The 57,671-nt window shown below is 71.0% G+C and carries 48 protein-coding genes and 1 pseudogene (2 of these 49 only partly in view); 32 read left to right on the forward strand and 17 right to left on the reverse strand.

Annotation, left to right across the window (positions count from 1 at the left end; all coding sequences use genetic code 11):
• The 3 genes from ychF to PSQ21_RS23970 form a co-directional block, all read left to right on the forward strand.
• Positions 1–329: the 3' end of a redox-regulated ATPase YchF gene (gene ychF, locus PSQ21_RS23960; protein ID WP_274032860.1), read on the forward strand. The gene continues 760 nt to the left of window position 1, outside the view; only the last 329 of its 1,089 coding nucleotides appear in the window; its start codon lies off the left edge, out of view; the stop codon is at positions 327–329.
• Positions 330–855: 526 nt separating this feature from the next.
• The gene (locus PSQ21_RS23965) at positions 856–1,107 is read left to right on the forward strand and encodes a type II toxin-antitoxin system VapB family antitoxin (RefSeq protein ID WP_148020499.1); all 252 of its coding nucleotides are present in this window, start codon (positions 856–858) and stop codon (positions 1,105–1,107) included.
• On the forward strand, positions 1,104–1,520 hold the full coding sequence (locus PSQ21_RS23970) for a PIN domain nuclease (protein ID WP_274032864.1): 417 nt from the start codon (positions 1,104–1,106) through the stop codon (positions 1,518–1,520). The genes PSQ21_RS23965 and PSQ21_RS23970 overlap by 4 nt, the downstream gene beginning before the upstream one ends.
• An 815-nt stretch (positions 1,521–2,335) precedes the next feature.
• On the opposite strand, the gene PSQ21_RS23975 is transcribed toward PSQ21_RS23970, so the two are convergent.
• Positions 2,336–2,599 (reverse strand): type II toxin-antitoxin system RelE family toxin, encoded by a 264-nt coding sequence (locus PSQ21_RS23975; protein ID WP_274032866.1) that lies wholly within the window; start codon positions 2,597–2,599, stop codon positions 2,336–2,338.
• Complete coding sequence (locus tag PSQ21_RS23980; protein ID WP_274032867.1) at positions 2,592–2,861, reverse strand: type II toxin-antitoxin system Phd/YefM family antitoxin; 270 nt, start codon at positions 2,859–2,861, stop codon at positions 2,592–2,594. The genes PSQ21_RS23975 and PSQ21_RS23980 overlap by 8 nt, the downstream gene beginning before the upstream one ends.
• Before the next feature lie 380 nt (positions 2,862–3,241).
• Here PSQ21_RS23980 and PSQ21_RS23985 point away from each other — a divergent pair, with 380 nt between their 5' ends.
• From PSQ21_RS23985 to PSQ21_RS24000, 4 genes are all read left to right on the forward strand, one after another.
• A complete protein-coding gene (locus PSQ21_RS23985; protein ID WP_274032870.1) occupies positions 3,242–4,987 on the forward strand; it encodes an HsdM family class I SAM-dependent methyltransferase in 1,746 nt (581 codons plus the stop codon).
• Positions 4,984–6,219: a restriction endonuclease subunit S gene (locus tag PSQ21_RS23990; protein WP_274032871.1), complete on the forward strand. Its 1,236-nt coding sequence runs from the start codon at positions 4,984–4,986 to the stop codon at positions 6,217–6,219. Before PSQ21_RS23985 ends, PSQ21_RS23990 begins: the two co-directional genes overlap by 4 nt.
• The gene (locus tag PSQ21_RS23995) at positions 6,219–9,368 is read left to right on the forward strand and encodes a type I restriction endonuclease subunit R (RefSeq protein ID WP_274032872.1); all 3,150 of its coding nucleotides are present in this window, start codon (positions 6,219–6,221) and stop codon (positions 9,366–9,368) included. Before PSQ21_RS23990 ends, PSQ21_RS23995 begins: the two co-directional genes overlap by 1 nt.
• 1,523 nt (positions 9,369–10,891) lie before the next feature.
• Entirely contained in the window at positions 10,892–11,497 is a 606-nt protein-coding gene (locus PSQ21_RS24000) for a response regulator transcription factor (protein ID WP_274032873.1), read from the forward strand.
• A 22-nt stretch (positions 11,498–11,519) separates the two neighbouring features.
• On the opposite strand, the gene PSQ21_RS24005 is transcribed toward PSQ21_RS24000, so the two are convergent.
• From PSQ21_RS24005 to PSQ21_RS24045, 9 genes are all read right to left on the reverse strand, one after another.
• Positions 11,520–12,554, reverse strand: a complete 1,035-nt coding sequence (locus PSQ21_RS24005; RefSeq protein ID WP_274032874.1) for a Gfo/Idh/MocA family protein — start codon at positions 12,552–12,554, stop codon at positions 11,520–11,522.
• Positions 12,551–13,957 carry an NDP-hexose 2,3-dehydratase family protein gene (locus tag PSQ21_RS24010; RefSeq protein WP_274032876.1) on the reverse strand — a complete coding sequence of 469 codons (1,407 nt, stop codon included), beginning with the start codon at positions 13,955–13,957 and terminating at the stop codon, positions 12,551–12,553. The genes PSQ21_RS24005 and PSQ21_RS24010 overlap by 4 nt, the downstream gene beginning before the upstream one ends.
• Positions 13,954–15,261: a lipopolysaccharide biosynthesis protein RfbH gene (gene rfbH, locus PSQ21_RS24015; RefSeq protein WP_274032877.1), complete on the reverse strand. Its 1,308-nt coding sequence runs from the start codon at positions 15,259–15,261 to the stop codon at positions 13,954–13,956. Before rfbH ends, PSQ21_RS24010 begins: the two co-directional genes overlap by 4 nt.
• Positions 15,258–16,250 carry a dTDP-glucose 4,6-dehydratase gene (rfbB, locus tag PSQ21_RS24020; RefSeq protein ID WP_274032878.1) on the reverse strand — a complete coding sequence of 331 codons (993 nt, stop codon included), beginning with the start codon at positions 16,248–16,250 and terminating at the stop codon, positions 15,258–15,260. The genes rfbH and rfbB overlap by 4 nt, the downstream gene beginning before the upstream one ends.
• Positions 16,247–17,314, reverse strand: coding sequence for a glucose-1-phosphate thymidylyltransferase (locus tag PSQ21_RS24025; RefSeq protein WP_274032880.1), 1,068 nt, complete (start codon positions 17,312–17,314; stop codon positions 16,247–16,249). The genes rfbB and PSQ21_RS24025 overlap by 4 nt, the downstream gene beginning before the upstream one ends.
• A gap of 136 nt (positions 17,315–17,450) precedes the next feature.
• Positions 17,451–18,602 (reverse strand): DegT/DnrJ/EryC1/StrS family aminotransferase, encoded by a 1,152-nt coding sequence (locus PSQ21_RS24030; RefSeq protein WP_274032881.1) that lies wholly within the window; start codon positions 18,600–18,602, stop codon positions 17,451–17,453.
• Between the two features lie 45 nt (positions 18,603–18,647).
• Positions 18,648–19,952, reverse strand: a complete 1,305-nt coding sequence (locus PSQ21_RS24035) for a nucleotide disphospho-sugar-binding domain-containing protein (protein ID WP_274032882.1) — start codon at positions 19,950–19,952, stop codon at positions 18,648–18,650.
• Positions 19,953–19,974: 22 nt separating this feature from the next.
• Positions 19,975–20,625 carry a class I SAM-dependent methyltransferase gene (locus PSQ21_RS24040; RefSeq protein WP_274032883.1) on the reverse strand — a complete coding sequence of 217 codons (651 nt, stop codon included), beginning with the start codon at positions 20,623–20,625 and terminating at the stop codon, positions 19,975–19,977.
• Between the two features lie 291 nt (positions 20,626–20,916).
• On the reverse strand, positions 20,917–21,627 hold the full coding sequence (locus tag PSQ21_RS24045) for a class I SAM-dependent methyltransferase (protein ID WP_443334428.1): 711 nt from the start codon (positions 21,625–21,627) through the stop codon (positions 20,917–20,919).
• 343 nt (positions 21,628–21,970) lie between these two features.
• Between PSQ21_RS24045 and PSQ21_RS24050 the strand changes: the two genes are divergently transcribed.
• The 8 genes from PSQ21_RS24050 to PSQ21_RS24085 all read left to right on the forward strand — a co-directional run bounded on the left by PSQ21_RS24050 (position 21,971) and on the right by PSQ21_RS24085 (position 33,689).
• Positions 21,971–23,116 carry a hypothetical protein gene (locus PSQ21_RS24050; RefSeq protein ID WP_274032885.1) on the forward strand — a complete coding sequence of 382 codons (1,146 nt, stop codon included), beginning with the start codon at positions 21,971–21,973 and terminating at the stop codon, positions 23,114–23,116.
• Positions 23,113–25,656 (forward strand): hypothetical protein, encoded by a 2,544-nt coding sequence (locus tag PSQ21_RS24055; RefSeq protein WP_274032886.1) that lies wholly within the window; start codon positions 23,113–23,115, stop codon positions 25,654–25,656. Before PSQ21_RS24050 ends, PSQ21_RS24055 begins: the two co-directional genes overlap by 4 nt.
• Positions 25,653–27,476 (forward strand): hypothetical protein, encoded by a 1,824-nt coding sequence (locus tag PSQ21_RS24060; RefSeq protein WP_274032887.1) that lies wholly within the window; start codon positions 25,653–25,655, stop codon positions 27,474–27,476. Before PSQ21_RS24055 ends, PSQ21_RS24060 begins: the two co-directional genes overlap by 4 nt.
• A complete protein-coding gene (locus PSQ21_RS24065) occupies positions 27,469–29,400 on the forward strand; it encodes a TOMM precursor leader peptide-binding protein (RefSeq protein ID WP_274032888.1) in 1,932 nt (643 codons plus the stop codon). The genes PSQ21_RS24060 and PSQ21_RS24065 overlap by 8 nt, the downstream gene beginning before the upstream one ends.
• An 82-nt stretch (positions 29,401–29,482) precedes the next feature.
• Positions 29,483–30,967, forward strand: a complete 1,485-nt coding sequence (locus tag PSQ21_RS24070; RefSeq protein WP_274032889.1) for a hypothetical protein — start codon at positions 29,483–29,485, stop codon at positions 30,965–30,967.
• Between the two features lie 14 nt (positions 30,968–30,981).
• Complete coding sequence (locus PSQ21_RS24075; RefSeq protein ID WP_274032890.1) at positions 30,982–32,001, forward strand: thiopeptide-type bacteriocin biosynthesis protein; 1,020 nt, start codon at positions 30,982–30,984, stop codon at positions 31,999–32,001.
• Positions 31,998–32,915 (forward strand): ABC transporter ATP-binding protein, encoded by a 918-nt coding sequence (locus PSQ21_RS24080; protein ID WP_219611990.1) that lies wholly within the window; start codon positions 31,998–32,000, stop codon positions 32,913–32,915. Before PSQ21_RS24075 ends, PSQ21_RS24080 begins: the two co-directional genes overlap by 4 nt.
• 33 nt (positions 32,916–32,948) lie before the next feature.
• On the forward strand, positions 32,949–33,689 hold the full coding sequence (locus PSQ21_RS24085) for an ABC transporter permease (RefSeq protein ID WP_274032891.1): 741 nt from the start codon (positions 32,949–32,951) through the stop codon (positions 33,687–33,689).
• A 42-nt stretch (positions 33,690–33,731) separates the two neighbouring features.
• Here PSQ21_RS24085 and mhpA read toward each other — a convergent pair whose 3' ends face one another.
• Positions 33,732–35,369, reverse strand: a complete 1,638-nt coding sequence (gene mhpA, locus PSQ21_RS24090) for a bifunctional 3-(3-hydroxy-phenyl)propionate/3-hydroxycinnamic acid hydroxylase MhpA (RefSeq protein ID WP_274032892.1) — start codon at positions 35,367–35,369, stop codon at positions 33,732–33,734.
• 240 nt (positions 35,370–35,609) lie between these two features.
• On the opposite strand from mhpA, the gene PSQ21_RS24095 reads away from it, so the two are divergent.
• The 11 genes from PSQ21_RS24095 to PSQ21_RS24145 all read left to right on the forward strand — a co-directional run bounded on the left by PSQ21_RS24095 (position 35,610) and on the right by PSQ21_RS24145 (position 44,054).
• Positions 35,610–35,774 carry a thiazolylpeptide-type bacteriocin gene (locus PSQ21_RS24095; protein WP_073740161.1) on the forward strand — a complete coding sequence of 55 codons (165 nt, stop codon included), beginning with the start codon at positions 35,610–35,612 and terminating at the stop codon, positions 35,772–35,774.
• Positions 35,775–35,982: 208 nt separating this feature from the next.
• Positions 35,983–36,147: a thiazolylpeptide-type bacteriocin gene (locus tag PSQ21_RS24100; RefSeq protein WP_274032893.1), complete on the forward strand. Its 165-nt coding sequence runs from the start codon at positions 35,983–35,985 to the stop codon at positions 36,145–36,147.
• Between the two features lie 390 nt (positions 36,148–36,537).
• Positions 36,538–36,702 carry a thiopeptide-type bacteriocin gene (locus PSQ21_RS24105; protein WP_274032895.1) on the forward strand — a complete coding sequence of 55 codons (165 nt, stop codon included), beginning with the start codon at positions 36,538–36,540 and terminating at the stop codon, positions 36,700–36,702.
• A 209-nt stretch (positions 36,703–36,911) separates the two neighbouring features.
• Positions 36,912–37,091: a thiopeptide-type bacteriocin gene (locus PSQ21_RS24110; RefSeq protein ID WP_274032896.1), complete on the forward strand. Its 180-nt coding sequence runs from the start codon at positions 36,912–36,914 to the stop codon at positions 37,089–37,091.
• A 175-nt stretch (positions 37,092–37,266) separates the two neighbouring features.
• Positions 37,267–37,437: a thiazolylpeptide-type bacteriocin gene (locus PSQ21_RS24115; protein WP_274032898.1), complete on the forward strand. Its 171-nt coding sequence runs from the start codon at positions 37,267–37,269 to the stop codon at positions 37,435–37,437.
• 115 nt (positions 37,438–37,552) lie between these two features.
• A complete protein-coding gene (locus PSQ21_RS24120; RefSeq protein ID WP_274032900.1) occupies positions 37,553–39,199 on the forward strand; it encodes a class I adenylate-forming enzyme family protein in 1,647 nt (548 codons plus the stop codon).
• A complete protein-coding gene (locus PSQ21_RS24125; protein WP_274032902.1) occupies positions 39,196–40,038 on the forward strand; it encodes a 2-amino-3,7-dideoxy-D-threo-hept-6-ulosonate synthase in 843 nt (280 codons plus the stop codon). Before PSQ21_RS24120 ends, PSQ21_RS24125 begins: the two co-directional genes overlap by 4 nt.
• Positions 40,010–41,119, forward strand: coding sequence for a 3-dehydroquinate synthase II family protein (locus tag PSQ21_RS24130; protein WP_274032904.1), 1,110 nt, complete (start codon positions 40,010–40,012; stop codon positions 41,117–41,119). The genes PSQ21_RS24125 and PSQ21_RS24130 overlap by 29 nt, the downstream gene beginning before the upstream one ends.
• Positions 41,109–42,317 (forward strand): FAD-dependent monooxygenase, encoded by a 1,209-nt coding sequence (locus PSQ21_RS24135; RefSeq protein ID WP_274032905.1) that lies wholly within the window; start codon positions 41,109–41,111, stop codon positions 42,315–42,317. Before PSQ21_RS24130 ends, PSQ21_RS24135 begins: the two co-directional genes overlap by 11 nt.
• Positions 42,318–42,468: 151 nt before the next feature.
• Positions 42,469–42,906, forward strand: a complete 438-nt coding sequence (locus PSQ21_RS24140; RefSeq protein WP_274032906.1) for an NfeD family protein — start codon at positions 42,469–42,471, stop codon at positions 42,904–42,906.
• A 29-nt stretch (positions 42,907–42,935) separates the two neighbouring features.
• A complete protein-coding gene (locus PSQ21_RS24145; protein WP_274032907.1) occupies positions 42,936–44,054 on the forward strand; it encodes an SPFH domain-containing protein in 1,119 nt (372 codons plus the stop codon).
• Positions 44,055–44,139: 85 nt separating this feature from the next.
• On the opposite strand, the gene PSQ21_RS24150 is transcribed toward PSQ21_RS24145, so the two are convergent.
• From PSQ21_RS24150 to PSQ21_RS24160, 3 genes and pseudogenes are all read right to left on the reverse strand, one after another.
• Complete coding sequence (locus PSQ21_RS24150; protein WP_274032908.1) at positions 44,140–44,388, reverse strand: SCO4226 family nickel-binding protein; 249 nt, start codon at positions 44,386–44,388, stop codon at positions 44,140–44,142.
• 73 nt (positions 44,389–44,461) lie between these two features.
• Positions 44,462–47,161 (reverse strand): discoidin domain-containing protein, encoded by a 2,700-nt coding sequence (locus PSQ21_RS24155; protein WP_274032909.1) that lies wholly within the window; start codon positions 47,159–47,161, stop codon positions 44,462–44,464.
• 210 nt (positions 47,162–47,371) lie between these two features.
• Positions 47,372–48,493 (reverse strand): annotated as a pseudogene (locus PSQ21_RS24160) (threonine synthase).
• Positions 48,494–48,721: 228 nt separating this feature from the next.
• Between PSQ21_RS24160 and PSQ21_RS24165 the strand changes: the two are divergent.
• On the forward strand, positions 48,722–50,308 hold the full coding sequence (locus PSQ21_RS24165) for a S8 family peptidase (protein WP_274032910.1): 1,587 nt from the start codon (positions 48,722–48,724) through the stop codon (positions 50,306–50,308).
• A gap of 116 nt (positions 50,309–50,424) precedes the next feature.
• Here the strand turns inward: PSQ21_RS24165 and PSQ21_RS24170 are convergent, their stop codons facing one another.
• On the reverse strand, positions 50,425–51,846 hold the full coding sequence (locus PSQ21_RS24170) for a glycoside hydrolase family 18 protein (protein WP_274032912.1): 1,422 nt from the start codon (positions 51,844–51,846) through the stop codon (positions 50,425–50,427).
• 400 nt (positions 51,847–52,246) lie between these two features.
• Between PSQ21_RS24170 and PSQ21_RS24175 the strand changes: the two genes are divergently transcribed.
• The 5 genes from PSQ21_RS24175 to PSQ21_RS24195 all read left to right on the forward strand — a co-directional run bounded on the left by PSQ21_RS24175 (position 52,247) and on the right by PSQ21_RS24195 (position 57,509).
• Positions 52,247–52,999 carry a GntR family transcriptional regulator gene (locus PSQ21_RS24175; RefSeq protein ID WP_274032914.1) on the forward strand — a complete coding sequence of 251 codons (753 nt, stop codon included), beginning with the start codon at positions 52,247–52,249 and terminating at the stop codon, positions 52,997–52,999.
• Positions 53,000–53,225: 226 nt separating this feature from the next.
• Positions 53,226–53,426, forward strand: a complete 201-nt coding sequence (locus PSQ21_RS24180; protein ID WP_097868256.1) for a hypothetical protein — start codon at positions 53,226–53,228, stop codon at positions 53,424–53,426.
• 271 nt (positions 53,427–53,697) lie between these two features.
• Complete coding sequence (locus PSQ21_RS24185; RefSeq protein WP_274032915.1) at positions 53,698–54,102, forward strand: NUDIX hydrolase; 405 nt, start codon at positions 53,698–53,700, stop codon at positions 54,100–54,102.
• A 131-nt stretch (positions 54,103–54,233) separates the two neighbouring features.
• Positions 54,234–54,719, forward strand: coding sequence for an ATP-binding protein (locus PSQ21_RS24190; protein ID WP_274032916.1), 486 nt, complete (start codon positions 54,234–54,236; stop codon positions 54,717–54,719).
• Between the two features lie 222 nt (positions 54,720–54,941).
• A complete protein-coding gene (locus tag PSQ21_RS24195; RefSeq protein ID WP_274035909.1) occupies positions 54,942–57,509 on the forward strand; it encodes a SpoIIE family protein phosphatase in 2,568 nt (855 codons plus the stop codon).
• A 159-nt stretch (positions 57,510–57,668) separates the two neighbouring features.
• On the opposite strand, the gene PSQ21_RS24200 is transcribed toward PSQ21_RS24195, so the two are convergent.
• On the reverse strand, positions 57,669–57,671 hold the end of the coding sequence (locus PSQ21_RS24200; RefSeq protein WP_274032917.1) for a PspA/IM30 family protein. It continues 711 nt past the right edge of the window; only the last 3 of its 714 coding nucleotides appear in the window; the start codon falls outside the window, past its right edge — the gene reads right to left on this strand; the stop codon is at positions 57,669–57,671.

The raw sequence follows: 57,671 nt of genomic DNA on the forward strand, positions 1-57,671 counted from the left end.
TGCTCCAGTCGATGGGCCAGGAAGAGCCCGGCCTCGCCACCCTCGGCCGCGTCGGCTTCGAGACCCTGGGCCTCCAGACCTACCTCACGGCAGGTCCGAAGGAAGCCCGCGCCTGGACGATCAAGAAGGGCGCCACGGCCCCGGAGGCGGCCGGTGTGATCCACACCGACTTCCAGAAGGGTTTCATCAAGGCGGAGATCGTCTCCTTCGACGACCTGGTGGAGACCGGCTCGGTCGCCGAGGCCCGCGCCAAGGGCAAGGCCCGCATGGAGGGCAAGGACTACGTCATGCAGGACGGGGACGTGGTGGAGTTCCGCTTCAACGTGTAGCGGCTGACTTAACACCACGTCACTGATCTGGCAAACACGCAGTTCAGGAGGGGCTCGACTCTTCGGAGTCGGGCCCTTTGCTTTTTCCGGTGCTGGGATGGTGCTGGGTTACCTGGCCCCTCGTCACCTGTCGTCATCCCTGGTCATTCGTACCGTGCTGGGTTTGCGCTGGGACGCGGATGCGCCGCCCGTGCCAGGTTCCACTCTGATGAGGCATCCCGAGACTACGAGCCGATCGTCGCGGGGAGCGCAGCCTGCCGTGCCCGGGTTCGTTCTTGCCGGCTTCCGATGTCTTGCGGAGTGGCCGCTCCTGCAACATGGCGTCGATTCGTTCGCCGAGTACCAGGTCAGGGAGTTCGTACAGGGTCTCGTCCAGGGTTGCTCGCCGATCGGAAAGCTGATCAACCAGTCCAGGTCGTGCTCCCGGCTCTGAGCGAGGCGTCCTCTACACTCCAGCATTTTGATGCCATTTCTTACTCCCAATTGATATCGTTGTTGGAGCGTCGAGCCGTGAAGGGGAAAACTGATGGCCAGGACCGTGATCGATCTGGACGAGGAGATCGTCGAGCAGGCGATGCGTGTGTATGGGGCGAGGACGAAGGCCGCCGCAGTGCGGGCGGCCATGGAGGAGGGGGTGAGGCTGCGGCTGCGCCGGGAGCTGTTCGATGCCATTGACGATGGTGAGTTCGATGACGTGTTTGCGGAGATCCGGTCGCAGACGGGGCCGCGGAACCCGGATGGCTCGCTTAAGCGCGAAGACGGGGCTTCGGCGGCGTGAAAGGGCGCTACCTCATCGACAAGTCCGCGCTGGCCCGCCGGGGCAAACCGGCAGTGCGGGCGCGGCTGGATGTACTGGACCGCGATGGACTACTAGCAGTGTGCGCCCCGACCGAGTATGAGGTCCTGTACTCGGCGCGTGGAAAGCCCGAGGCACTGCGCCTGCGTACCCTGCTCCGTGGTTTCGACTACTTGCCCTGCAACGACGAGGAGTTCGAGGAGGCGCTCGCGATCCAGGCGCTGGCGCTGAACGCTGGCTTTCACCGGGCGCTGTCGCTGGCCGACGTCCTCATCGCGGCAACCGCAGAACGGCATGGGGCCACGGTCCTGCACTACGACGGCGACTTCGACATGATCGCCTCGGTGAGCGGGGTGCAAGCCGAGTGGGTCGTGGAGCCCGGCACCGCCGACTGACCGGGAACGGCGCATGCCGTGCCAGCGAGTGCCTCGACGGTCTGTATTTCCGCTGGTCCAGTCGATGAGTACGGTCGCGCTCTTTATGCGGTGTCGCGATCGATCCTGAGGGCCCACTTCGATGAAGTCGCAAGCGGATCTCGAAGACCTCAATTGCGATCGGGTGGACGTCACGTTTCGGCAGCTCGCTAAGCTCGCTCGCCTGCACCGCGACAAGGGATCGCGCGGAGATGGGTTTGAGTGGGCCTTTCACGAGGCGATTGTCGGCGGTGAGCCTCGCGTTTGTCGATAAGCTCGATTGATCTCGCAGTGACACGCCATCGTCTGTCTGCGGGAAGCTGAACCTCCCGTGGCGTGCTTGGCCACCGGGACAGTCGTGAGCGGTGGTTCCTGAGCGTCAAGGGCCAGGCGGACCCCTTCTTGCGGGTCCAGCGAGGGGCACCTGCTGCCCAGCGCGTGGAGCCGTTGCAGGCAAGTGCGTCACGCCGTGCGGCCACTCCCTCGACGAAGCGTCCCACCCCTCAAAGGGTGCGAGCCGGGGTGGTGGCGCGCAAGCTGCGTGGGAGTGCATGAGGGGTGCCCGGCCTGCATGGTGCTGGGATGGAACGCCGGTGCTGGCCCTCTCCGGAACTGCGTTTCCGCAGGTGGGAGCTCTGCGCTACGGATTCCGCTTCAACGTGTAGCGGCTGCATGACATCACGTCGCTGATCTGGCAAACATGCAGATCAGAAGGGGCCGGGCTCTCACAAGCCCGGCCCCTTCGTCGATCCCGTGCTGGATCGGTGCTGGATTCTCTGACCGGACGTCAGGAGTGCTCAGGTGTCGTAGACGGTGGAGCGATGCCCGACGTGTACGACCCAGACCACCAGCTCGCCGTCGTCGATCGTGTAGATCACGCGGTAGTCGCCTACCCGCAGGCGGCGCCGGTCAGGCTGGGAGACGAGGGCCGTGGTGTTGAACCCCAGCGGGTCGCTCTCCAGCTCCGTCAGCTTGGCCAGAATGCGGAGAGCCATGTCTCGCGGGACCTTGCGGAGCTCGGCCTGAGCCTCGGGGCGGAAGACGGTGCGGTACTCACTCACTGCGTGCCAGCGTCTCCCTCATGATGTCCTCGATCGGGATACCGGATGCCGGATTGGCCATGCGCTCATCGATGATCCGGTTGATCTCACGTTCTTCCCACTCCAGGTACTTCCGGAGCACGTCGATGGACACCACGGCAGCCACCTCCTTGCCTCGGCGCGTGATCACCGTGGGTACGTCGTCGCGGTCGGCCCGTTCCACAACCTCGGCCAGGTGTGCCCGGACATCGCGGATGGACTCTATGGGCAGCGGCTGTGTCATGCGCTCAAAGGTACCGGGTGGCGCATGTGTACACAATGGGAGCCGCTCGGGGGCGTGCTGGATGCCTCACTACCGTGCTGGATCTGTGCTGGATCGGATCTCCAGAACGCACGTTTTCGCAGATGGGAGCGTTGCGGTGGGCGTTCCGCTTCAACGTGTAGCGGCTGCATGACATTACGTCGCTGATCTAGCAAACATGTAGGTCAGGGTGGGTCCGACCTCTTCGAGGCCGGACCCTTGGTTTCCGGGCTGGGATGGTGCTGGAACGTGGATACGGTGCCGTGCTGGGTTCTGCTCCGGTGAGTGACCGAACCGTGCGATGGCGACTGCTGGTTCTGGCAAAGTGAGCGGCACTGCTAGACGATTCTCGTGAGGAACTTGTGAGCGCGCTCGGTAGCTTCATCTGGTTGATCGCTGACCAACTTCGGGGCCCCTATCGCCCCAACCAGTACGGGACTGTGGTCCTCCCGTTCACGATCCTGCGGCGGCTCGACTGCATCCTTGAGCCCGACCGGGCGACGATGCGAGAACTGGCAGCGCGGTTCGAGAACCCGAACCGGCTCAAGGTCGAGGTCAAGAAGGCCACAGGGCGGACCTTCTACAACACCTCCAACTACTCGTTCGCGAACTTGCTGGCCGACGCGGACGGGCTGGCGGACAACCTGGCCGACTACATTGACCGGTTCTCCGCCGATGTGGACGTGTTCGAGTACTTCGACTTCAAGAAGGAGATCCTGGCCCTGGAGAAGGCCGGGCTCCTGCGCGAGATCGTCAAGTCATTCGGCAAGGTCGACCTCCACCCGGATGTGGTGTCGAACTCCGACATGGGCGACGCCTTCGAATACATCATCCGCAAGTTCAATGAGGCAGCGAACGAGACCTCCGGCGATCACTACACACCTCGCGACGCGATCCGGCTGCTGGTCGACCTGCTCTTCGCGGAGAAGGACGTCGACCTCACCGAGGGCGGCATCATCCGATCGCTCTACGACCCCACCGCCGGCACCGGCGGCATGCTCTCCCTGGCCGAGGAGCACCTGCTCGCCGAGAATCCTGGCGCGAAGCTGGGCCTGTACGGCCAGGAGTACAACCCGCAGTCGTACGCCATCTGCAAGTCCGACCTCCTCGCCAAGGGCCACTACGCGACCAACATCGCCTTCGGAAACACACTCACCGACGACGCCTTCAAGGGCCGCCAGTTCGACTACTGCATGTCCAACCCGCCCTATGGCGTGGACTGGAAGCAGTACGCGAAGGCGGTCAAGGAGGAGCGAGACTCCGCCGGCCCCTACGGCCGCTTCGCGCCCGGCCTCCCCGCGACTTCAGACGGGCAGATGCTCTTTCTGCTCCACTTGGCACACAAGATGCGTGCACCCGAGGACGGCGGCGGCCGAGTCGGCATCGTCATGAACGGCTCACCGCTCTTCAACGGCGCTGCCGAATCCGGCCCTTCCAACATCCGCCGGTGGCTGCTGGAGAACGACCTCGTCGAGGCGATCGTCGCTCTGCCGACCAACATGTTCTTCAATACCGGCATCGCCACGTACATCTGGATCCTGGACAACACCAAGCACCCGGACCGCCAGGGCAAGGTGCAATTGATCGACGGCACGCCGTTCTGGACCAAGATGCGCAAGAACCTCGGTGCCAAGGGGCGCGAGATCAGCGACGCCGACCGCGCCAAGGTGCTGCGGCTGCATGCCGACTTCGAGGGTGCCGATCCCGAGTTCTCCAAGGTTCTGCGCAACGACGAGTTCGGCTACTGGACGATCACCGTCGAGCGCCCTCTGCTGCACGAGGGCGGGAAACCTGTCGTCAACCGCAAGGGTGACCCGAAGCCCGATTCGAAAAAACGTGACACCGAGAACGTGCCTTTTACCTATGGCGGATCGATCGCCGGCGCGGCAGCGGAGCGCGAAGTCATCCAGGCGTACTTCGACGCGGAGGTGAAGCCGCACGTTCCCGATGCTTGGATCGATTGGGCCAAGACCAAAATCGGCTTTGAAATTCCGTTCACCCGTCACTTCTACAAGTACGTTCCGCCGCGGCCACTCGCAGATATCGATGCTGACCTGGAAAAGCAGGTCGCAAGGATTCTCGAACTTCTGCGGGAGGTTGAGAAGTGAGTGTAGGGATCGACGTGGGATGGCTCGCCGGAATCCCGTCAACTTGGCGATTGATGCCCGCTAAAGCCTCTTTCAGTGAGCGCCGCGAGCAAAATTTGCCGGACGATGTGCACCTGACGCCGTCGCAAATTCACGGCGTGTTGCCGCAAGCTGAATACATGTCCAGGACTGGAAATTCTGTTGTCCAGAACATCCAGGGCCAAGACAACATGAAGCATGTTGATCCGGACGATTTTATCATTCATCTACGCTCTTTTCAGGGAGGGATCGAGCGGTCGACCTACAAAGGTAAAGTCAGTACTGCCTACACGGTGCTCAAGCCGAGCAAGATCGTGGTTCCGGACTATTTCCGCTGGCTGCTGAAATCAGACGGTTACGTACAGGAGCTGCGTACGACCACGAATCAGCTTCGTGACGGCCAATCGATCAAATTCCGGGACTTCGCCAAGATCTCTCTGCCGGTGCCCCTGCCGGAGGAGCAGCGCGCCATCGCCGAGTACCTCGACCGCGAGACAGCCCGCATCGACACGCTCATCGAGGAACAGCAGCGGCTGATCGAGATGCTCGGCGAGCGGCGCGTGGCGACGGTTGCCGAGACCCTGGACGGCTCTCAGTGGACCCAGGTGCGCCGACTGGTCGATCATGATCGGCCGATGACTTACGGCATCCTGCAGTGCGGTGAGCCGGTAGAGGGCGGGGTGGTGTATATCGGGCCGTCGGACATCAAGGGCGAGGGGCTGTCCCCGCATAGAGATGCCTTGCGGACGACAGCACCTGAGATTGCGAGCGCCTACAAGCGGTCCGTTCTCAAGAGCGGTGACGTGGTCGTTTCGATCGGCCCGGCGTACGGGAAGGTGGCCGTCGTCTCGGACGACTTGACCGGCGCGAATCTGACGCAAGATACGGTGCGAATCGCACTGCGGCCGGATCTGGTCGACACGAGATTCTTCGTGTGGGCGCTTCTTTCACGGCAGACGGCTGAGTACTGGGACTACCAGATCATGGGCGCGACGTTCCGTCGGCTGAACCTCGGCACCTTGGCCCGGACACCCATCCCGCTTCCAGCCATCCAGGAGCAGCGGCGGATCGCTGCCTATCTGGATGAACGGACCGCAAAGATCGATTCGCTCATTGCCGAGACGGAGCGGTTCATCGAGCTCGCTCGCGAGCGCCGATCGGCGCTGATCACGGCGGCCGTGACAGGCCAGGTCGACGTACGGGAGGCGGCGTGATGGCCGACCACAACGAGGCGGTCTTCGAGAAGGAGATCTGCGAGTACCTTGAGGCACGCGGCTGGCTGTACTCGGTGAACGACCACGACGGGGGCGAGTACGACCGCGAGAGAGCGCTGTTCCCGGCAGATCTGTTCGCGTGGCTGAAGGCGACGCAGAAGACGGCGTACGAGAAGGCGCTGAAGGCGGCGGGGTCGCAGGCGAAGTTCCTTGACGTGCTGACCGCAGCGTTGGACAAGCCTCTGGAACATGGCGGCGGGACGCTGAACATCCTGCGCAACGGGGTGCAGTACATCGGTGGCGGCCGATTGAAAATGGCGCAGTTTCGTCCCGATACCTCGCTCAACGTGACCACCTCGGTGCACTACGAGGCCATGCGGGTGCGGGTGGTGCGGCAGGTGCACTTCTCGACAGCTGACCAGCGCACCATTGATCTGGTGTTCTTCGTCAACGGGCTCCCTGTGGCCACGGTGGAGCTGAAGACCGACTTCACCCAGTCGCTGGACGAGGCGGTCAACCAGTACAAGCACGACCGCAAACCGCTGACGAACGGGCGGCCGGAGCCGCTGCTGTCGTTCGGTCACCGGGCGCTGGTGCACTTCGCGGTCTCCAACGGCCTAGCGGCCATGACCACGAGGCTGGAGGGGGAGAAGACCCACTTCCTTCCGTTCAACATCGGCTTCGAAAGTGGTGCCGGCAACCCGCCTGGCGCGGACGGCGGGTCGGCGACGGCCTACCTGTGGGAACGCGTCTGGGAGAAGCACGCGTGGCTGAACGTCATCGGGCGGCTGATGATCGTGCAGATCAAGGAGGAGTGGGACGTCACCACCGGCACCTCGGTGCGGCGTACGAGCATGCTCTTCCCGCGCTTCCACCAGTGGGAGGCCGTCACGAGCATCGTTGCCGCAGTGAAGGAGGAGGGCGTCGGGCACCGGTACCTGATCGAGCACTCGGCCGGGTCGGGAAAGACGAACACCATCGCCTGGACCGCCCACGGGTTGGCCCGACTGCATGATGCCGACGACAAGAAGGTGTTCGACTCCGTCATCGTGGTCGTGGACCGTACCGTGCTCGACTCCCAGCTGCAGGATGCGATCCGGCAGATCGACGGGAACAAGAAGATCGTCGCGACGATCAGTCCCGAGGATGTCCGCAAGGCCGGCGCGAAGTCGAAGTCGGGTCTTCTGGCACAGGCGTTGAAGAGCGGCGAGCTCATCATCGCGGTGACGGTGCAGACCTTCCCACATGCGCTGGAAGAGATCCGGACCGACGCGGGCCTCAAGGGCAAGCGATTCGCCGTGATCGCTGACGAGGCGCACTCCTCGCAGTCGGGGCAGATCTCCTCGAAGCTGAAGCAGGTACTGACCGCCGAGGAGCTCAAGGAGATCGAGGAAGGCGGAGATGTCGATGTGGAGTCGGTGCTCGCCTCGGAGATGACCGAGCGGGCCGAATCGGAGAACATCTCCTACTTCGCCTTCACCGCGACGCCGAAGAACAAGACTCTCGAACTGTTCGGTCGCAAGGGCCCCGACGGCAAGCCGCGCGAGTTCCACCTGTACTCGATGAAGCAGGCGATCGAGGAGGGCTACATCCTCGACGTCCTCAAGGGGTACCAGTCCTACGACACCGCGCTGAAGATCGCCGGCAAGGCGGAAACCAGCGACGGAGGCGAGGTCGAGGAGGCCACCGCCCGCAAGGGGCTGATGAGGTGGGTACAGCTTCATCCGACGAACGTCAGCCAGAAGGTGCAGATCATCGTCGAGCACTTCCACGCCAACGTCGCCTACCTCCTCGAAGGCAAGGCGAAGGCCATGGTGGTGACCGACTCCCGGAAGTCCGCGGTGAAGTACAAGGTGGCGATAGACGCCTACATCGCCAAGCGCCGCGCCGAGGACGCCTCGTACAACTACCGTACGCTGGTCGCTTTTTCGGGTGGGGTGACCATGCCGGAGGACGAGACCTGGCACAGCGACTGGGGCCCGCAGCCGTCGAGGGACGACGAATTCACCGAGGCCAACATGAACCCCGGCGCGGGGGCTGATCTGGCGGCCGCGTTCACGGGCGATACCTACAAGATCATGCTGGTCGCCAACAAGTTCCAGACCGGCTTCGACCAGCCCCTGCTCTCGGCGATGTACGTCGACAAGAAGCTGTCGGGCGTTACCGCGGTGCAGACGCTCTCGCGCCTCAACCGCACCCACCGCACCGCTGGTGGGGAGCAGAAGCGCAAGACGTTCGTCATTGACTTCGCCAACAAGCCCGAGGACATCAGGACGGCCTTCGAGCCGTACTTCAAGAACGCGACCCTGGAGACCGAGACCGACCCGTATGTCGTCGTCCACCTGGCCAACAAGCTCGCCCAGGCCGGGATCTACACCGAGGACGACGTCCGCAAGGTCGCCGAGCTGTGGGTGACCCGGAAGGGCAACAACGCGCTCTCGGCCGCGATCAGCCCGGCGCAGCACGACTTCCGGCGCCGCTACACGCGGGCGATCGAGCAGGAGGACAAGGTCAAGCTCCAGGAGCTCGACCTGTTCCGCAAGGACGTCTCCACCTACGTACGGCTCTACGACTTCATGTCCCAGATCGTCGACTACGGCGATCCCTACATGGAGATGCTCTCGATCTTCCTGCGCCTGCTGGAGAAGGTGATCGCCGAGTCCGCTTGGGCAGCCGATGTCGACCTCTCCGACGTTGTGCTGGTGGGGGTCAAGCACAACAAGGCGATAGCGGTCGACATCTCGCTCGTGGGCGACGGACAGCTGAAGGGCATCAGCGCCGCCGGTTCGGGAGCGAAGAAGGATCCGAAGTACGTCGCGCTTCAGGTCGTCATAGACAAGATGAACGACCTCTTCGGCGCGGATACGTTCGCTGCCTCCCAGGTCAGCGAGTTCGTGCAAGGCCTCGTGCAACTGCTGCTCGCCGACCTGAACTTGGTTCAGCAAACCAAGGTGAACTCCAAGAAGCAGTTCCTGGAGTCACAGGATTTCCAATCCGCCGTCACGGAGGCAGTCGCAGAGAACCAGGACGCCCACAACACGATGGCTGAATACTTTTTCACCGACGGGCCGGCCATCAATGCGATCATTGTCGCCCTTGCGGATGCCTTTTATGAAGCAGCAATCGATCAGCAGGTGGATTCCAGCTGAGTGGACGCCATGGTCAGACGTCTTTGATCTGTACGCGGACGCCGCGGAGTGGCCAGTGCGGCCGGGCGGTGTCCTCAGGGCGGCTCCCCCGCGAAGGGGCGTTCCGCGGGCGGGCGTTGGCGCGTCGGGGGGTCGCGGTGGGCTGCGGGTGTCCCGGGCGTCGTTGCCCGCGCTCGGTGGCCGGGTGTCGCCGTGGCCGGTTTGTCCTTCGCGCGCGGATATCGGGGCCGAGAAGTGCCGTGGCGCGTCGCCGGAACGAGGGCGATGACCGGAGGGCAGAGGGTCGTCACGGACGCGTGCGCACGCCCCTGACCTGGGGCGAAGGGTGCTCCTTCGCAGGTTGCCCCTCATGTCTTTACTGAACCTAGACCAACCTCTTACTTTTCCTTGCACTTGGCCGGGATTCACCTTTACGCTTCCGAAGAGAGCGATCGCATGGTGAGACATCGACGAGCACAGCCCAGGTCTCTGTGTTTTCGTAAGGCGATCCGAATCTCATCGCTGAGTGTGGGCCGACGGGGCAGCAGGCCGATGGCCTGGAGCGAGTGTTGGGGTGGGCATGCTGGTGGTCGTTTGCTTCGGGGGCGCTGCGTCGACGCGTGAGGGCGCTGACGCGGATGGCTTGATTCCGCTGGGTGGCTATGGGGTGATGCGCCACGCTGGTCCGGATGGGGAAAGGGAAGGCGTCTTACCGGTGTGGGACGCCACGAACGTCGTGCGCGGTTTCAATGGACCGTCGGCCGCGCGCGGGACGGGCGAGCCGATCGGGGCCCGTGAGCATCCCTTCGGGTCGTGCGGGCACCGGTTCCGTGCCCGGGCCCCGCGCCCCTCGGTGGAGGCCGTCCTGAGTGCGGGCGCGAGCCCGGCGTCCCGCGTCGTCGACCGGAACGTCCGTCAACACTGCGACGGGCAGGGGCAGTTACGGCGAGCGTCCATGATTCTCGAGGACCGGCAGCGTCGGGCGTCACCTGATCGGCGGGTGTCGCGTCCCCGCCGGGCCCCGCTCCGTCACCCCGTGCCGCCGCGCCACCCGCCTCCCGTCGCGAGCGCGCGGCGGGCCTGGAGCGCGGCCGGCGCCGGCCAGGTGCGGTCGCTCCGTCAGAGGCGTGAGCGAGGGAGGGTGCGCGAGCCGGTCTCCCGGTGACGCGGGTTTTCGCCGGGCGGTTCCCTCGGGGGGAAATATCTTGTGCAAAAATGCGTATTCCGTACGGCACCCCGCCACATCGACGCCGCAGCCGACCATGACTCCGCAGAAATCCGGCACATTGGCCTCGGCTGCGTTGACCTCCTCTGGCGCAGGTATCCGGGGAGCGGCCGAAGCCTTTCATAAGTTCACGGTCGAGCATATTATCTAAGCGACATCCAGGGGATCTTTGGCCCAGGCCGACCGGTTTGCCCTTGACGTCCGAACTGTTGGCCTGACCAGGCCTTTCGGGTGAATCGAGGGGTAAAGCCTCATGTTTACGCACGAGGTGTGACCTGGCGGAATTTCCCTTGAATTGACGCAAAACGGGGGAATGGCAATGACTGCACGTATTCTCGTCGCGGGTGATCACGTCATATACACGGAAGCGCTCGCTGGATTGCTGAACCAGATTCCTGGATTCCGGGTGGCGGGGGTCGTGAGCTCGCACCGCGAATTGGTCCCCGCGATCCGCAAGGCGTCGGCCGGATCCCTGGTTCTGGGCGGAGTGACCCCGAATGTGGTGGAAACGGTTCACGAAGTGCGGAACCACGTGCCCCACTGCGGGATCACCCTCATCACCGAGCAGCCCGGGCAGGTGGCGCTGGTCAAGGTGCAGGAATCCGAGATGGTGAGCGTCATCTCGCGAGGGGCGCGGCTGAACCAGCTGATCGGCACCATCCGCAGCATGCAGGCGAGACAGCAGGACCTTCGGGGGAGCGAGAGACCCAAGGACGCCTCACGCCCGGCAGCGGGCCTCCTGAGCCAACGCGAGCGGGACGTCCTGCGTTCCACGGCGACCGGAGCTTCCGTCAAGGAGATCGCCCGCGAGTTCTATCTCGCCCCCGGCACGGTGCGGAACCTGACCTCGTCGGCCATCAAGAAGCTCCAGGCCCGCAATCGGTACGACGCGGCACGCATAGCGGAAGAACTCGGCAGCATCTGAGCCGGACGCCGACCCGCCGGGATCATGAACCGGTGGTGTTCGCCGTGGGAGCCCGCTCGGTGCGCGGAGGTGCCTGGACGCTTTGGTCGACGGCCGAAGAGCTGAGCTCGATCGCCTCCAGCAGTTCCGCCTGGCGCTGGATCTCCGGTGCCGGGCGGGCGCGCGTACGGACCGCGTGGGCGAAGGCCGTGACGGCGTTGCCCGCCTGGTCGTCCGAGGGCAGGGGGAGCCGCGTCAACACCCCGGCCCGCTCCAGCTGGAGCACCGGTTCGTGGTCGGCGGGTGGGGTGAACGCCCGGTCGACGGTGAGCCGTCCCGTGCTGCCCCAGAGCGTGTACGTACTGCGGTAGGTGTGGTCGAGGCCGTAGCTGAGCTGGAGGGCGAGCCCGTCTCCGCCGTCCAGCAGCGCCGTACCCGCCGTGTCCACCCTGTCCGACGGGCCCCGCCTGGCGGTGGCGCCCACCAGCCGCGGGGAGGGCGCCGGTCTCAGCAGGCCGAGCGCGGCCCGCAGCGGATACACGCCGAGGTCCCACAGCGCTCCGCCGCCCAGGGCGGGGTGGTAGCGGATGTCGGAGGCCGGCCGGCGCGGCACGGTGAACGCCGCGTCGAAGGCCTGGAGCCGTCCGATCGCCCCGTCGGCGACGTGCCGCATGACCGCCCGGTGCTGGGAATGGTGGAGGAACAGGACGTTCTCCACCAGGGCCAGGCCTCGTGAGCGGGCCAGCGCGCACAGTTCGGCGGCGTCCGCCCCGCTCATCGCGGCGGGCTTCTCCACGAGCACGTGCTTGCCCGCGAGCAGCGCCGCACCGGCCCATCGCGCGTGCATCGATGCCGGCAGCGGCAGATAGACCGCGTCCACGTCGTCGTCGGCCAGCGGCTCGGCATAGCCGACGGCGGCCCGGCAGCCGTACTCCCGCGCCAGCTCCGCCGCCCTGGCCGGGTCCCTGCTCGCCACGGAGACCACGGTGACGTCGGCGGACGCTCTGAACGCGGGCAGCATGCGCCGCCGGGCGAACTCCGCGGTGCCGAGCACCGCGATCCGTACGGGCCGGTTCACGACAGGCTCGCAGCACCGGAGTTGAGCACGGCGAGCAGCGTACGGGCCTGGACGGTGACCTGGTGGCCCCGGCCCGTCAGGGCGCCGAGCTGGCCCGGCGTGATCCAGAGGTGGTCCGGCGGCGGGCTGAGCAGGTCGCTGTCGTCGACGCCGTCCAGCGACACGAGGAGGCAGTCGTTCTCGGCGTACAGGAACCGTCCTCCTTCCTCGGAGAGCACCGTCGCGTAGCGGACGCGTGAACCTTCGGCCGCCCGTACGAAGTCCGCGTACACCGGGAGGCGGCCGCGGTCGTCGGGTGTGTAGCACACGGTCGGGCCGACCTCGACGGCCTGCGACAGCCCCGCCTCCGCACGGGCGTGGGCCAGCAGATGCGGCACGCCGTCGAAGTGGCGGAACAGGAACGCGCTGACTCCGGGGCCGCACGGTTCGAACAGGGGCTGGGTCCAGCTGCCCACCTCGCGGCCCTCCGCCTCGACCGCGACCGCGACCACACGGAAGTGGCGGTCGTCGCAGTGGCGGATGGCCTGTTCGTCCCGGAGCCAGCCCCGCACCCGGGCGAGCTGTACGGGCTCGGCCCGCAGCCGGGAGCGGGCACGGGCGTCACCGAGCCAGGACGACACCTCGGCGTCGGTGTGCCGGGCCGGCCGTGGCCCTCCGGAGGCCGGCAGACAGGCCAGTACGGTCCTGGTGTCCATGTTGACCACGTTGTCCAGCCGCAGGAGCTCGCCGATCTGACCGAGGGTCAGCCAGCGGAAGTCCGGTTCGGCGGCGGGGTCCTCGGCGACCTCTTCGGCTGTCTCCACCACGATGTTGCGGTTCGACTTGTACAGGAACCACTCCCCGTGTTCGGACTGCAGCGTGTCGGTCAGCGGCCGGGCGCGGCCCGGCTCGGTGAAGAACTCCAGGAACCGCACGCCGGAGCCCCCGTGCACCCGCTGGTAGTTGCTGCGGGTGGCCTGCACGGTCGGTGACAGCTGAATCCCGTCCCGGTTGCCCGGTTCCATCTTGGCCTGGGCCAGGAAGTGCAGTACGCCGTCGAACTCCCGTGCGAGGAGGCCGAGTACGCCCACCTCCGGCTGCATCATGACCGGCTGCTGCCACGGGTCCCCGGCCCGGTCCGCGTCGTGCACGCGCAGGCCCTCGACGGTGAAGAAGCGGCCGCTGCGGTGGACCAGGTTCCCGGTGTCCTCCTGGAACGACCAGCCGTCCAGCTCGGCGAACGGGATGCGCCGGATCCGTGTGCCGTGGACGCGGCGGCGCTCCGTCAGCCACGCGACGATCTCCTCCGTCGTGCTCCGGGCGCCGGTCGCCGGGCCGGTGGCGGCCACGGAGCGGGCGATCCGGGCTTCCAGTCCGTCCGGTCCGGCCTCCGTGTCCTGCGGCCGGGAGCTGTCGCACCTCACCTGCGGCCCGCCACGAACTCCCGTACCGAGGCGATGACGTAGTCGGTCATCTCGTCGGTGAGACCCGGATAGACACCGGTCCAGAACGTGCGCTCCGTGACGATGTCACTGTTGGTCAGTTCACCGACGACGCGGTGGGGCTGCCGGAGGTAGGCGGGCTGGCGGGTGAGGTTGCCCGCGAACAGCCGGCGGGTGCCGATCTTCCGCTTCTCCAGGAATCCGGTCAGCTCTCCGCACGTGAACGGGGCGTCGGGCCCTACCGTCATCACGAATCCGAACCAGCTCGGATCGCTGCCGGCCGTCGCCTCCGGCAGCAGGAGATGACGTACGCCGTCCAGGCCCTCACGCATCCGCCGCCAGTTGTGGCGGCGCGCCGCGATGAACCCGTCCAGCTTCCGCAGCTGTGACAGGCCGAGTGCCGCCTGCAGGTCCGTCGACTTCAGGTTGTAGCCGACGTGGGAGAAGATGTACTTGTGGTCGTATCCGGCCGGCAACGCGCCGAGCTGGTGGTCGAAGCGCTTCAGACAGGTGTCGCTGTGACCCGGTTCGCACCAGCAGTCCCGCCCCCAGTCCCGCAGTGACTCGACGATCCGCGCGACTTTGAGGTCCGAGGTCGTCACGATGCCGCCCTCACCCATCGTCAGATGGTGCGCGGGATAGAAGCTCACGGTGCTGACGTCGCCGAACGTGCCGGTCAGCCGCCCCCGGTAGGTCGTGCCGACCGCGTCGCAGTTGTCCTCGACGAACACCAGGTTGTGTTCCGCCGCGAGTTGGGCGATCTCCTCCACCTCGAACGGGTTGCCGAGGGCGTGCGCGATCATGATGCCGCGGGTCTTCGGCCCGATGGCGGCGGCTACGCGGTCGGCGGTGGTGTTGTAGGTGCCGAGCTCGATGTCGACGAAGACCGGCACCAGGCCGTTCTGCAGGATGGGGTTCACCGTGGTGGGGAACCCCGCGGCGACGGTGATGACCTCGTCGCCGGGCAGCAGGCGCCGTTCGCCCACGAGCGGGGACGTGTAGGCGGTGAGCGCCAGCAGGTTCGCGGACGAACCGGAGTTGGTCAGATGGGCCTTGCGGCGCTTCAGCAACCGCGCGAAGCCGGACTCGAAGCGCTTGGAGAGCGGCCCGGCGGCGATCCGCAGATCCAGGGCGGCCTCCACCAGCGCCGCGCGGTCGTCCTCGTCCAGGACGGCGCCGGACGGCCAGATCTCCGTGGTACCCGGTACGAACTCCCCGGAGCCGCGCACACTTTGGTGGTGCTTCCTGGCCTCTTCCAGGGCCCGTTCCCTGTGCTCGTGATTCACGCCCGACTCTCCTCGTCCCCGGCCTGGTCCTTCGCGGCCTTCCACCACGCCGTGTTCTCCCGGTACCAGTCGACGGTGGCGGCCAGCCCTTCGTCGAAGCCGACCCGGGGCGTGAACCCCAGCTCCGTACGGGCTTTGGACCCGTCCAGCGAGTAGCGCAGGTCGTGTCCCTTGCGGTCGGTCACATGCCGGATCATGGACCGGTCCGCGCCGCACAGGGCGAGCAGGTGCTCGGCCAGGTCCAGATTGGTCAGCTCGTGGCCGCCGCCCACGTGGTAGATGCCGCCCGCGCTTCCCTTGGTCAGCACGAGCTGGACGGCCCGCGCGTGGTCGTCCACGTGGATCCAGTCCCGCACGTTCCGCCCCGAGCCGTACAGCGGGATCGGCTCGCCCTCCAGGAGGTTGGTGGTGAAGCGCGGAATGGCCTTCTCCGGGTGCTGGTAGGGGCCGTAGGTGTTGGAGCAGCGCGTGATCGACACGTCGAGCCCGAAGGTGCGCCAGTAGGAGCGTACGGTCAGGTCCGCCGCCGCCTTGGAGGCCGCGTAGGGGGAGTTGGGCAGAAGCGGCGACTCCTCGTGCCAGGAGCCCTCGGCGATGCTCCCGTACACCTCGTCCGTGGAGATGTGCACCACGCGCTCCACCCCGGCGTTCAGGCAGGCGTCCAGGAGGGTCTGGGTGCCCACCACGTTCGTCCGGGTGAAGACGGCGGGCGCGTCCAGGGACCTGTCGACGTGCGACTCGGCCGCGAAGTGCACCACGGCGTCGTGTCCGGGCAGCAGTTCGTTCAGCAGGGGCGCGTCGCAGACGTCGCCCTTGACGAGGTGCAGCCGGGGGTGGCCGAGCGGAATGTTCTCGGCGTTGCCCGCGTAGCTCAGCTTGTCCAGCACGGTGACGTCGGCCCGCTCGTAGCCCGGGTACCCCTGCGCCAGCATCGTCCGGACGTAGTGCGAGCCCACGAATCCGGCCCCGCCGGTGACCAGGATCCTCATCGGGTTCCTCCTGTACGGGCGCCGTTCGCGGCCAGTTCCTGGGGGAGCGGCACCGGGGGCGGGCCCGAGCCGATCCGCATCGCGCGGCCGATGAGCAGGTCGCTCGCGCCCGTCCGTCCCGTCACCCACGCGTCGTCCATCACGATGGAGTTCTCCAGTTCGGTGTCGCGCAGTACACAGCCGCTGCCGATCGACGTGCCCGGTCCGATACGGCAGTCCTCGACGAGGGAGCCGGGGCCGATGATCGCCGGCCCGGTGATGACCGAGCGCAGCACGGTGGCGCCCGGGGCGACGTGCACCGGGCCGGTCAGGCGGCTGGCGGCGTCGGCCGTTCCGTGGATGCCCCGCGCCAGGGTGCCCAGCAGGCGCCGGTTGCAGTCCAGCACGTCCTCCACGCGTCCGGTGTCCTTCCAGTAGCCGGTGTACTCGCCGGCCGTGACCGGGGCCCCCCGGTCGACCAGCCACTGGGCGGCGTCGGTGATCTCCAGCTCGCCGCGTGCGCTGGGCGCGATCGCGGCGACCGCCCGGTGGATGGCGGGGCGGAAGAAGTAGACGCCGATGAGTGCCAGGTCGCTGAGCGGCAGGCGCGGTTTCTCCACCAGCCGTCGGACCCGGCCACGGGCGTCCAGCTCGGCCACCCCGAAGGCGCGGGGGTCGGCGACCTTGGCCACCACCAGGTGCGCGTCGGAGCGGCGGGCCCGGAACTCCTCGGCCGGCCCCGCTATGCCGTCCTCCACGACGTTGTCGCCGAGGTACATCACGAAGTCGTCGTCGCCGAGGAACGGGCGGGCGAGGGCCACGCAGTGCGCCAGGCCCAGCGGCCGGAGCTGCGTGAGGTAGGTGATCCGGGCGCCGAACCGCGATCCGTCGCCGATCCGTGCCGCGATGTCGGGTCCCCACGCGCCGACGACCACGCAGATCTCCCGCACGTCCAGCGCGCGGAGGTTCTCCAGAACGTGTTCGAGCACGGGCTGGTTGGCGACGGGTATCAGCTGCTTGGGCATGGTCTCGGTGAACGGCCGCAGCCGCGTCCCGAGTCCCCCGGCGAGTACGAGCGCCTTCATGGGCGTTCCTCCCGTGGAGCGGTGCGGGCCGGGGCGCGCGGCGCCCGGCAGGACGCGTGCGCGTACGCACCTGGTACGGCTGTCTCGTCGATGCCCACAGGCGGGCGCCTCCCTCGGTGATTCCCGTCGGCGTGCGTCAGGCCCCGGCCAGGGCCAGGTGGTGAGTGACGGCTTCGCGCAGGGCGTTCGCCACCGTCCGGGTCTCCGCGTCGCTCAGCGCCTGGTGGAGGGGGAGCAGCAGCGTGCTGTCGGTGGCCCGGTCGGTGCCGGGCAGGTCGGTGGAGTGGGCGCCGTAGGCGGGCACCCGGTGCAGCGGTGGGTACTTGAAGGTGGTGTAGATGTCCTGGGCCAGCAGCGTCGCCGCGACCCGGTCACGGATGAGCGGATCCAGCTGGACCCAGTAGAAGTAGTAGGAGGAGCGGTGCCCCTCGGGCAGCGGGGGCGGCAGCCGTACGCCAGGGGTGTCCGCGAGCAGGCTGTCGTAGGCCGTCGCCACCTCGCGCCGCCGGGCGACGTTGGCGGGCAGCCGGCCGAGCTGCACCGTGCCGATCGCGGCGGTCAGGTCGTTGCCTATGACACGGCGGCCGAAGCTCCGTACGTCGAGCTCCCACCACCGCTCGGACACCTTCGCGTGGCCGAAGCCGCTGGGCTGCTCCAGACCGTGGTAGGCGAGGACCCGGGCGCGGCGCGCGAGCTGCGGATCGCGGACGTACAGCATGCCGCCGTCACCGGTCACCAGCACCTTCATCGCGTCGAAACTCCACAGGGCGATGTCGCCGAAGGTGCCGCACGCCTTGCCGCCGGCCGTGGAGGCCACGGCGCAGGCCGCGTCCTCGACGAGCGGGACCCCCCGCCGCCGGCACAGGGCCGCGATCTCCGCGACCTCACCGGGGTAGCCGCCGTAGTGCAGCACGATGACCGCCTTGGTGCGCGGTGTCATGGCGCTCTCGACGTGCTCCGCGGTCGGGTGGAGACCGTGGGGGTCGACGTCGCAGAAGACGGGGCGCGCCCCGGTCACGGCGATGGCGTTGGCAGCGGCCACGAAGCTCACGGACGGCAGGACCACCTCGTCGCCGGGGCCCAGGTCGAGCAGCTCGGTGGCGAGGAAGAGCCCGGCCGTACCGGAGTTGAGGAAGAGCGTCCGGTCCGGTTCGACCCCGAGGTGGTCCGCGAAGCGTGCTTCGAACTCGGCGGTGCGGGGTCCGTGGCCCAGCCAGTTCGAGGCGAACACCTCGGACAGGGCGAGGAGTTCCGCCTCGCCCAGGCTCGGCTGGAAGACGTTGATCACGCGGTGGCTCCCTGGCGCGGTGGGGACGATGGGAAGGTGGCGGGTTCAGTCCCGGCTCTGGTGGTGCCGGGTGAGGCGCTCCAGGACGGGGACGATCTCGCCCGGCTCCGGAGCGGTCAGCAGGTCCGTGTACAGCTCCGCCGCGGCGTCGCGGAAGGACGGCGCGGTCATCAGCCGGGACAGCCCCGCACGCAGTTCGGCGCCGGTGTGACGGTCGACGCGCACCCCCGTTCCCACGCCGCTCTCGGAGAGGAACCGGCCCGTGAGCGGGGCCTCCATGGGGTAGCCGGGGTCCATCACGACGAACTGCGGTATCCGGTTGACCAGGGCGGCGCCGAACGTTCCGTGGCCGCCGTGGTGGATCACCGCCGAACAGGTCGGCAGCAGTTCGGTCAGCGGGACGTAGTCGACGGTCCGGACGTTGTCGGGTATCCGGTCGGCCACGGCGAGCTGGGAGGCGTCCAGGGTGGCGACGGCCTCGACGTCCAGGCCGTCCACCATCTCCAGTACGCGGTTGACGAGCAGGGCACTGTCCCGTCCCCAGGCCCGTATCGAGGAACCGAGGGTGATGGCCACCCGCGGTCGTGCGGGCGGTTCCCGCAGCCAGTCGGGCAGCACGGCCGGGCCGGCGTAGGGCTGCCAGCGCACCGACACGGTGCGCTTCCTGGTGGGCAGGCGCATCCGCTCCAGCACCGGGTTGACCGTCCACTGTCCGAACAGCAGCTCGTCGGTCAGGGGGAGCCCGTAGCGCTCGGCCATCGGTCTGACCGACGAGGTCATCGGCTCCTCGGGCAGGAGGGCGTCACCGGAGAGCTTCGCGCACCGGGTGTACTGCTCGTGCGCCCAGCCGAACAGGTCCGGGCCCCACAGGATGCGGGCGTGGGCAGCGCCGGACACCTGGGCGGCCACCCCGGCGGCCGGCATCGTGGGGTCCCACAGGACCAGGTCGGGCCGCCACGAACGGCAGAGGCCGACCAGCGCGTCGAGGGCGTACTGGGGCGCGTCGGCGGGAGCGCGCTCCGGCTGGAAGTCGCGGATGGCGGGCAGCATGTAGTCCCGGAAGTAGGTCCACACGTACCGCCCGTAGCTGTCCAGGTCGAGGGACTTGGTGAGGCTGACGAGGTCGGCGTACGTGTCCGGGGCGATGGGGCGGCCGGCGCCCAGCGGCTGCGGCAGGGTCTCCTCGTCGCTGAGCGACACGCCCGTAAGGCCGGTCGCGTTGATCGTGTCCAGCAGCGACGGATGGGAGACGACCCGCACCTCGTGGCCCGCGTCGCCCAGGGCCCGGGCCATCGGCACACTGGGGTAGAGGTGGGCCGCGGCGGGCCAGGTGCAGAACAGGACGCGCATGGTCGTCTTCTCTCCGACCCGCTCAGAGGCGGGTCATGGCGGCGAACCAGGCCTGGGCGGTCCCGGGGTTGAAGGCGACGTCGAGTTCGGCCGCTTCGAGTGTGTCCACGCGCCACCCGGCGTCGGTGAAACTCTCCCGGACGGCCTGCTCGGGAACGCGTCGCGGACCCCAGGTGCCCGGCTGCCGGTCGCTGAAGCACATCAGGAAGCAGCGTCCGCCGGGCGGTACGACGGAGGCCATGCTGCGGGCGACGAGGGGCCGGTCCTCGGGGGCGAAGCAGTGGAAGAGTCCGACGTCGATGAGCGTGTCGAACTGCTCGCCGAGCGATGCGAGGTCCAGGGCGTCCCACTCCAGGAAACGCGCCTTCAGGCCGCGTTCCCGCGCCTTGCGGGCGGCGAGGGTGATCGCGCTGGGGGCGGCGTCCACGCCCGTCGTCTCCAGGCCGTGTTCGGCGGCCAGCAGGGCGTTGTCGCCGCTGCCGCAGCCGACGTCGAGCACCCGGCCGCGGAGCGCGCCCTCCTCGGCGAGGCGTACGAGGACCGTCTGCGGCCGGTTGATCTCCCAGCCGGCGCCCGGCGCGCCGGCGTAGTGACGCTCGAAGACCTCCACGCCGCTGTCGGCCGGCTGCTCACGCGCGCCGACCCCGGCGATCTGGTCCGACGGCTCGCTCATGGTCTCCCCCCGGAATGTGCGGTCGGTCCGCCGCCGGCCCCGGGAGGGGCCGTCGGCATTCTCCGCGAGAAACTAGCCCACGCCCGGGGCCCGCGGGATCGAAGTGAGGGGGGCGGTGACACATATCAGGAACCTGCCTCGGCGCCTTGCTGTCGCGGCGCGGATCTGTCAGGGCTCCCGGACCCGTCACCGGGTGCCCGGTGGCCGGCCCGGGCGGGGACGGTCGCCCGCCGCGCGCGGGCCCCGACGGCCGGTACAGCTCGTCGCCACCGGTCCCGGGACGGCCTCCCGCTACGCGCGGACCCCGATGAACAGCCCCCGGCCGTTCGGCCAGTCGGGGAGGAACTCCACCGCGCACCCCGCCTGCTCGAAGGCGTCCAGGTATTCCTCCTGGGTGAACAGCGAGTACGTCTCGTACTCGGTGAACTCACGGATGCCGGAGGTCTCGGCGACGGTGTAGCGCACCGTCATCCGGCTGATGCGTCCGTCCCGGACGGAGTGCGACAGCCGGCTGACGGCCCGGCCCTCCTCCTGGGCGAGGGAGGCCGAGATGAACCCGTCGATGAACCGCTCCGGAAACCACCAGGGCTCGGCGACGAGCACGCCGCCGGGCGCCAGATGACGCACCAGGGTCGCCGCGCTCCGGCGCAGTTCCCCGACGGTGCTCATGTATCCCAGGGAGAAACACATGCAGAGCACCGCGTCAAAGGTCCGGCCGAGGTCGAACTGCCGCATGTCCCCCTCGTGCACACGGGCCGCGGGGACTCTCCGCGTGGCTGTCTCCCGCATGTCGGGGGAGAGTTCGACGCCGGCCACGGTGCCGAAGTGTCCGGCGAACCGCTCCAGGTGCGCACCGGTGCCGCACGCGACATCGAGCAGCGAACCCGCTTCGGGACAACGCTCCCGGATCATCCGGGCGATGCCGTCCGCCTCGGCCGACCAGTCCCGGCCCCGGGCCGCGTGGACGAAATCGTAGATCTCGGCGTGTTCCGTGCTGTACACCGTCGAAGGGATCTGCGGCGTATCCATCGTGATGCTCCGTCCATGTCGTCGGGACCTCGGCGAGCTGTCTGCGGGAGCCAAGGTTCTATCATCCCGGCGGCCCGGCCCGGAGGGCGCCGATGCCGCCCGGTACGGCCACATCTGCGGGCCTTCGGCCGTCCACCGTCCGGGGACCGCGCCACGGTGGACGGTTCGGCGGCACATGACAGATGTCAGGTTCCGTCCACTGCTCGTTGTCCGGGGCCCTGCGCGGCGGCATTGTGAGCCCTGCCGGGCCGCGTCACACCACGTCGGGCGGCCGCCATCTCCCGAAACGCCTTCCGATCATGAACGGGTACGCAGCGTGATCACAGACACAGCAGCCGCCGGTCCGGAGATGTCCGAGGCGGCGGGGGTACGGCTGTACTCCCGGGTGCCCATCACCCCTCGCTGGCTGGCGCGGAACGTGCTGCCGGTCAGCCGGCGCCTCCGCGAGGACCGCCAGGCCGCCCTCCTCCACCTGCGACGGGGCTGGCTGTACGGTCCACACGTCGACATCGTCGCCCGGAGCGTGCCCGGGCGGCCGGCGCTCGACTGGGCGGGGATCGCCACCGGCCTCGACGCCGGCCCCGCCGAAGGCCCGAACGTGATGGACGAGGAGACCTATCTCGCCCAGGCCCGTGAGACGGGGCGGCTGGAAGGCGTCGCACCGCCCTACCTGCCGATGCGTGAGCACGGTGTCACGGAGGCGCTGAGCTTCGCCTCGGTCGAGACCTGGCCGCAGCCGCTCCAGGACCTCCGGGAGATGGCCCTGGACCAGCTGGACCTGCCGCTGACCATGACGGTCGAGCGGCTGGCCGAGGAGCCGCGCGAGGCGCCGGTACGCCTCATGGAGGCGTTCATCGCGCTGGCCGCGGCGCACCAGTACGGAGCCGGGAACGGGGCGTTCTCGATGCGCTCGCACGCCGAGGCGTTCTTCGCCTGGGCGGCCACCCGCAAGGACCCCCGCCCCGCCTTCGCCCAGCGGCTGGCCGCCGACGCCCCCCGCCTGCGGCCCGTCGTGGAGCGGGCGCTCTCCGGTACGCCCGACCACGGGACGGCGGCCTGGGCCCGTGCCTTCGCCTACTCCATGGGGGCCTTCGACGCCACGGTCGCGCAGGGAAAGCTGACCCTGGACGACATCGACGGTCTCGGCGGCGGTTTCGACCTGGACACCATGGGCCCGCCCGGCGGGGACGGCCGCGTGAGCCACGAACCCAGCGCCTTCCACCGCACGATGGACGAGTCCGGCGTCATCGCCTCGCCGCCGAAGTGGTTCGCCTCCTACCGGCTGCTCGTCAACCTCTTCTACCAGCAGCTGCCGCTGCTGGGCGTGCCGCCCATGCACCGCTACTACTTCTGCTTCGCCGTCGCCGAACTGGTGGACGACGTCCTCGGTTCCTCCTGGGAGGACAGGCTGGAGCAGACACGACAGGAGATGGCGCAGGCCACCGCCGGGGCGGCGGAATGAGCGACACCGCGGAGCCCCTGTGGATGCTGCGCCTCAACCCGCTGCGCCGGAGAAGGCTCGCGGACCCCGGGCTCCTGGCGGCGCTCCGCACGCTGGACGGGGCCACGACCGAGGTGCGCGAGCTGGCCGGCCAGTGCTCCGACGTGCTCTACGAACTGATCGGCGCCGCCACCGACCGTCAGGCGCGCGGGCAGCTCATCGTGTTGCGCCGCGCCATCCACAACGACACAGCCCCGCGGCCGGCGCTGCTCGTCGACCACCCCCTGGTCGGCCGCTGGTGGGAGGCCCGGCAGCGGCGGGAGACACTTGCCGCCGATGTGGTCGGCCGCTATCCGGGGGCGGTGGACGCCGAGCGCGGGACGCTGGCCGGACTGCTGGGCGACGAGAGCCTGCGGCACTCCATGACCCTGGTGGCTCCCGACGCGGCAGCCGGTGCGGGACGGTACGTGGCGGCCGTCGCCGCCGCCGAGCCCGTGCCCACCCGGCTGCGCAAGTCCGAGCGCGGGCTGGTCCAGTACGTCACCCGGGCCATGATCCGCACCAGCCCGATGGCACGCTTCACCGCCATCGGCCTTGCCGTCCCCGAACCGCACGGACCGGGCCCCGACGCCCCGGAGTTCGGGCGGGTGGTGCCCTTCCAGGGGCTGGACCGCGTCATGCTCGACTACGTACTGGGCGGGCTGCACACCTCGGACGGCGAGATCACCCCCGACACCCTGCTCCAACTGCCGCCCACCTCCGACCTGTCGGCCGAAGGCGACCTGCTGTACTTCCTGCGGCCCGGAGCCGACGGCGGGGTGCGCCGCCTGTCGGCCAAGGTCACGGGCGCGGTCGGGCTGTTGGTGGCCGCCGTCGCCGTCGGCCCACGCCGCGCGGCCGACGTCGCCGCGGGCTTCGCCGCACGTTCCGGCTGTACCCCCGAACTCGCCTGGCAGGCCCTGGCGCGTGCGGTGGGCGCCGGCATCCTGTGCACCCGCAGCCGCCCGGAGGACGGCGCGGCCGACTTCCCGGATCTGCTCGATCCCGCCGGTCACTCCGTCCCCGAGACGGCCCGGAGGCTTCTGGAGCGGACCGGTGCCGAACTGCGCGGGCTCGCGGACAACTCCGCCGACGAGCGGCCCGAGGCGATGAGCCGGCTGCGCGCCACACTGGCCGAGCTGAGCCGCGAGGCGGGACGGCCCGCGCAGATCCTCATCGAGGAGGACGCCGTGCTGGAGGACGTCCGGCTGTCCACCGCCGACTGGCGGGGCCAGCTCGACGACCTCGCCGCCGGAGTGGCCCTGCTGTCCGTCTTCGACTGGATGCACGACATACGGGCGTTGCTGTCCGCCGTCTTCGTCGAGCGGTTCGGCGTCGGCGCCGAGGTCTCGCTCAGCGACCACGCGGACTACCTGAGCACCGAGACCTACCGGCGGGCCTACCGCCTCCCCGAGAAGGCGCCCCCCGGCGAACTGGGCCCGGCCGACCGCTCGCTGGACCGGCTGTACACGCTGCGGGCGAACGTCGTCGACACCGCGATCGCCGCCGTCGACCGGGCGGTGGCCACCGGCGAGGCCGTCAGCTGGAGCGCCTCCCAGGCACTCGACCTGACGACGGGCCTGCCCGACCGCTTCCGGACCGGCGACCTCCGCTACGGCGTGCTGACCCAGACCTGGCAGCGGCGACTGCTGTTCAACGAGGCCTACGCGGGCCACGGCATGCTCTACGGCAGGTTCCTCGGACCGGACCGCGCCCTCGGCGGGCGCGCCCTGCCCCACTTCCGCGAGCAGCTCCGCGCCCGCTACGCCGAGCACGACGGGCGGCTGGCCGAGGACCTGGGGCTGCACCGGCTCAACGTCAACGCGCACCCGCCGGTGCTCCCGGACCGGCTGGGGCCGGACGACTGGTTCCGCCTGCGCCTGCGCCACGACCCGGACACGGACACGCTCGGCATCCGGGACCCCGACGACCGCCCGCTGCACGTGCTCTCGCTCGGCACCGGGCACCCGGAGAGGCTCCCGGCGCCGCTCCGGCTGGCCAACTGGCTGTACTCCGGCGGCGTGCTGCGCGAACCCTTCATGGCGATCCGCCACGGCGAGCAGCAGTGGGACGGCGTCGGCACCCTGGCCTGCCCGCGCTTCCAGGTCGGCTCGGCCGTGCTGGCGCGACGCCGCTGGTACGGGGGCCGGGAACTGGACGAGGCGGTGGCCGCGGGGCCCGCCGAGCACGACCGGCTGCTGGCGCTCGCCCGGTGGCGGAACCGGCACGGCGTGCCCGAGGAGGTCGTCCTGAAGCCGCCGCCCGATGACGGCACCGGCGAGGGCCGGACCACCGGCGAGGGCCGGAGCGCCGGCGAGGGCAGAAAGAAGAAGCCCCAGTACGTCGACCTGGCCAGCGCCCTCAGCGTGCGGGTGCTGCCCCGAATGGTGGAGCGGGGCGAGGCGGCCTACGTGGAGGAGGCGCTTCCCCGGGTGGCGGACAGCCCGCACGCCCTGGAGTGGATCGTCGACATCGGCCGCGCTCCCGGCGGCCCCTTCCAGTACGGAGGAAAGACCCGATGACGCTACGCGCGCGTCCCCATCTGCACTATGCGCCGGTCTCGGAAGGGCTCTACATCAACGGCCCCCGCACCCAGTTCGTGATCAGCGGCCCCCAGCTGCTCTACCGGGTCGCCGACACCTGTGTGCCGCTCCTGGAAGCGGGAACCACCGAGGACGAACTGGTCACCGCCCTGGGCAGCGAACGGGCTCGGCCCGTCGTCCGCCGGATCGTCGAGGAGCTGCGGGCCCGCGGGCTCCTGCTCGACCTGGACGCGCTGACCGTGCCCGAGCCCTCGGCCGAGATCCGCGCCCGCTACCCGGAGGCCCTGGCACACCTGGAGACGGAGTGCGCCGACCCGTACGCCGTCTTCCAGCGGCTGCGCACCACCGAGGTGCTGCTGTGCGGTCCGGCCGATGCCGTGCTGCCGGCCGCCCGCGGACTGCACCGGGCCGGGGTCACCGGCCTCACGCTGGCCACCCCGGACCCCGACGCGGCCGCCGCCACCGCCTCCCGGCTGGGCATGCGGCTGCTGCCGCTCGGCGGCACCGCGACGCTCCCGGACCCGGCGGAGCTGCCCGTGCCGCCGGACGCCGCCCTCTACTGCCCCGGCGCGGACGACGGCGAGACCCCGCGAGCGCTGGCCGCGCTGCTGCCGGCGGGGGCGCCCGTGGTCCCGGTGCGCTGGGACGGGCTCGTCGCGGCCGTCGGTCCCGTGTCCCCGGGCGGAGCCTCGCTCCCCGGCTCGGCCGCGCTCGTCCGCCGGGCCGCACACTGGGCCGTGGCCGAAGCGACCGCCCCCGCCCCTCACCCCACGGCCGCGGCACTGGCCGGGGCGCTCGCGGGGCAGTTGCTGTTCGACACCCTCGCGGGCATCGCGCCGCCCGGCGAAGCACATGTCCTGCACGGTGAGGAACTGACGGCGGACCGGGTGAGCGTGAGCCTCACGGCCCCCGGCCCCACCGCCGGCGAGGCCGCCGAGCGGAGCTTCCTGACAGCCGCGCCCGCGGCCGGCGCCGAACCCGTAGTGCCGCCCACCCCCGACGAGGCCGTCGAGGCGGTGACCGCGCTCACCGGGCGCTGGACCGGACCCGTCGCGCTGCTGGCCGGCGAGGAACTGCCCCAGATGCCCCTGGCCCTGCGGGAGATGGCCGCCCGCGACGGCGGCACCGACTCCGTGGTCGCCTGGGCCGAGGAGCAGCGGACGGCGACGGTCGCGGTCGCCCTCGCCGCTCTCCGGGCGGCCTGCCCGTCCCCGGGCGCAGCCGCCGCGGGGCTCACCGAGGAGCACTGGCTGCTGGACGGCGCGCTGCGGCTGATGGCCGACGAAGCCGTGCCGTACGCGACGAGGACCGTGGGGGCCGTGGAGGCACACTCGGTGCCGCTGCTGCGCATGCTGGAGGAAGAGGGCATGCCGGACCCGGCGGTGACCCTGCTGCGCCACCCCGGCCTGGACTGGACCCTGGCGGAGGTACGGGTCTCCGGCGGCCCGCGGCCGTGGACCGGAGTGAGCTGGGGCCGTGACGACACGGAGGCGGTGCACCGTGCGCTGGCCACCGCGCTGGCCCGGCACCAGACCCACGGGGTGCCCGGCGCGGGCCCCCTGGCCGACGGCGTGCACACCGACGCCCTGCTGTTCGCCGACGCCGCGGAGCAGGCCGCGCTGCGCAAGCGGGTCGCGGACTCGGCCGCCGCCGCCGGGCTCCGCTACGAGGGCACCCCGCGGCGACCGGACCCGGTGACGGGGGCGCTGCCCCTGTGGTCGGGCACTGTCCGGGCCGTCCCGCTGGCCGGGGAGCCGCAGGTTACGGAAGCGAGCACCGAGGAGCCGGACCGTGGCTGAGAACCCGACCACCGTCGTCTGCGCACCCGCACTGTCCGACGCCACGGACACCGACTGGCGTGTTGTGCTGGAGCCGCTGGGCGCCTTTGGGGACGGCACCGTCGGCGTCAACCTCGGCTGGGACCTGGCCTGGGAACGTGACCGGCTGCGGTCGGCCGGCGAGCGCGAGCATCTGTCCGTCCGCGTCTACGGCGACGAGGTGCTGGTCGGCCCCCGCTGGGTGCCGGGGACGGACTCCGGCTGCGCGGGCTGCGCCGAGCTGCGCTCCCGGCTGGTGATCGACCACCCCCTGACCGACGACCTGACCCGGCCCACGGCGCGGGTCGCCCCGCGCCGCCCGTTCCTTGCCGAGCTCACCCGCGCGGCGCTGGCACGGCTGGCCGACCGCCCCCTGGGGCCGGGCGAGTTGTACGCGGTGGGGTCGCGGGGGACGCGGACGCACCGCGTACCCCGCCACTTCGCCTGCCCGCTGTGCGCGCCGGAGATCCCCGAACGGCCGGTGGGCCGGCCGCCGGAGCCCCTGGCGCTGCGACCACGCCCCGCCGCCGCGGACAATCCCGGCCGGGCCGCGGCCGGGGCCGCGCTGGTGCGGCCCGGAGCGCTGCGCTCACGGCTGGTGGACCCGCGCTTCGGACCGGTCCTCGCGCAGCAACGGGAGCTGCTGGCCCCCTTTGCCATGAGCATGGCGCTCCAGCCCGACGCGGTGGCCCTCGGCTATGCCCGCGAGACGACCTTCGCCAAGGCGGACCCGATCGCCATCCTGGAGGTGTACGAGCGGCTTTCGGGCTTCCCGCACCAGGCGCCGCTCGTCGAGGGGGTCTCGTACGCCGATCTCGTCGCCGCCGAGGGCGGAGCGGAGGTCGCGGTGCGGCCCGCCGCGTTCGGCGAGTACACCGAGGAGCAGGCGGCACGTCCCACCGCGCGGATCGAGCGGGTGACGGACGAGACGCCGATGGACTGGGCGTGGGGGCACGACCTGGCGGACGGCCGGCCCCGGCTCGTCCCCGCCGAACTCGCCTTCTTCCAGTACGACTACCGCTACGGACGGGAGCAGCGGGCGGCGCGCCGGCACGGGGCCGCGCCGCGCCGGCACCTGTACCAGGAGTCCTCCAGCGGCTGCGCGGTCGGCTCCTGCCTGGAAGAGGCAGCGCTCTACTCCCTGCTGGAACTCGCCGAGCGGGACGCCTTCCTGATCAGCTTCCACCGAGCCCGCCCGCTGCCGGAGATCACCCACTCCTCGATCACCGACCCGGTCGCCCGGGGGCTGCTGGCGACCGCCGCCTCGCGCGGCTTCCGGGTCCACCTGCTCCGCGCCACCCAGGACATCGACCTGCCGGTGGTCTGGGCGATGGCGGTCAACACCCGCGCTCCGTTCCCGGCCACGTTCTCCGCCGCGGGCTCCGGCATCGACCCGGTCTCCGCGCTCCGCGGGGCGCTGTGGGAGGTGACCCAGATGGCGACCGATCGCCTGACCTGGGACCGCTCCGAGGCCGAACCGATGCTGGCCGACCCCTGGCTGGTCGACGAGATGGACGACCACCTGCGGCTCTACGCGCTGCCCGAGATGAAGGAGCGGGTCACGTCCGTGCTGGGCGGGCCGGAGATGAGCCTGTCGGAGGCGTTCGAGGGCTGGCCGGACCGGCTGGAACAGGCCGCCGGGGGCGATGTGCTCGGGGCGCTGGACTACATCCGGGGGAGGTACGCCGCGGCCGGACTGGACCGGATCGTCCTGGTGGACTCCACCACACGGGACCACGCCGACATCGGCCTGGCCGCCGCCAAGGCCGTGGTGCCGGGCATCGTCCCCATGTGCTTCGGCCAGGCCCAGCAGCGAGTGGCCGGGCTGCCGAGGCTGGAGGCGGCCCTGGCCGGAACGCCCTCCGGCGATCTGTCGCCGCCCTACGAGCCGCACGCCTTCCCCTGACCCCCGGCCGTCCCACAGGCCCAGCAGGCGCGGCGGACGCGCGCCGTTGTTCACCGAACCACCGAGGCAGACGGAGTTCCCCATGACAGATACCAGCGACCGGGGCGGCCCTGCGTCACCGATCCCGGACGATGCCGATGTCATGTCGCGCGACATGCGGTGGTTCACCTACGCGACGGGGCTCGGTGTCCGGGTGGAGCCGGCGGCCGTCCCCGAGCCACGCCCGGACACCGAGGTCGCGCCCGCGCTCCCGGAGGCGGCGCTCGGCGACCGGACGCCCCTGCCCCGGGGCACGGCGGAGCTGCTGGAGCGGGCGCCCTATCCGCACGGCCGGGCCGGCGCCCCGCGCGAGAGGGCCGACGCCCTCGGGCACGCCCTGGTCGCGGGCTTCGGCCTGCAACGGCGGGAGCCGGAGAACCCGTTCAACGACCACCGCCCCTACCCCTCGGTGCGGGCGAAGTTTCCCGTCCAGGTGTTCGTCCGGGACGGCCGCCACCGCCGGGTGCTCGACCTCTACCGGCACGCGCTGACCGGTGTGGGACGCCAGGACGGGGCGGCCGGTCCGCTGGAGGTGGCGCTGGCCGGGAGGTACACCCGGCTGCCCGACTCCTACCGGTGGTTCCGCAGCTCCCTGATCGGCCTCGAACTGGGCGTCAACCTCCGCCAGTTGTGTCTGGGCTTGGACCTGTTCGGCCTGTCCGGAAAGCTGCGGCTGCCGGACCGGGACGCGGCGGGTCTGCTGACGGACTTCGGCCTGACGCCCGAGTCGGAGTGGTCCCTGCCGCTGACCGTGGCCCTGGAGGACGGCGGGCCGCCCGCCGCCGCGCCCCCCGCGGAGCGGGCCGCCGACCCCGTCCTCGACGGGATCCTGACCGTCAACCGCTCCCAGGACTTCACGGGCCCCTCCGCCCCGCTCGGCCCGTCCGTCCCGGCCGGACTGCCCCGGGACGGGACGCTGTCCTGGGCGGAGGTGCTGTGGCGCCGCAGCGCGGGACGGATGCCGCGCGGCATGTACGGCATGACCGGCCGCAGGCGGCCGGTGCCCGAGCGGACGCTGCGCGAGGCCGTCAGCTGGCTGAACGTCCCGCCCCCCGGCCCGCACCTGGCCGCCGCCTGGGAGGAACTGCGCCTGACCGCCGTGTTCCAGGGCATCGAGGGGCATGCCGACGGGGTCTGGCACCTGCGAGACGGCCGGCCGGTGCTGCACCGGGCCCAGCCCGGCGCCGCGTCCGTACTGGAGGAGCACTACGGCTACCCCGTCACCCCGTACGCCGGGGGCGACGTCCGGCACGCGAGCGTGGTGTGGTTCCTCTCCGCGAGCCCACGAAGGCTCGTGGAACGGCTGGGCCCCGGCGGATTCACCGCCGCCCAGTACGCGGCGGGCTGGGCGGCCCAGGGCATTTCGCTGGCCGCCGCCGCCACCGGTCTGTACGCGAGGCCCGCGCGGGCCTTCCAGGAAGTTCCGACGAAGCAACTCCTCGGCCTGGACGCCGAGGAGATGATCGTCTGTGCCGCCATCACCGGGACCCCGCGCTTCGAGGGGCTGTTGTGCGACCTACGCCTGTGACGAGAGGGCAGAAGTTGACGGACACATCCGAGACCGCGCGCGCCGGGGACGGCGACACCGGCTCCGGCACCGTGTGGCGGACCTGGCATCTGCACGTGTCGAGCGGCGACCGCAGCGTGCACGACCGGGTGCTGGTCGAGGCGGTCGTGCCGCTGATCCACACCCTGCCGGACCGGCCGTGGTTCTTCCTCCGCTACTGGCACGGCGGCCCCCATGTCCGCCTGCGCGTAGGGGATCTGACGGACGAGCAGGCCGCGTCGGCCGAGCGGCTCCTCGCCGAGCGCCTCGCGGACGCCGGGCGGCTGCGGGAGGGCGAGACGGCGATGAGCCCGGCGGACTACGCGCGGACCGCCTCCTCCATGACCACGGCCGGGGACCAGCCCTCCCACCAGGAGGTCACCGGCATGCTGGAGCCCGGTGTCCACCGCTTCGCCTACCACCCGGAGTACGAGCGGTACGGCGGCCGGGAACTCCTGCCGGAGAGCGAGCGGCTCTTCGAGCTCTCCAGCAGGCTGGTTCTCTCCTTTCTCCGGCGGGGGCCCTCCGCCGGGGCCCGGGCTCTGCTGGCCCTGCGCGCCACCGTCTGCGCCGGGCGGGCGCTCGGCGACGACCCCGCCGAGGAGGCGGCCTTCTACGATCACGGACTGCGCGCCTGGCGTACGTGGGCAGCCGGCTACGGCTACACGGAGCGGCAGCTCGACGAGCTGTACCGGGCCGCCCGGCCGACCGACGAGCTGCGGGCCAAAGTGGCGGGGGGAGACACCGCGGGCCCGCTGGCACCGTGGCAGGCGGCGCTCACCGGACTGTCGGACCGGATACGGCGGGAGACCCCGCTCCACCCGGCACAGGTCACCGTCTCCCACGTCCACATGCTGCACAACCGCCTCGGCCTGCGGGCGGTCGAGGAATACCAGACCTATGCCCGGCTGGCGAGGCTCTTCCCCGTCCGGTCGGCCCCCGAAGGGGCGCCCCCTTCCGACCACTCCGGACCGGCGCAGAGCGGCGCGGTCCTGACACCCGAGGAGCACCGATGAGCACCAGCCCCACCACCGCCACCGCCCGCGCAGGGGCTCCCCCCACACCGGCCGTCATCGCCCGCGCCATCGGCGTCACCCGGCACTACGGGGACACCGTCGCCCTGGACAACGTGGACTTCACCGTGCGGGAGGGCGAGTTCATCGGCCTGCTCGGGCCGAACGGCGCCGGCAAGACCACGCTGCTCAACTCCCTGCTGGGGCTGCGCAAGCCGACCTCCGGGCGCATCGAGCTGTTCGGAGGCTCCCCCACGAACCCGGCCAGCCGGCGGTTCATCGGCGTCACCCCGCAGGAGAGCGGCGTACCGCCGACCCTGCGGGTGGCCGAAGCGGTCGACTTCGTGGCCGCGCACTTCAAGGAGACCGAGGACCGGGACGAGCTGCTGGAGCGGTTCGACCTGACCAAGGAGGCCCGCCGCCAGACCGGCGGACTCTCCGGCGGCCAGAAGCGCCGTCTGGCGCTCGCCCTGGCGTTCGTCGGGCGCCCGCGCCTGGTCATCCTCGACGAGCCGACCACCGGCCTGGACGTGGAGTCCCGGCGGATGCTGTGGGACCGCATCCGCGAGTTCCACGAGGGCGGTGGCACCGTCCTGCTCACCACGCACTACCTGGAGGAGATCGAGGCCCTGGCCAAGCGGGTGGTGGTGATCGCCCAGGGCCGCATCCGGGCGGACGACAGTGTGGGCGCCATCCGGGGGATGGCCCATATGCAGCGGGTGTCCATGAACGCCGGACCGCTGCCGGACCTGCCGGGCGTCATCAGCGAGGAGCGGACGGAGGAGCGGGTCGAGCTGATGACCCACGACGCCGATCAGCTGGTCCGGGCACTGGTGCGCCAGGGCGTGGAGTTCTCCGGCCTCGCCGTCCAGCAGGCCACGCTCGAAGAAGCCTTCCTGGTGATCTCCCAGTCCTGACCCCCCGCACCTCCCACGAAAGTGCTTGAGGCCATGTCATCACTGACCCTTGTCCATGCCCGCTACCAGCTGGTCGAGCTCAGCCGCATCCCCATGGCGATCATCGGCGCGGCCTTCTTCCCGGCCGCCTCGCTGATCTTCTTCGTGGTGCCCAACACCAAGGACGACCCTGTCGGGGCCACCCTCGCCACGGCCTCGATGGTGGTCTTCGCGGCGATGATCAGCAATCTCTTCGGCCACGGCACCGGTGTGGCCGAAGACCGCTCCCAGCCCTGGGACCCCTACACCCGCACCCTGCCGATCGGCCCGGCGGTGCGGTTCGGCAGCCGCATCATCACCGGTCTCGCGATGATGCTGTTCTCGATGGTCCCGGTCGTGATCGTGGCGGCGTTCTTCACCCCCGCCACCCTTTCGCCGGCCCGCTTCCTGCTGGCGATCGGCGTGGTGATCCTCGTCTCCGTGCCGTTCACCATGATGGGGCTGGCGATCGGCTACCTGCTCTCCACCAAGGCGGCGATCGCCACCGTCCAGCTCGTCTTCCTGCCCCTGGCCTTCGCGGGAGGGCTGCTGGCAGGCCCGGGCGAGGCGCCCGGATTCATCGAGGCGATCGCCCCGTTCGTCCCGACGCGGGGCTCCGCCGAGCTGATGTGGGCGACCGTCGGCGACTACGACATCAACCCGGTCGCCATCGTGTCGCTCGTGGTCTGGACCGCCGGTCTGGCCGCCCTCGCGTTCTACGCCTACCAGCGTGACGAGGGACGCCGCTACCACTGAGCCCCGACGGACCGCCCGGGCGCCCCCGGCGGCTGCGCCCGGCTACCGGGTGGCCCGGCGCAGCCGCCGCCCGAACTCCATGAGCAGCGCCGCGAGCCCGTCCGCGTCGGGGGCCGCGCCGAACAGGTAGCGGTCGGGGCGGATCAGGACCGCCCCGGCCGGCAGCGATTCCAGCCAGGGCAGCCAGTGGCCGTCGGCGTCCAGCACCGTGTCCGGCCCGGGTGTCGGACCGCCGTCGGCGCGCACGACGGTCACCACCCGGCCGCGTACCAGCCGCAGCGTCTCCAGCGCGGCGGGGGACAGGGTGTCCGCGAGGTTCTCGCGGCACAGCAGTACGAAGCCGGGGCCGAGCACGGAGTCGGCCGGGCCCGGACCTTCGGGGCCGGTCAGCCGGGCCCGGCCGGTGAGTTCACCGGCCGGAGGCCCGCCGTCGGCGAGGAAGCCCTTGGCCAGGGGCTCGCCCAGCGGGCTCGCGGAGCGCGTCGAGCCGGCGGGGCGCGCCGGTTCGGACGGCCGGGACGGGCCGGGGGAGGGGGCGGTCATCGCCCGGTCCCTGTCGGCCGCCGCGGCCGGGTCGGTCACGCAGATCAGCCGCCCGAGCCGCACGGAGAGGTCGATCGCCTGCTGGACGTGGGCGCGGCGCTCCTGCTCGTAGCTGTCGAGGAGGGCCTCCCCGGCCCGGCCGCCCAGCACCAGGTCGAGCTTCCAGGCGAGGTTCGCGGCATCCCGGAAGCCGGAGCACATGCCCTGGCCGGCGAACGGCGGCATCTGATGGGCCGCGTCCCCGGCCAGCAGCACCCGCCCGCGTCGCCACTGCTCGGCGTTGCGGGCCCGGAAGGTGTAGGTGGCGTGGCGGGTCAGTGTGGCGTTGTCCGGCCCGGCGGAGAACATCGACAGCAGCCGCCAGGCGTTCTCCTCGGTGCCGAACTCCGCCCGGTCCTCCCCGGGCATCCGCATGAACTCCCAGCGGCGGCGGCCCGGTCCGCAGGAGACGGCCACCCGTGGCCGGGCGGGATCGGCGATCTGGAGGTTGGACGGCGGGAAGTCCTCCGGGCGGTCCGGCACCACATCGCAGGCCAGCCAGTCCAGGGCGAAGCCGGAGTCGGCCCAGCCGACGCCCAGGGAGCGCCGCACGAAGCTGCCCGCACCGTCGCAGCCCACCACCCAGGAGGCGGTGAACGTCCGCCGCTCGCCGCCGCGTTCGTCCTCGGCGACCAGCTCGGCGCCGGAGCCGGATTCGGTCAGCCCCACGGCACGCAGGCCGCGGAGCACGCGCAGCGTGGGCAGTTCCTCGCCGCGGGCCGCGAGCGCGGCCTCAAGCCCCGGCTGGTACACGGAGGTGGAGTCCGGCCGGCCCGTCCCGTCCGAGCCGCCCAGCCCGATCCGCAGGAGCTGCCGTCCGGCGGCGTCGCTGACCACGTAGTCCTGCGAGGGCTCGGTGATGTCCCCGATCCGGCCGGTGACGCCGATGGCGTCGAGCGTACGGGCGGCCTCGGCGTCGAACGCCACCGCTCGCGGCAGACTGTACGGTTCCGGATGGCGCTCGACGACGACGACCCGCCACCCGCTCTGGGCCAGCAGGATGGCCAGAACCTGCCCCACCGGCCCGTAGCCGACGACCAGGACATCGGCCTCCGGCGCGCCGGCGCTCCGATCGCGTGACCCAGATATCCCGTTCATGCTTCTCCTGTCCTGAATACCCGGTGTCCGGGTCGTACGGGTCCAGTCGTGATAATCGAGGCTCACCGTACCGATTCATCAAAGCGACATTTGCGCCCCTTCGAGCGGCTACCAGGCGGAGGCTGATGACAAATGTCAGCGGCGCTTCGCGAGAGATTGCCAGCGCCGGAAGTGACCGAAATTATCCATGGTGCCACTTCTACCGAATGGCAGTCTTAATCAAGAAGGGAAAACACGTCAATGAGCATGGCCATTGAGGCGATGAACGCGGACGCCCTGTTCGACTCCTTCGACATCGAGGAGCTGGACACCATGGAGGTCGCCGACGGCGTCGCCCTGCCCGAGATGGGCGCCTCGACGGGCAACACCATGTGCTGCTCCTCGTCGTCCTCCTCCTGCTGCTGACGTAGCGGCACCAGCTGTCAGCGCGACAGGTCACCCTGCGCGCTGACAGTGCCACGGAGGAGAAACGCATACTCGGCAGGCGGTTACCCGGCAGGAATTGATGACATATATCAGCTCCAGGTCAAGGGTAATTGCGTGCCGCGAACCGGTTGGAAATCGTGCACCGCCGGTCTCGCGGCCGGCGGCCAGAGCTTGGAGGTACACCAAGATGAGCAAGATCGTGGAGACCATGGACGTGGACGCGATGTTCGACTCCTTCGACATCGAGGAGCTGGGCACCATGGAGCTCGCGGACGGCGTCGCCCTGCCCGAGATGGGCGCCTCGAAGGGCGACTGGACCTGCTGCTCCTCGTCCTCTTCCTCCTGCTGCTGAGGCAGGTGCTCCAGCTGTCTGCGCGACGGGTCTCCCGACGCGCAGACAGCGCCACCGACGAGCTGTGAGCATCGGCGGAGGCCGTCGGTCTCCGGCGGGGAACGCTGACAAATGTCAGCGCCCGGTCACGGGTCATTGCGTGCCGGGTACCGGTTGGAAATCGTAGGCACCGCCGGTCTCGTGAGCTGTTCCGCTCGTTCTCAGCCTGCCGCCGGTCCGGCGGCGGGCAGCACCACCCGCGCACCAGGCTTTCGGCGGGCGGCTGTCCGGCGGGAATTGCTGATCAAGTTCAGTGCAGGCCCGGAGGGCGATCGTGTGCCGTTGGCGGTTGGAAATCACACGCACCGCCGGTCTCCCGGCCGGCGGGCCAGAGCTTGGGGGTACACCGAGATGAGCAAGATCATGGAGACCATGGACGTGGACGCGATGTTCGACTCCTTCGACATCGAGGAGCTGGACACGCTGGAGATCGCGGACGGCGTCGCGCTGCCGGAGATGGGCGCCTCGTACCTGAACGCCCCCCTCTGCTGCTCCTCCTCGTCCTCCTGCTGCTGAGGCAGGGACACCGGCTGTCCGCGCGGCGGGTCTCCTGACGCGCGGACAGCGCCACCGGCGAGTATCGACGGGAGACATCGGTTTCCAGCAGGAAATGCTGACAAATATCAGCGCCCGGTCGAGAGTTATCGCGTGCCGGGTGCCGGTGGGAAATCGTGAGCACCGCCGGTCTCGCGGCCGACTGTCCAACAGCTTGGGGGCACATCAAGATGAGCAAGATCCTGGGGACCGTGGACGCTGACGCGGACGCGGACGCGATGTTCGACTCGTTCGACATCGAGGAGCTGGGCACGATGGAGTTCGCGGACGGCGTCGCGCTGCCGGAGATGGCCGCGTCGACCGCGCACGCGCCGCTCTGCTGCTCGTCCTCCTCCTCGGCCTGCTGCTGACGCAGGAGCAGACAGCAACACCTGGGCAACAAGCATCCGGCAAGCGGCTGTCCGGCGTGCACCGCTGACGAGGTCAGCGCCGGGCAGGGGAAAACGCGTGCCGGGGTACCGGTTGGAAATCACACGCACGCCGGCCTCCCGGCCGGCGGGCCAAGAGCTTGGGGGTACACACAAGATGAGATCGACCCTGGAAACCATGGACGTGGACGCGATGTTCGACTCCTTCAACATCGAGGAGCTGGACACGATGGAGATCGCGGACGGCGTCGCGCTGCCGGAGATGGCCGCGTCGAGCCTGCCGCACACCTGCTGCTCCTCATCCTCGTCCTCCTGCTGCTGCTGCTGATCCCGCGGCGCAGTGCCGCCTGCGCGGCGGGTACACCGCCCACCGCGCAGGCGGCACCACCGGCTGGGCTGCCCAGCGGAGGGCGGGCCCGGCGCCCGGCCCCGAACGGATGGTCGTGACCTTCCCCATAGATGTGCCCGACTCCTGGGCCGGACATGAGCACTACGCGCGCCGTGTGCTGTGGCGGCTGGCCCGTCAGCCCTCCCTGCCCACCCTGTACTTCCGGGGCCGGTGGCTGGACGGCGCGACGCTGGCCGACGCGGTACGCGCGACCGTGGTGGGCCTGCGGCGGGCCGGGCTGACCCCCGGCGGCACGGTGGCGGTGCTCACCGAACCCAACCACCCCGCGATGCTGATCGGCCGCTACGCCGCTCACCTCCTGGGGGCGGGCGTCGTCCAGGTGCGCTCGGCCAACCCCCGCTCGGACGCGTTCCCGCTGCCCGCCGCCACCCAGGCGCGGATCCTCGACGGGACCGGCACGTCCGTACTCCTCGTCGACGCCCCCCATCTGGAGCGCGCCCGCGCCCTGTTGTCGCTGACCGAGGGCAGCCCCCGCCTGCTGGGTTACGGAGTCGGCGCCGCGGACTGCCCCGACGCGCTGTCCTGCCGGGACGAGCCACTCGGAGAACTTCCCGCCCACGACCCCGGCCGCCGCGCCGTGGTGGCCTTCACCAGCGGAAGCAGCGGTGCGCCGAAGAACATCCACCAGACCTTCGGGGTCTGGGACAGCACCGTCCGGTCCGCGGCCGGCGGCGAACCGGACGAGCGGCGGGTGTTCCTCGCCGTGACGCCCCTCAGCCACACCATCGGCGCCATGGCGGACGCGGTACTGACCGCCGGCGGCCAGGTCCTCCTGCACCAGGACTTCGACGCCCCGAAGGTGCTGCGCGCCTTCGAGGACCACGGCGTCACCGACACCTACCTGGCCGTTCCGCACCTCTACCGGCTCACGGAACTCCTGGCCGACGGGCCGGGCCAGGAGCAGGGCGTCGGCTCGGGCCCCGTCGGGGACGCCCTGGGGTCGCTGCGCCGCGTCGTCTACAGCGGCACCCCCGCCGCGCCGCACCGGGTCGCCGAGGCCCTGCGGGTGTTCGGCCCGGTACTCGTCCAGCTGTACGGCACCACCGAGGCCGGGGGCATCAGCAATCTGAGCCCGTTCGACCACCTGGAACCCGAGCTCCTGGGCAGTGTGGGACGGCCGCTGCCCTGGGTGGAGGTGGAGGTGCGCGAGCCCGGCACCGGCCGCCCGGTGCCGCGCGGGGAGGCCGGGGAGATCTGGGTACGCGCCTCCACGGTCATGGCCGGCTACCCGGACGACCCGGAGCTGACCGCCCGCGTCCTGCGGGACGGCTGGCTGGACACCGGCGACCTCGGCCACTGGGACCGCTACGGCTATCTGCGGCTGACCGGCCGCAGCGGCCAGGTCATCAAGTCCGGTGGCCTGAAGGTCTATCCCGCCGCGGTCGAGGGCGCGCTGCTGTCCCACCCGGCGGTACGGCACGCGGCCGTCCACGGCGTACGGGATCCGGACCGGACCGAGTACGTCCACGCGGCCGTCGTGCTCAGGGCGGGACGGACCGCCTCCGCGGAGGAACTGCGCACCCACGTCGGCGAGCGGCTCTCCCCCCTGCACGCCCCCGCCGAGATCACGTTCTGGGACTCGATGCCGCTCAACGAGCGCGGCAAGCCCGACCTGGCCTGTCTGCGCTCCGGTAACGGCCGGCAGGCGTACGACGGTGCACCGCCGAAGGGAACTCCATGACCACACACCAGCACTTCGGCCGAGCCGTGCGGCTGCGCCGGCTGTTCCACCACGACCCCCAGCGGCTGCTGATCGTCCCGCTCGATCACTCGCTCAGCGACGGCCCGGTGGTGCCGCGCGGCAGCAGCATCGACCGGCTCACCGGGCAGCTCGCCGGCGCCGGGGTGGACGCGATCGTGGTGCACAAGGGCAGCCTCCGCCACATCGACCACTCCCGGCTGGCCTCGATGTCCCTGATCCTGCACCTGAACGCCAGCACCGCGCACGCGCCGGACCCGGACGCCAAACACCTGGTCACCGGGGTGGAGGCGGCGATGCGCCTGGGCGCGGACGCGGTGAGCGTGCACATCAACATGGGTTCGCGGGAAGAGGCGCGGCAGCTGGCCGACCTCGGCGCGGTGGCCGACCAGTGCGACCGCTGGAACCTTCCGCTGCTGGCGATGATGTACCCACGCGGCCCGAAGATCACCGACCCGGCCGACCCCGAACTGGTCGCCCACGCCGTCACCCTCGCGGCCGACCTGGGCGCCGATCTGGTCAAGGCCCCCTGCCTGCGCACCCGGGCGGAGATGCGGGACCTCACCGCGGCCTGCCCGATCCCGCTGATCTGTGCGGGTGGCCCGCAGCGCGACACGGAGGACGAGGTGCTGGCCTTCGCCCGGGAAGCCGTGGCGGGCGGTGCGGCCGGAGTCGCGATGGGCAGAAACATCTTCCAGTCTCCCGACCCCGGGGCGATGGCCGCCAGGGTGGCTGGAGTGGTCCACAACCGCCCCGGGAGCACGCTCGGTCACATCGAGGAAGGGCACGGCAGTGAGCTCAGAGAAACTGTGCTGGCTTGACATCCGTTCGGCGGGCAAGGCCCGGCAGGCCATCGTGGAGGAGGCGCTGCACCAGCGGATCGACGGCATGGTCGCCGCCGACCCGGCCGATCTGGAGGGGCTGCCGCCGACCGTCACCAAGGTGCTGATGCCTCCGGCGGGCAAGCTGCCCGCGGACTACGGCTCCGCCCAGGTCGTCATCCTCGCCGGTGACGCCGCCGCCCGGGCACAGGCCGCCGAGGCCGCTCCCGACGTGGAGTTCGGACGGCTGGTGGAGATCACCGACGCCGAGAGCCTGGACGCCGCCATCGAGGCGGCCCGCACCGAACGCTGGAGCGTGCTGGAGTTCCGGGACCCGACCAAGATCCCGCTGGAGATCGTGATCGCCGCCGCCGCCGACGCCGACGGCGCCATCATCACCATGGCGAAGAACACCGAGGAGGCCGCTGTCATCTTCGGCTGCCTCCAACTCGGCTCCGACGGCGTGCTGATGCCCGGCCGGAGCGTGGGCGACGCCACCGCGCTCAAGGCGACCGCGGCCGGCGGCACCGGCGAACTCCAGCTGGTGGAGCTGGAGGTGACCTCCGTGAGCCACATCGGCATGGGGGAGCGCGCCTGTGTGGACACCTGCTCCTACCTGGGCAAGGACGAGGGAATCCTGGTCGGCTCGCACTCCAAGGGCATGATCCTGTGCGTCAGCGAGACCCATCCGCTGCCGTACATGCCCACCCGCCCCTTCCGGGTCAACGCGGGCGCCATCCACTCGTACACCCTCGCCGACGAGGGGCGCACCCGCTACCTCAGTGAACTGAGGGCCGGGAGCAAGGTGACGGCGGTGGACACCAAGGGGCGGACCCGGACGGTCGCGGTGGGGCGGGTCAAGATCGAGACGCGCCCGCTGATCTCCATCGACGCGGTGGCCGCGGGTGGCCAGGAGGTCAACCTGATCCTCCAGGACGACTGGCACGTCCGGGTGCTGGGGCCGGGGGACGCCGTGCTGAACAGCACCGAACTCCGCCCCGGGGACCGGGTGCTGGGACATCTCCCGACCGCCGACCGCCATGTGGGCTACGCGATCGACGAGTTCTGCCATGAGCAGTAGCACCCCGGCGCCGGCCATCGCGGTGATCGGCGCGGGCATCGGCGGCCTCACCCTGGCCGCCGCACTGGCGCGGCTGGGCATCGGCTGCCGGGTGTTCGAGCGTGCCGAGCAGCCTGCCGAGACCGGCGCCGGGGTGCAGTTGGGACCGAACGCGGTCCGGTTGCTTCGCCGTCTTGGACTCTCCGACTCCCTGCGGCAGCACGGCGTCCGCCCGCTCTCCCGCGATCTGCTGCGCTGGGACGACGGACGGCTGCTGGCCCGGACCGAGCTGGGCGAGGAGTGCGAGAAACTGTTCGGCGCGCCGTACGTCACCGTGCACCGCGCGGACCTGTACCGGGCGCTGCGTGGCCTGGCCGGGGCGGCGGTGCGGACCGGCCACCGGCTGACCGGGCTGGCGGAGGAGCCCGGCTCCGTCGCGCTGCGCTTCGCCGACGGCTCGGAGCACCGTGCGGAGCTGGTGGTCGGTGCCGACGGCATCCGCTCGGTGGTGCGGGACCACCTCGCCGCGGACGCCCCGGTCTTCTCCGGCCGGCGGATCTACCGAGGACTGGTACCGGTGGAGCGGGTGCCGGAACTGGCCGCCGAGCCCCGCGTCCAGGTATGGCTGGGACCTGGCCGGCACTGCGTCTGCTACCCGGTCTCCGGCGGCCGGCTGATCAGCTTCGCTGCCACCACCGGCGGTACCGCGCTCCCGGGCGAATCCTGGACCGCGCCAGGTGACCCGGACGAGGCGGCCGAGGCCTACCGGGGGTGGCACCCCACGGTCACCCGGCTGCTCGGGGCGGGCGGCGGTATCGGCTGCTGGGCGCTGCACGATCGCGAGCCGCTGGCGCGCTGGTCCTCCGACGCCCTCACGCTGCTCGGCGACGCGGCGCATCCGATGCTGCCCTTCGCCGCGCAGGGCGCCAATCAGGCGATCGAGGACGCCTTCACCCTGGCGGCGACGCTCGCCCTGTCGCGCGGCGACATCCCGGAGGCGCTGCGCCGCTACGAGGAGCTGCGGATCCCGCGTACCGAGCGCCTGCAGCAGTCGGCCCGCTCCGTGGCGGTCGGTTCGCATCTGCCGGACGGACCGCTCCAGCGGGCGCGCGACGCGGAGCTGGCACGGGGCTCGGCGCTGGACGGGCTGCGCTGGGTGTACGGCCATGACGCCCTGGCCGCAGCGGCACGGTGGACGACGGAGCGGCAGGGGGCGTGAGCGGGCGGGTCCCGGGCCGCGCGTGAGAACCGGGCAGCGCTCCGTACCGGTGCCCACCCTCCCGCTCGCGGATCGGGTGGGCACCGAACGGTTCCGTCCGGGGCCGGAAGGGGTACGTAACTGAGTGAGTCCCCTTGGGGAGGCTGATTCGATGCCGTGGCTCTTCTGGCTGCTCGCCGCCGCGGCGCTCGGCGCTGCGGAGTTCTTCACCCTCACGCTGGTTTTCGGGTTGCTGGCCGGCGCGGCGCTGGTCGCGGCCGTCGTGGCGGGTGTGGGCATCGGCCTGCTCGGCCAGCTCGTGGCGCTCGCACTGGCGGCGGTAGCGGGCCTCGCCCTCGTCCGCCCCGTCGCGCTGCGTCAGCTGGCGCAGGGGCCCCTGACCCATGAGGGCAGCGACGCGCTGATCGGCAAGCGGGCCGAGGTCGTGCGGGAGGTCACCGCGACCCACGGCCTGATCAAGGTCTCCGGTGAGGAATGGTCGGCGCGCTCTCTCGATGAGAGCCTGGTGATTCCGGTGGGTGCGCTGGTGGACGTCATGGAGATCGAGGGCGCCACCGCTGTCGTGTATCCCCGCGAGCTCCTTCCGTGAACGGCTGAACACGCAGCGCAGGAGGAAGCATGGATCCGATCGTCATCCCGATCCTCGTGGCGGCGATCGTCGTCGTCTTTCTCGTGGCCGCCACCGTACGCATCGTCCCGCAGGCGCGCCGCTACAACATCGAGCGGTTCGGCCGGTACCGCCGGACGCTGCAGCCCGGTCTGAACTTCGTCCTGCCGGTGGCGGACCGGGTCAACACCAAACTCGACGTGCGTGAGCAGGTGTACTCGTCCGACCCCAAGCCGGTGATCACCGAGGACAACCTGGTGGTCAACATCGACACGGTGCTCTACTACCAGATCACCGACCCCCGGGCGGCGGCCTACGAGGTCGCCGACTATCTGCAGGCCATCGACCAGCTCACCGTGACCACCCTGCGGAACGTCATCGGCAGCATGGACCTGGAGGGGACGCTCACCTCGCGCGAGGAGATCAACGCCCGCCTCCGTGCCGTCCTCGACGACGCGACCGGGAAGTGGGGCATCCGGGTCAACCGCGTCGAGATCAAGGCCATCGATCCGCCGAACACCATCAAGGAGGCGATGGAGAAGCAGATGCGGGCCGAGCGTGACAAGCGCGCTGCCATCCTGCACGCCGAAGGCGAGCGGCAGGCCAAGATCCTCACCGCGGAGGGCACGAAGCAGAAGGACATCCTGGAGGCGCAGGGCACGCAGCAGGCCATGATCCTCCGGGCGGACGGCGAGTCGAAGGCGGTGGAGCTCGTCTTCCAGGCCGTCCACCGCAACAACGCCGACGCGAAGGTCCTGGCCTACAAGTACCTGGAGACGCTCCCGCATCTCGCGCAGAGCGACAACAACACCTTCTGGGTCATCCCGGGCGAGCTGACCGAGGCGATCCGCACCGTCACCAGCGCGTTCGGCGACCAGCCGGCCAGCACCGGGCCCCCGCCGGGTGCGCGGCGCGAGGACGCGGCCGACGCCGACGCCTCGGACAAGGACCAGGTCGGTGCCCCGGAGGTCGAGGCGAACTCCACGCTCGCTCTGGAAGCTGTCGCGGCCGCCGACGAGGCCGCGAAACAGGCCGCCGTCGCCGTGAGCGACGCGAAGGCGGAGGCGGAGGCGGCGGGAGAGGCGCGGCCGGGCCGGGCGTCGGGCCGGGCGTCGGCGTCCGACGCCTGAGCGCGTCCGACGCGCGAGCGGGGCGTCGACATCCCCCGCCCGCTCACGCGGGCAGGGGAGCGACGCCCCGCTCGGGCCTGGCCGGTCACACCGCCAGCGGCACCGCGTGGATCTCGTCCGCCGTGTGGCCCGCGCGTTCGTGGATGCGCTGGACCGCTTCCGCCGAGGGGGCCGTGGACAGGCAGTAGACCGTCCCGGACTGCGGGTCCGCCCAGGCGTGTTCGAAGTGGACTCCCTCTTCCTTCTGGATCGCCACGTCGGCCGCGTGGGCTTCCTTCAGCTGGTCGGACGTGATGCCCTTCATGCCCCGGTGGACATCCATGTACATGCCCATGACTTGTGCACCTCCGGATGTTCGGTTGTGGCCCCTCTTCCATGCTCCACCTGATGCCGGGTTCGGGCGCGTTCTACCGTCCGCCCGCCTCCACCCGCAGTTCCGCCAGTCCCGCCGGCTTCTCCGGGTCCTCCGAGCGGACCGTCACCCGGACCTTGCGGGCCGTGTCGCCCGCCAGGTAGGGGCGCCAGAAGCGGCCGTCGAGGGAGGTCTCCACGGTGTGCGAGGCGGGGGCGGTGCCGCTCCAGGCGGGTGTCACGGAGGTGAGCCGGAGGGGCTTGGCGCCCAGGTCCACGGTCAGGGATCCGGCCGCGCCGTCGGGGGACCAGGACGTCGCCGGGGCCCCGTCCACCGCCGCCTCCGCGTACAGCCCCGGGGCCTCGGACGTCGCCGTCACCGGGCGGCAGCGCGCCGCGTCGGCCGTCGGGGTCAGGTCGGGGCGCCGGGTGGGCAGCTCCAGCGTGGCGGAGAGGCGGCGCGGCCCCGCCGCCGTGTGGACCGTGAACGGGGCGCCGGAGGTCAGGCGGACCGTGGTCGTCCGGGGGCCGATCCCGACCTCGTACACGGCGTCCCGGTACCGCAGGCCCGTCAGCGTGACGCCCTCGCGCAGCTGGGGCGGCAGCGTCGGGTCCAGGCGTACGCCGTCCTCGCGGAGCCTGAGCCCCGTCAGGCCGTGCGTGAACACCTGGAGGAGGCCGCCCTTCCCGGTCAGGAAGTCGTCGGCGGGGAAGCCGGACAGCGGGTCCTCGGCGCCCGCCTTGTCGCCGCGCGCCTCGGAGAACAGGTCGTACGGGCCCCGCATGAAGGGCCGCACCGCACGCTGGAGGTAGGTGTACGCCGAGCAGCCCGGCTCCCCGATCGCCGCCGCGTCGATCGCGTGCACCGAGTCCGTCATCGCCGGGCCGTCCGGGTCGGTGCGGGCCGCGTAGTAGTCCAGGGTGGCCGCCGCGGCGCCCGGCTCCATCGGCCATTCCAGCGGGTAGGTCAGCAGGACCGTGTCCGCCTGCTTGATCGTGGAGCCGTTGTAGCCCGCGTACTGGAGGAAGACCTTCTTCTCCGCGTCGTACGGGATGCGCAGGCCGTCCGCCACCGTGTTCCAGGCGGCGGGCGGGCTGTGGCCGAGGAGCCGGGCGGCGCGGGTCGCGTTGCGCAGCGCGGTGGCGGCGACCGCGTTGGTGAAGACGCCGTCGTCGACGCCGTTGCTGTACTCGTCGGGGCCCGCCACGCCGTTGACGGAGTAGCTGCCGTCCGCGTTCGCCGTGGCGCGCGACTCCCAGAACTCGGCGATGCCCCGGAGCAGCGGCCAGCCCCTCGACGCCAGCCAGTCGCGGTCGCCGGTGGCGAGGTAGAACTGCCAGACGGCAAGCGAGACATCGCCCTGGAGGTGGTTCTGGGTCAGACAGTGCGGCGGGTCCCAGCTCTGGCACTCGGAGTCCATCCGGCCCCGGCTCGCGCTGGTCCACGGGTAGAACAGGCCCCGGTGGCCGTACTTCTCGGCGTTCGCACGGGCCGCGCCCCGGGTGCGGTAGCGGTATTCGACGACCGGGCGCGCCAGCTCCGGGCGGGTGGCGAGCAGGCCCGGGAACATCCACGTCTCGGCGTCCCAGAACACCATGCCCGCGTAGTTGTCACTGGTCAGACCGGCCGGGGCGATGCTGTCGGAGGAGCCGCGCCGGACGCTCGCCAGCAGCCCGTACTGGGCCGAGCGCAGCCAGCCCTGGAGCCGGCGGTCCCCCGGCACCAGCACATCGGCGGACCAGGCCTCGCGCCAGGCCGCCTCGTTCGCCGCGAAGACCCGGTCCCAGCCGCGACCCGCCGCCCGGCGTGCCGCCTCGCGGGCGTCCTCGGCCGGGGCACGGGAGGTCAGGGCGGTGTCGACGCCGACGTACTTCTCGAAGGTGTACGTCCGGCCCGCGCGGACCGGGGTCGCCGACGGGGGCGTACGGCCCCCCGGCCGCAGGCTCTGAACTGAGCCCGAACCGCGCCGCGTCAGCTGGGCGACGGCCCCCTCGATCCCGGTGCCCAGCGTCCGGAACGTGCCGTCCTCGCGGAGTGTGATCCGGCGCGCGCCGCGGTCGTCGAGCCGGCCGGTGACGGTCGCGGTGCCGCTCCAGCGCGGCGTCATCCGCAGGCGTACGGCTCCGGTGTGGACGTCGGACCGGTCGGCCAGCACCTCGTACACGAGGTCGGTGGCGCGGCCGTCGGCGGTCGTCCACCGCAGCGAGGTGCGGACGAGGCCGCAGGAGAGGAAGACCGTCTGCCGGTAGTGCGAGATCCGGCCCGCCGGGGTGTCCGGGCCGAGGGTCTCCCCGCCGACGCCCACGTCGATGTTCGTCCAGCTCGGGAGCGCGGCGATCACCTCGCGGCCCTCGGACACGGCCTTGTCCCGGGCGTACAGCCCGGAGACGAACGCGCCGTCGTAGCGGGGGGTGTAGAGCGGCCAGCCGGTCTTCTCGCCGGTGGCCGCGTAGCCGGCTCCGGCCGGGGGGACGCGGTGGCCGAGGTAGCCGTTGCCGATGTACGGGTCGTAGCCGGCGGCCTCCCCGAAGCGGGTGGACGTCGGCGCCCAGGAGGTCCCGGGGGCGCCCTCACCGCCCGTCCGGCCGCAGGCGGGCACGGCCGGGCGCGGGGAGGGGGGCGGGGGAGAGCCGGGCGGGCCGGCCGGGCCCGGCAGCGGTACGGGGGGCTCGGTGGCGTCGGCGAGGGGCGGCAGCGGTGCGATCAGGGCGGCCGCGAGGAGGGGCGCGAGGACGGAGATGCGCGAGAGGCTCACAGGACGAAGGTAGGGACGCGCCGGTGCGGTCGGTCGTCACGGCACGCACGGCCCCCGCACCGAGTGCCCGCCCGGCCGCCGGATGGAGCAGGTCCCGCGTCCGTCACCTCCGCCTCGCCGTGCCCCTTCCTCCTGCCCCGGGCACGGGCCGGGCCGCGTTCCTCGGACGGCCGCGCCCGCCCGGGTGCCGGGCCGGGGGACGCGGCCTCCTCACCCCGCCAGGCCCGTTTTCAGCCCCGCCCCGCACAGTGGCACCACCACACTGCCCCGCCCGGCACCGTTCCCCTCCCGCACCGCCGCCCAGCAGGCCACCCCCGTCGTCTCGACGTAGAGGCCGCGCGCGGCCAGATCCCGCTGGGCCTCGCGGACGTGGTCCTCCGACACCGTCAGGAACGTGCCGCCCGAGGCCCGTACCGCCGCCAGGATCTGCCGGGCGCGCGGCGGACGGGGGATGGCGATGCCCTCCGCGAGGGTGGCGGGAACCACGGCGGCCGGGTCCGCCGGAGGGAGGTCGTCCGCGCCCGCGTGGAAGGCGGCGGCCAGCGGGGAGACCGCCTCGGCCTGCACGGCGACCAGCCGGGGGCGGGTCTCGATCAGGCCGAGCGCGTGCAGTTCGGCGGTGGCGAGGGCCGCGCCCAGCAGCAGGGTGCCGTTGCCGACCGGGACGGCCAGCGCGTCCGGCAGCCGGCCGCCGAGGTCCTCCCACAGCTCGTACACGTACGTCTTCGTCCCGTGCAGGAAGTACGGGTTGAAGACGTGCGAGGCGTAGAAGACCCCCGGTTCGTCAGCCGCCGCGCGGGCGGCCCCCGAGGTCGCCTCCCGGCCGCCCGGGACCGTGACCAGGCGCGCGCCGTGGGCCCGGATCTGCTCGGTCTTCTTCGGGGACGTGCCCTCGGGGACCTACACCGTGCAGGGGAGCCCCGCCCGCGCGCAGTACGCGGCGATCGACGTGCCCGCGTTGCCGGTGCTGTCCGCCACGACCCGCTCCGGCCCCAGCCGCCGGGCCAGCTCCGCGAGCATCACCGCGCCCCGGTCCTTGAAGGAGAGCGTCGGCATGAGGTAGTCGAGCTTCGCCGAGACGGTGTCCGTGAGGGGGACGAGCGGGGTGCGGCCCTCGCCCAGGGAGATCGGCGGGGCGGTGAGCGGCAGGAATTCCTCGTAACGCCACAATGAATCGGCCCGCCCGGCAGACGGGTTCGGCGCCGCGCCCCGGGCGGGGGTGAAGTCGAGGTCCCAGGGGCCCCGGCAGACCGGGCAGCACCAGGTCAGGGCGGTGATCTCGGACCGGGTCCCGTCCACGGGGCAGTGATAGGCCGTCATGCGCACCAGCATGTCAGGCGTATGGCAGGTGAATGCCACACGTATGCCACATGCCAAGGCACCCTTGTGAGTTCGCCATGGATCGGTCAATCTTTCGCTGGCAGCAGGGCATGCGGCTCACCGGACGACGCAGAAAACGGGGCGTTCGGCCGGCTGATTTGTCATGCCCCTGTCCGGAGTCGTCGTGTGGCTCCGGCACCACCCCCCACCAGAGCACCGCCTATGAGGAGGACCCCTCAGATGTCAGTGACGCGTCACACCCCCCAGGCCCGTCGAAGACTCGCCGCGGCGACCGTCATAGCCACCGCAGCCGCCGTCGCCCTCGCCACCGCCGCCCTCCCGGCGACCGCGGCCGAGCGCGCACCCGAAGGCGTGATCCTGAACGCGGGCGCCCCGGGCGCCATCAGCGACAGCTACATCGTGACGCTGAAGGACTCGGCCGCGAAGTCCCACACCGCCCAGGGCAAGGCCCTCGCGAAGAAGTACGGCGCGAGCATCGAACGGACCTACCGCTCGGCCCTCAACGGTTACGCGGTCGAGGCATCGGCCGCCGAGGCGAAGAAGTTCGCCGCCGACCCGGCCGTCGCGTCCGTCTCGCAGAACCGCACCTTCACGGCCTCCGCCACCCAGAACAACCCGCCCTCCTGGGGGCTGGACCGGATCGACCAGCGGAGCCTCCCGCTGGACCAGCGCTACACCTACCCCGACAAGGCCGGCGAGGGCGTCACCGCCTACATCATCGACACCGGGGTACGGATCAGCCACAGCGACTTCGGCGGCCGGGCCTTCAACGGCTTCGACGCCGTGGACAACGACAACGTGTCGCAGGACGGCAACGGCCACGGCACGCACGTGGCGGGCACCGTGGCGGGCAGCGCGTACGGCGTGGCCAAGAAGGCCAAGATCGTCGGCGTCCGGGTGCTGAACAACAGCGGTTCGGGCACCACCGCGGGGGTCGTCGCGGGCATCGACTGGGTGACGGCCAACGCCGTCAAGCCGGCCGTCGCCAACATGAGCCTCGGCGGCGGCGCGGACTCGGTGCTCGACGCCGCCGTGCGCCGGTCCATCGCCTCCGGCATCACCTACGCCGTCGCGGCGGGCAACGAGTCGACCAACGCCTCCACCAAGTCGCCGGCGCGTGTCGCCGAGGCGATCACGGTGGGCTCGACGACCAACACCGACGCCCGCTCCAGCTTCTCCAACTACGGCTCGATCGTGGACATCTTCGCCCCCGGCTCCTCGATCACCTCGTCGTGGCACACCAGCGACACCGCCACGAACACCATCTCCGGCACGTCGATGGCCAGTCCGCACGTCGCCGGCGCGGCCGCCCTCTACCTCGCCGACAACCCGGGCTCGACCCCCGCCCAGGTCTCCGCCGGCCTCGTCGCGGCCTCCACCACCGGGGTCGTCACCAACCCGGGCAGCGGCTCGCCCAACCGGCTGCTGTACGTGGGCGCGGGCGGCACCACGCCGCCCCCGGGCAAGAAGTTCGAGAACACCACCGGGTACGCGATCAACGACAACGCCACCGTCGAATCACCGGTCACCGTCACCGGAGTCACCGGTAACGCCCCGGCCGCGCTGAGCGTCCCGGTCAACATCTCGCACACCTACATCGGCGACCTGAGGATCGACCTGGTCGCGCCCGACGGTTCGGTCTACAACCTGAAGGCGTACGGCTCCGGCGGCAGCAGCGACAACGTGGTCACCACGTACACCGTCAACGCCTCCTCCGAGGTCGCCAACGGCACCTGGAAGCTCCGGGTCAGCGACAACGCGAACGCCGACACCGGACGGATCAACAGCTGGGCGCTCCAGTTCTGAACCCGCCCAGGGGCTCCGGGCCGGACCGCTGAACCGGAGACCTGATCCATCCCGTGAGTCGGGCCGGGGTGACCGCGTGACGCGGTCGCCCCGGCCCTTCGGTGTCAGCCGCGGTGTCAGCGGCGGTTGAGCCCGCGGTGGACCGCGGTGATCAGCTCACCGTTCTCCGTGTCCCCGTCCAGCGACCAGAACATCGCCCCGCCGAGACCCTTGTCCCGGATGTACGCGGCCTTGGCGCGCAGCACCTGAGGGTCGTCGTAGGTCCACAGCGTCGTGCCGTCGAACAGCCACGCGTGGCCGTTCTTCACATCACGGTGGACCGTGTACGCCCCCGAAGCGGCCAGCTGCTTCAGGACCTTGTAGTCCTCGTAGCCCGCTCCCCAGGTGGCCGGAGCCGGGGCCGTGGCCGGCTGCCCCATGCCCGTGCCGCCACCGCTCACTCCGGTCCAGCCCTGGCCGTAGGTCGGCATGCCCATCACGAGCTTGTGCCTGGGCGCGCCGCGGCGTACCCAGTCGCGCACGGTCTGATCGACGCTGAAGTCGTTCTTCGCGTACAGGGCCGACTGCTGGGCCGTCTTCTTCTCACCGGAGACGTGGTAGTCGTAACCCTGGATGTTGACGAAGTCGAAGTCCTTCATGAGGCGCTTCACGTCGAAACCCGCGTCGATCGCCTTCGGGTTGGCCGCCACGTAGGCCGACAGGTCGTAATGCTTCGGCTTCGGCTTCCCGTGCCCGTGCCCGTGGCCCTTGCCCTTGCCCTTGGCCGCCTTCTCCTTGGCCTTCGCCTGGCTCTTGGCGTAGGCGTCGAGCTGGGTGCGGAACTCGTGGATCAGGGCGGTGAAGTTCTTCTTGTCCTCCGGGCGGAAGACGGTGCCCTCGTTGCCCGCCGAGCCGGGCCACTCCCAGTCGACGTCGATGCCGTCGAAGAGGCCGGCCGCCGCGCCGTCGCCGCCGCGTGCCCCGTCCACCGGGAGGTTGCCCTTGATGTACAGGTCGATGCAGGAGGCGACGAGCGCCTTGCGGGAGGCCGCCGTGCGGGCCGCGTCGGAGAAGTGGGTGGAGTAGCTCCAGCCGCCCAGCGAGATCATGACCTTGAGGCCGGGGTGCTTGGCCTTCAGCTCGCGCAGCTGGTTGAAGTTGCCCGCGAGCGGCTGGGTGTCGGTGTCGGCGACGCCGTCGACCGATCCCGCCGCGTCGAGCGGGCGGGCGTAGTCCGCCCAGGCGTCGGCCTGGCCGGGGATGTTGCCGGTGAAGCACTTGCCCTCGGCGTTGACGTTGCCGAAGGCGTAGTTGATGTGGGTCAGTTTCGCCGCGGCCCCGCTGGTGTCCAGGTCCTTGACCTGGAAGTCGCGCCCGTAGACGCCCCATTGGGTGAAGTAGCCGATGCTCTTGTACGCGGGGCGGTGGTGGCCCCTGTCGCGGTCGCCGCCGTCGCTCCGGCCGTGGTCGGCGCTGGCCGTGGCCGCGGGTGCGATGCCCCCCAGCAGGGCCAGGGCGACGCCGGCGGTGGTCATTCGGGACAGGTTTCTTCGGCGCATGAGGCTCGTTCCTGTGCGTGATCCGGTGCGTGATCCGGTGCGGGAGGAATGCGGAAGGTGAGCGGAAGGAAGTGCGGGAGCCGTGCTGTGCACAGGAAGGTATTGGTCTGGACCAAAAATGGTCAAGAGTCCGGGAGTTGCCGACTTCGGCGGCGGTTCAGGTGCGGCAGTGTCGGCCGGTGCGGCGCCGGACAGGGCCGGTGCGGCGCCGGGCGGAGCCGGTGTGGCGCTCGGCGGGGCGGAAATCGAGGACCGTCCGGTACTGATCTGGTGTCCACGTCCGGGATATGCGTGGACCGCCACCAGATCATCACATTGGGTGAAACTCTGGCCCATGCTTGCGGTGTACAACCCACGGTTGCCAGGCTGTTGCAGACTGTCAACCTGTTGGGAGTGGCCTGTGACATTCGGTGAGCAGCCCGCCTATCTGCGCGTGGCGAGCGATCTCAGGGAGAAGATCGTCAACGGCGCGCTGCCGCCCCATACCCGCCTGCCGTCGCAGGCTCGCATCCGGGAGGAGTACGGGGTCTCGGACACCGTCGCCCTGGAGGCGCGAAAGGTCCTGATGGCGGAGGGGCTGGTCGAGGGCCGCTCCGGCTCCGGCACCTATGTGCGCGAGCGCCCCGTACCTCGCATGATCGCGCGCTCCGGCTACCGGCCGGACAAGGGCGCCAGCCCGTTCCGGCAGGAGCAGACGGCCGAGGGGGCGCGCGGGACCTGGGAGTCCCGCAGTGAGCAGGAGGGGGCGAGCCCCGAGATCGCCGAGCGGCTGGGCATCGAGCCGGGCGACCGCGTGATGCGCACGCACTACGTCTTCCGGGAGGCGGGCGAGCCGATCATGCTCTCCACCTCCTGGGAGCCGCTCGCCGTCACCGGCCGGACGCCCGTGATGCTTCCGGAGGAAGGGCCGCTGGGCGGCTGCGGGGTGGTCGACCGGATGGCCGCGATCGACGTCGTCGTGGACAACGTCGCCGAGGAGGTCGGCGCGCGCCCGGGGCTGGCGGAGGAGCTCCTGGCGCTCGGCGGTGTGCCCGGCCATGTGGTCATCGTCATCGGGCGTACGTACTACGCCTCGGGCCGGGCGGTGGAGACGGCCGACGTGGTGGTGCCGGCGGACCGGTACCGCGTCGCGTACCACCTGCCCGTGAGATGAGGTGAGGTGACGCCCCGTCGGGCCGTTCGGGGGCGCGCCGGCCGGGGCGCATGGGACACGAGGGGGCGCTTTCTTCGAATGCGCCCCTTTCGTGGTGGCCGGATGTGTATCTCTTTGTGCAAACCCGCCTGCACTGAGTGAAGGTCAGGCGTACGCTCGGGCATATGCGTACTGCGGTTTCCTGGGGATCCTTAGAGGCGTGCATGCCGGTGCGAAGAGGGGCGATATGCGGGGGAGCGACACGATGAGCGACAGCGGCGCCGTGCTCCCTTGGCAGGTGATACGGCAGGACGACGGCGGCAACCGCTACCGCGTGGGCAGGTACGCCACGCAGGCCGAGGCGCAGAAGGTCGCCGACGGCCTCGACGACCGCCATCGCCACCAGGTCTACCGGGTGGAGCGTGTGGGTCAGGGCACCGGGCCCTGACGCGGCGGACGGCGGCGTGGGCCCCAGAGGGGCCGTTCCGCCCTCCCGGGCCCCACGGCCTCCCCGGACGCTCCACGGGGCCTTCCCCGGAGCGCTTCGCGCCCGCGTGCGCCCTTGTCGCGCCTCTGCCGCTCCTCTGCCGCTCCTCTCGTTCCTCCCGTGCCCTCCGCCCTCGTCGCGCCCCGCGTTCCGTGGGTGGCCGGCCGGGGCGGTAGGGTCCCGCCCGGACCGGGGCGCGGACGCCGCCGGAAGTGGGGCGAGCGGGGCGGATGTGGTGGCGGTGCTGATCGACACGGTGGCGTGGGTACGGATCGAGGGCGGCAGGATCCTCTGCGCGCGGCCCCGGGGCAAGGACGTCTTCTACATCCCGGGCGGCAAGCGTGAGGGCGCGGAGACCGATCTGCAGACCCTCCTGCGCGAGGTCGAGGAGGAGCTGACGGTCGGCCTGATCCGGGAGACCGTCGTCCACGCCGGGACGTACGAAGCGCCCGTGGACGACCGGCCCGGCGCCGCCGTCGTACGGATGAGCTGCTATTACGGCGACTACCGCGGCACGCTCGCCGCGAGCGCCGAGATCGAGGAGATGGCGTGGTTCTCCTTCGCCGACCGGGCCCTCGTGCCCCCCGTGGACCAGTTGCTCTTCGATGATCTCAGGGCGGCGGGCGCGCTGAGCTGACCTCCGGCCGTGGTGTGCGTTCACCCGTCTGCACTAAACGCCAGGTTACGCGGTAGCGAGTAACAAATGGTGGGTATGGGCTGTTTAGTCCCCATTTGCATAGGGGGTGCGCCCGTGGTCGTCCCTGGGAAGTGATCGGTGTGATCGATACCGAAGGCGACTGCGCCGAGTGGGCCTTCCCCGCCGAACCCGGTTCCGTGCGGAGCGCCCGGCACGCCGTCCGGGGAGCGCTGGGCACCTGGGGTCTCGACGCCGCGGTGGGCGACCTGGCGGTCCTGCTCGTCAGCGAGCTGGTGACCAACTCCCTCCGCTACGCCTCCGGGCCCATCGGCGTACGCCTGGTCCAGTCGCACGCGGACGGGGACCTTCCGCACCCCGGTGGACGTCCTCCGCTCGCCCATCGGAGAATTCCGCTCGCCGACCGCCCTGCCACCGTCCCGGTGCTGCTGGTGGAAGTCTCCGATCCGCTTCCGGATCCACCCACCGCACGCAGTGCGGGTCCCGACGACGAAGGCGGCCGGGGACTCCAGCTCGTGGCCTGTTCCGCGCGCCGCTGGGGGACCCGTCGGGGAAAGAGTGGCAAGACGGTGTGGTTCGAGCTGGCTCTCCCTGGTTAGGAGAGTGGGGGACGCGCAGCGATCACCAGAGGTCGGGCAGAACCTGGCTGAAAGGGACCGAGACCTTGCTGTGATCGTGAACGCCGTGTCGGTCGGGGCCGTAGTGCTGAATACTGCGGGCAGGACCGGTCCGGTGTGTGAGCTGGAGGGGACGGTCGCGTGAGCGAAATACCTGGGACAACGGGTGATGTCGGTGATGCCGTCGGGACCACGGGCGACGTCGTGTGGCAGAGCAGTCCGCCCGGCTCGATCTATGACTACATCAGGGTCGCCTCCTTCTCGATCGGCCCCGACGGTCTGATCGAGCAGTGGAGCAGCCGGGCCGCCGGTCTGTTCGGCATGTCCTCGACCGAGGCGATCGGCCGTGACCCGGTGGAGGCCTTCATGCCCGCCGAGCTGCGCTCGGACGGTCATCGGCGGGTCGGCGAGATCCTCGACGGCAAGGAGTGGACGGGCCTCGTCCCGTTCCGGATGCCGGGCGAGGGCGGGGCGCACGGCGTCGCCGAGGTCTATGTGATGCCGAGTCTGACGGGCCGGGGGGAGCGGGCCGCCCTCTGTATCGTCGTGGACGTCCGGGCCCTGCGGCGCATCGAGACGGACCTCGCCGCCTCCCAGGCCATATTCGGCCAATCTCCTTTCGGCTTCGTTCTGTTCGGCACGGACTTCGCCGTCGTTCGGGCCAACCAGCGCTTCGCCACGGTCTTCGGCGGCGCGGCCGAGGACCACCGGGGCCGCACGGTGGAGGACTATCTGCCGCGGGCCGAGGCCGACCGGCTGTCCGCCACTCTGAAACGGGTCCTGGAGACCGGGGAGTCGGTCACCGACCTCCAGCTCGTCGGCACCGCACCCGGCGGCACCGAGCGCCGCCACTGGTCCATGAACCTCTACCGCGTGCACAGCGGGGCCGGCCGCCCCGTCGGCATCGCCGGCCTCGCCACCGACGTCACCCGCCGCCACATCGCCGCCCGCGAGGCCGCCAGCGCCCGCCGCAACCTCGCCCTCCTCAACGAGGCCAGCGCCCGCATCGGCAATTCCCTGGACCTGGAGACCACCGCCCGCGAGCTCCTCGACGTGGCCGTCCCCGGCTTCTGCGACCTCGCCGCCGTCGACCTCTACCAGGGACTGCTCACCGGCGAGGAGGCCGCTCCCGGCAGTTGGGCGCCCGCCCACCGCGAGTCCGCCGGAGGCTCGGCGGAGCTGCGCCGGGTGGCCCACGCCAGCGCGGTCGCCGACGCCCTGCACACCGCCGTGGCGGGCAGCGGCCCCCCGGGCCCGGACGACCTGCCGCCCGCGCTCGGCTCCGTCCACCGCTTCGCCTTCGGCTCGCCCTGCGCCGTCGCGCTGCGCTCCGGCCGGGTCGAGGACGTCCCCGGCGACGAGATGGGCTTCGTGCAGTCGACGCTCGCCGTGCCCATGGTCGCGCACGACACCGTCGTCGGCCTCGTCCAGTTCTCCCGTACGAAGGGCAGCGAGCCGTTCGGGGAACGCGACCGGGCGCTCGCCACCGAACTGGCGGCCCGCGCCGCCGTCTGCATCGACAACGCCCGCCTCTACCGCCGCGAGCACGAACGCGCCCTCATCCTCCAGCGCAGCCTCCTGCCCCCCGGCGACCCGGAGGCCGCCGGCCTCGACATCGCCTGCCGCTATCTGCCGGGCAACACCGCCACCGAGGTCGGCGGCGACTGGTTCGACGTGATCGAGCTGCCCGGCCACCGCACCGCCCTCGTCGTCGGCGACGTCATGGGCCGCGGCCTGCGCGCCGCCGTCGCCATGGGCGAACTGCGCACCGCCGTGCGGACCCTGGCCCTCCTCGACCTGGAGCCGGCCGAAGTGCTCTCCGCCCTGGACGAGGTGGCCCGCGGCCTCGGCTCCCCGGGCGGCGGCGAGCGCAGCGAGGGCCTCGGCGGCAGCGGGGGAGCGCAGTGGCCCTCCCGCGCCGCGCAGAAGTCCCGCGAGGCGGACCTCTCCGAGGTGTATCTCGCGACCTGCGTGTACGCGGTCTACGACCCGGTCACCCGGCGCTGCACGTTCGCCAACGCCGGGCACCTCCCTCCGGCCGTCGTCGAGCCCGGCCGGCCCGCCCGGCTCATCGACGTACCGCCGGGCATGCCGCTGGGCGTCGGTGGCGAGCCGTTCGAGGAGGTCGAGGTCGAGCTGGCCGAGAACGCCCTGCTCACCCTCTACACCGACGGCCTCGTCGAATCCCGCGACCAGCCGCTGGACGAGGGCCTGGACGCGCTGCGGGCCGTCCTCACCGGCCCGCAGATGGAGCTGGAGGGGGCCTGCGACCACGTGCTGAGCACGCTCGACACCCGGCACGGCGAGGACGACATCGCCCTGCTGATGGCCCGCATCCAGGGGCTCCCCGGGGAGGCGGTCGGGGACTGGACGCTGCCGCGCGAACCCCGCTCCGTGGGGCGCGCCCGTGAGCTGGCCCGCTCACAGCTGGTCGCCTGGGACCTCGACGACCTGGTCGACACCACCGAACTCCTCGTCAGCGAACTGGTCACCAACGCCCTGCGCTACGGCGAGGGCGAGATCCGGCTCCGGCTGCTGCGCGACCGCACCCTGGTCTGCGAGGTGTGGGACGCCGGCCTCGTCCAGCCGCGCCGCCGCCGCGCCCGCGACACGGACGAGGGGGGCCGCGGCCTCCAGCTGGTCGGCCTGCTCAGCGCCGCCTGGGGCTCGCGCCGCACCCCGCGCGGCAAGACCGTGTGGTTCGAACTGGCCCTGCCGGACGGGGCTCCGGCCGCCGAGCTCTCCGTGGAGCAGCTGCTGAGCATGTACTGAGCCCGCGAGGCTCGCGAGGGTGCTGACGAGAACCCCCCCCGCCCGCGAGGGCACGTTTCCCACCCGGCCCCCGCACCAGGCGTCACGCGCCCGCGCGCAAGGCGTTCGTGCACCGGGCGTGACGCTCCCGCTGCGCGCGAGGCGCCCGCGCACCGGGCGTCA

Source organism: Streptomyces sp. MMBL 11-1 (genome assembly GCF_028622875.1).
GTDB lineage: Bacteria > Actinomycetota > Actinomycetes > Streptomycetales > Streptomycetaceae > Streptomyces.

Coding starts and splice junctions, on each gene's coding strand:
- PSQ21_RS24180 (WP_097868256.1), top strand. CDS start 53,226: ATGCGGGGGAGCGACACGATGAGCGACAGCGGCGCCGTGCTCCCTTGG.
- PSQ21_RS24165 (WP_274032910.1), top strand. CDS start 48,722: ATGTCAGTGACGCGTCACACCCCCCAGGCCCGTCGAAGACTCGCCGCG.
- PSQ21_RS24080 (WP_219611990.1), top strand. CDS start 31,998: ATGAGCACCAGCCCCACCACCGCCACCGCCCGCGCAGGGGCTCCCCCC.
- PSQ21_RS24095 (WP_073740161.1), top strand. CDS start 35,610: ATGAGCATGGCCATTGAGGCGATGAACGCGGACGCCCTGTTCGACTCC.
- mhpA (WP_274032892.1), bottom strand. CDS start 35,369: ATGAACGGGATATCTGGGTCACGCGATCGGAGCGCCGGCGCGCCGGAG.
- PSQ21_RS23980 (WP_274032867.1), bottom strand. CDS start 2,861: ATGACACAGCCGCTGCCCATAGAGTCCATCCGCGATGTCCGGGCACAC.
- PSQ21_RS23965 (WP_148020499.1), top strand. CDS start 856: ATGGCCAGGACCGTGATCGATCTGGACGAGGAGATCGTCGAGCAGGCG.
- PSQ21_RS24070 (WP_274032889.1), top strand. CDS start 29,483: ATGACAGATACCAGCGACCGGGGCGGCCCTGCGTCACCGATCCCGGAC.
- PSQ21_RS24115 (WP_274032898.1), top strand. CDS start 37,267: ATGAGATCGACCCTGGAAACCATGGACGTGGACGCGATGTTCGACTCC.
- PSQ21_RS24105 (WP_274032895.1), top strand. CDS start 36,538: ATGAGCAAGATCATGGAGACCATGGACGTGGACGCGATGTTCGACTCC.
- PSQ21_RS24145 (WP_274032907.1), top strand. CDS start 42,936: ATGGATCCGATCGTCATCCCGATCCTCGTGGCGGCGATCGTCGTCGTC.
- PSQ21_RS24140 (WP_274032906.1), top strand. CDS start 42,469: ATGCCGTGGCTCTTCTGGCTGCTCGCCGCCGCGGCGCTCGGCGCTGCG.
- PSQ21_RS24040 (WP_274032883.1), bottom strand. CDS start 20,625: ATGAGCGAGCCGTCGGACCAGATCGCCGGGGTCGGCGCGCGTGAGCAG.
- PSQ21_RS24150 (WP_274032908.1), bottom strand. CDS start 44,388: ATGGGCATGTACATGGATGTCCACCGGGGCATGAAGGGCATCACGTCC.
- PSQ21_RS24060 (WP_274032887.1), top strand. CDS start 25,653: ATGACGCTACGCGCGCGTCCCCATCTGCACTATGCGCCGGTCTCGGAA.
- PSQ21_RS24085 (WP_274032891.1), top strand. CDS start 32,949: ATGTCATCACTGACCCTTGTCCATGCCCGCTACCAGCTGGTCGAGCTC.
- PSQ21_RS24000 (WP_274032873.1), top strand. CDS start 10,892: ATGACTGCACGTATTCTCGTCGCGGGTGATCACGTCATATACACGGAA.
- PSQ21_RS24135 (WP_274032905.1), top strand. CDS start 41,109: ATGAGCAGTAGCACCCCGGCGCCGGCCATCGCGGTGATCGGCGCGGGC.
- PSQ21_RS24055 (WP_274032886.1), top strand. CDS start 23,113: ATGAGCGACACCGCGGAGCCCCTGTGGATGCTGCGCCTCAACCCGCTG.
- rfbB (WP_274032878.1), bottom strand. CDS start 16,250: ATGAGGATCCTGGTCACCGGCGGGGCCGGATTCGTGGGCTCGCACTAC.
- PSQ21_RS24035 (WP_274032882.1), bottom strand. CDS start 19,952: ATGCGCGTCCTGTTCTGCACCTGGCCCGCCGCGGCCCACCTCTACCCC.
- PSQ21_RS24110 (WP_274032896.1), top strand. CDS start 36,912: ATGAGCAAGATCCTGGGGACCGTGGACGCTGACGCGGACGCGGACGCG.
- PSQ21_RS24125 (WP_274032902.1), top strand. CDS start 39,196: ATGACCACACACCAGCACTTCGGCCGAGCCGTGCGGCTGCGCCGGCTG.
- PSQ21_RS23995 (WP_274032872.1), top strand. CDS start 6,219: ATGGCCGACCACAACGAGGCGGTCTTCGAGAAGGAGATCTGCGAGTAC.
- PSQ21_RS24100 (WP_274032893.1), top strand. CDS start 35,983: ATGAGCAAGATCGTGGAGACCATGGACGTGGACGCGATGTTCGACTCC.
- PSQ21_RS24025 (WP_274032880.1), bottom strand. CDS start 17,314: ATGAAGGCGCTCGTACTCGCCGGGGGACTCGGGACGCGGCTGCGGCCG.
- PSQ21_RS24170 (WP_274032912.1), bottom strand. CDS start 51,846: ATGCGCCGAAGAAACCTGTCCCGAATGACCACCGCCGGCGTCGCCCTG.